The organism is Hymenobacter humi (genome assembly GCF_042665855.1).
Classification (GTDB): Bacteria; Bacteroidota; Bacteroidia; order Cytophagales; family Hymenobacteraceae; genus Hymenobacter; species Hymenobacter humi.
Map to the genome: position 1 here is coordinate 104246 of NZ_JBHTEK010000004.1, position 50618 is coordinate 154863.

The following is a 50618-nucleotide window of genomic DNA, read 5'->3' on the forward strand; positions in this document are numbered from 1 at the left end:
CTGGGGCGAGGCCACGGCCACATAGATTACCAGGGGCGGGCCGGGCGGAGAAGCGCCCAAGTCAGCCCAGGCATCCCAGGCGTGGAGCAGGGCATCGGTGGGGCCGGGCAGCGCCTTCACCACCACCGCCGTGGGCGCTTCGGGCGGGCCAGCCAGCTCTGTCACCAGGCTCGTCGTAGAGCTGCAAGGGGTCATACACCACTACGCAGCGCTTCCGCGACAGCTTTTGCTGAATCTGGCGTTGGATAAAGGAGCGGATAGCAGCCATGGGTTGAGCGGAGGGCACTGGCAAGCGGTAAGCTTGCTGGCGCTGGGTAGTTTAATCTAGTTGTTTTCGGCTTCTTCTTCGACTTCGACGGCCGCCCCCGCCAGGTTGGTCATGGGGCCTTCGTAGAGGTCTTCCAGGCCGTGGGCGATGGCAATGGAGCGGTCGAGGCGGGCTTTTTCGCGCACTCGCTGCGGGTAGAGGCCATGGGCAAGGTGGCTCCAATCGTAGTCGCCGGCGTGAAGCTTGGCCCGGTGCTGCTCCAGCTTGCGCCGCCAAGCCGGCAGGGCAAACAGCTCGGCCAGCATACAGGCGCTGATAACGGCCCCATCATCGGGGTGCGGCTGGAAACCGGTGTTTTCCAGCACGCCGCTCAGGTGGTCGATGAACTGCGTGAGGCCGGCTACGAGCTGCGTAAGCAGCTCCCGGCGCTGCTCTTGCTGCCGAGCCTCGCGGGCGTTGGCCGGGGCCGGGCCGCCAAGTAGCTCGGTGAGCTGGCGTAGTTCGTCGCGGGCGCGGGTGCGGCGGGGCTCCAGGTAGTCGTTGATGGCTGCGTACAGCGTTTCGCGGCTCAGGCGCGGGGCGTACAGCCACAGCACGTAGCTGGTGCCGGGCGCTTGCAGCGGCCAGTACAGCGGAGCTTCTCGCTTGGAGCGCGAGTACGTGGCCAGGTGCCGGGCGAAGAAACCGCCGGCCCCGCCCTTGGCGAGCCACTCGCTTAGCCAGCCGGTGAGGTCGGCCCGCGGCGAAGCCAGCAGGGTGCGGCTTTCGGTTTCGAGGGCCGCGGCCGTGCCGGGGCGCAGGGTGGTCAGCAGCAGCCGCAGCTGGCGAACGATGTCGTGCGGATGGTCGGCATCGAGGGGCAGCAAGCCATCCCAAGCCACTGGCACGGCATAGTCTGGGGTGGTAACACCCATTTCAGCGTCTTGCTCACTCACCAGTTCGCTGGGGTTGGTAACCAGCTTGCCGCTGCCGGGGCGACGCAGCGCACCGGGAGGAGCCGCGGGCAAGGCCTCGAAGGGACCAGCGGGAGCAGGCAGCTGCTCGGGGTGCAGGGCTAGCCGCACGTCCCAGCGGCCGAAGGCGGCCCCCATCAGCCATTGCCAGAGGGCAAAAGCAGTATCAGCGGGGCTGCCGGCAGCGAGCGAATCATCTTCCTCGTCCTCATCGGCTTCCTCCTCGTCGGAGCTGCTGGGGGCGGCATAGAATTGCTGAATGGCCGCGCGGTCGGCCGGGCCGAAGCCATAAGCAGCATACACCCGGTCGTTTATTTCCGACTGGATAGATTCGACTTCCTGCCGGCGAGCATCAGTGCGGGCAGCTTCAGCCGCGGCGGCTTCGGCCAGGGTAGTAGTTTCCTCGTTTGGTAGGAAAACGGCGATACCAGCCAATTCTTCCGGCAGGCTTTCCGTGTCAGCAGGCCCCGCCAGCGAAGCAGGCAGCAGCAGGGCCGGCAAACGGAAGTGGAGCGAGGTTTCGCGAGAAAACTCCCGGGCGCGCTGCACAGCATGGCCGCGTTGAGCGAGTGCCATAAGTTCATCTGCTACTACCGTAGTTGCGGGTAGTAGCAACGAGGCTGGAAATGGTGTCCGGTTAATAGCTCCGCCATCGAATTGAGGACGCGCTGAGAACCCTAAACCCATCTTCAGCATATAGTCAAAAGGCTGAGAAGCAAGTACAGCCAAGTTGAGAAGATTTTGTTCGGTACTACTGCGGCCTTCAGGGGGAAAGGATATATTCCAGAACCCCTTGCGCTAATTATTCCACCCGCTGGCATAGCTTGTGGACAAAGAGTATGGGTTCTCCTTGGATAGGTAAGGCCAGGAGTGAAGTAATAGCTTACAGATTTTATAATCCTTGACCACCCGGAATTTCCGTATAGTGGAGCTGCCCAGGCTTTCAACTCTCGACCTTGGTCTATCCAGTTAATGGATAAGTATATGTCAGAGTAAAATGGATAATAGGAGCCGCCTTTAGTCAAGGGAAACCAACCATATTTGGGGGACTTCTCCCACCACAGCCGGAGAAACCGGAAGTTATTCGCCGTTTCTAAACCCTGTTTTACAGCGCCGCCAGTTAGATTAAATGCAGAATCGGTGAATTTCTGTCTTATGGGTTTAGTGGCCCAGTAAGCCAGTGATTGGCCAGGAATTACTTCGAACTCAGCAGTCGGAATATCAAATCTGTATTCCGAATCTTCGTTCTGTAAACCATCGAATAATGCCTCTGCTTTTTCTTCGCCAGGCACATTTAGTAAGCGAAGAAAAGTTGTTGGTTGAGGTGATGGTTGAGCTTGTTGTATTACGTAAGCAGCTGTTTCTACAGTAGCATCTAGTACTTCACCGCCTAAATCGGCTACTAATGGTAAATGATGCCGCAGTAGAACCTGCTCGCGGAAAATCTTGAAGGACGAAATGAATAGCCCTGTGCGTGAAGATATTATGCCTACAAACCCGCCAGGTCGGAGTCTCCGTAAAGCACGGTCAACGAACATGGCAAAGATGTCCATTTTGGCACTTGGGTAATTCCTATCCAGATAAGTTTTGCTAGCATCAGCCGCTGCTCCAAAAGGCGGATTCATCAGCACCACATCGTAGCGCAGGCGGCACAAATCCACCAACGCCAGGGTCCGGGCGGCATCAGCGGCAAACAGCTGGCGTTGGTAGGCATCCGGGCCGGCAGCCTGCTCCGCGTAGAGTGTTAGGGCCACTAGTAACAGGTCTTCGGCCTCCGCGAAAAAGGCCTTGCGGCGCACTTTCCCCAGCGCTTCCAGGGGCATGGTGAGTTGCTGGGCGGGCGCGCCTCTGAACATATCGGTCTGCGTCGCTTTCGCCACGGCCGCCCGGGCGTCCTGCCATTGCTGCCGGGCCGTTTCAATCAGGCTGGCCAGCTCGCGTTCCAGAGGTATCAGCCAGCCGGCTTCGCCCACCAGACGGGTGTGGTGGGCCACGCTCCGCAGCAAGTCGCCCAGCACCTGCGCCTCGGCCGGGGCCAGCGGCTTGGTCTGGCCGGGTAGTATTTCACTGCGCAGCGTGCGGGCGAAGCCAGCCAGCAAATCGCCGTCGGCCAGGGGCTCCGCCCACACCAGGCGGGCTTCCTGAATACGCGGCCGCAGCGCGGCCCGCACCTTCAGGCGCTGCCAGGAGCGGTGCGCCCGCAGCCACAGTGTGAGCCCCGCCACCTGAATGGCGCGCGGGTCGATGTCGATGCCGTGCAGGTTGTGGGCCATAATCAGGCCCGGTACCCGCGCCTGAAAAGCCTTGCGGCGGGCGTCCGCATCGTCCGGAAACTCCGCCGCCAGGGCCGCCCGCACATCGGTGAGCACCGTAGCTGCGGGCAGGCGGTCCCAGGCATCGAGGTAAATCGTCTCGAACACGTCGTAGGCATACAGCCCGAAGTGCATCGAGCCGCAGGCAGGGTCGAGCACGCGCAGCGCCGAGGGTCGGGCAGAGCGAAGGGCTCCGGCTCCTCGTTCAGCGCGGGTGCGGCCCGGCGCTCAGGGGTGGCAGCGGCCGGGGCCGGTGCTTCGGCAGGGGCAGCGGTCGGCAACGTTTCCGCTTTCAGCGTCAGGTAGCGGCAGCGGGCGAGCAGGGCTTCCGAAGTGCCGGCCACGTCCAGCCAGCGCCGGCCCAGTGTGTTGTCAGTCAGAAATTCCACCACGTAGCGCGGGGTGAAAAACTGGTTGCGCACGGCCATCTCGCGGCTGGTGCGCGGGGCGCGGCTGCGGGCGCGCATTTCCTGGCGCTCCGCGTCCGAGTTGAAGTATTGGTACAGCCAGCCCAGGGTTTCGTCGGCATCCCAGGCGAAGGCTAGCTCGGGCCGGCGCAGGTGGGCCAGCACCGTATCGAAGGCAGCTTGGCGCGGCCACAGCAGCCCGTAGGGCGAGTAAGCCCCGAACAGCCCCGGCAGCTCACGTGCCATCCGGTCGAAGTTGGCCCGCACGAATGCTGCGTACCGGGCATCGCCCGTGTCGTAAGCCCGGTCGGTGTATATGGAGAAAAGCTCCACAAAGCCTTCTGACTGCTGTCCCCGGCGCAGGCACTCCATCACGATTTCGCGCTCCTCGGCCAGTCGCAACGCCGTCAGGCGGTTGAGAAAAGTGTAGGCCTGCTCTAACAACAGGCGCGGCAATGCGCTGGCCAGGCTGGGGCGCGGTGCCGGGCAGCGTGGTGGCCAGGTACTGCAACCGTTCCTGCAGACGGGCCGCCAGCGCCCGGGTGGCCCGGTCGGCATTGGGCAGGTCGGCGGGGGCCGTCAGGTGCAGGTTGGTATAGGCCGGCAGGGCCCCGGCCGCGCCTACCGCGAGCTGAAAGAAGATGCCGTAAGCTGGCAGCTGCTGCTCAAAGTCGCGGTAGAGGGCAGACCGGGCATCCGATACGAAAAGGCGGAGCAGGGAGCGTTCGGCGGGAGTCATGGCTTAATCTTCGAAATCCAGGTCCACCGACTGGCCCGCCACCAGGGCGCTGCGCAACTGTTGGAGCCGGGCAATCAGGCCGTCCAGGTCGGCGGTAGAGGTAAGGCGGCGGCGCAGGCGCACCGGCGCGTAGCTAGGCGTGGTACCCGAGTCTTCCTGGGCATCATCGGGCTCCGGGGCCGGCGGCTGGGCCGTACTGACACGGTGGCGCAATCCGCGCAGGTGCTCTTCCACCGTTTGCCCGTGGTTGAGCAGCTCGTCCAGGTCGCTGAGGGAGCCCTGCCGGGCCTGCGTGTAGGGCTGTTCCAGCGCGGTCAGGGCGTCGCTGATGGCCGTTTGGTTTTCAACGTCCAGCCAGTTCCAGGAATACATTTCCTGTAGCTCCTTGCCCGCAAGCGCGAGCTGGCGCGTCTGGTGTTGGGCCAGCGCCTGCACCCCCGCCTTCAAGGCTTCGCGCAGGTGCTGGTGGGCCGTGGTCAGCTCCGCTACCCGGCCCCCAAACGTGTCGTGAGTGAGCAATTCCGCCAGCTGTGCCAGCGGCTCGGCCGTGGCCCGGCGCAGCTCGGTGAGCGCGGCCAGCTCTGGCAGGCGGCCCAGCCGGTCGCGCATTGGCACCAGGTCGCGTAGTGTCCCTTCCAGCCCCTGATTCAATTGACGATTCAGGTTGTCGGCCCAGTTTAAGTTGGCCACCAGCTGATTATCGGGGTCGCCAAGGCGGCTGATGACTTCGGCATCGTCGCCGGCCAGCAAGTCATTAAGCTGCGTAAGCACCTCCTCGGCCCGTTCCGGGCCCGGTACCTGCACGGCCCGCAAGCGGCTGGGTAGCCCGGCCAAGGCATTCCGCTTGGCGGGGAAGAACTCCCGCGCCACCCGGCTGATGCTGCTCAGGGTCGGCGACACCGTGTCGCCGGTCAGGCTTTCCAGGCGGTGGGCCGCTTTATCGCGCAGGTCGGCCGAAGGCACCCCATCGGCCAGGCGCAGGGCCACGCGGTTGAAGCCGTTGGTGTTGCTGATGGCAGCCCGGGCCTCCACGCTGGTACCACTCACTTCTTGCCCATTGGTGCGAAGTTTCACGCGCCCATCGCGCAGCAGCGCCGCCACCAGATAGCGGGTAGTGTCCTTCGACCAGCCGTAGGGCGGGGCAGCAAAATGGTCGAGCAAGGGCCGGCCATCCATCTGGTGATGCAGCTTCAAATGGTCCGACAGGGCTACGAGGGCTGCATGGTCGAGCCGAACTGCTCCGTTGGCATCGGCCAGGCGCAGTGGGTCGCTTTGGGGGAGGGCAGTTAGGTCCCGCGCCTGCAAAAACACGGCGGCGGTATCCGTAGCGGCTGGCTGACCCGCCAGCGAATACTTCTCATAAACCAGTTCCGCAACTTCTTTCAGCCGGCGATTGAGGGCCGCCGGCAAAGTGGGAGCTTCGTTGCGCGAGGCCACCTGCTGGCCCCGAAACACGAAAGAGCCATTCTCCAGGCTCTGACGCAGTTGGCGGCCCAGAGTGTCGAGCAGACGGCGGGACAGGTCCTGCTGCGTGCGCACGTACTGGGCCTCATCACCCTTCAGCGTTGACGGGTGGTTGAGGCGCACAATCTCGCGCGCCCGGAACAAGTCCCGAATCTCGTCGTGCCACTTGGCGGGCATTTGGCCGCAGATGTAGAGCCGCTGGCGTTCCTGGGGGTCGGTGGTGCGCGGCGCGAGGTGTCGCAACTGCTCCTGATACTCGCTGGGGTCAAACAGCGTAACGACTACCTGAATGGGGTCGGCCCCGGCCGCTACTGGCGTTAAGCTTTCCCCGCCGGGATACCAGGCTCAGGCCTGCCGTTACGGCGCGGTTGCCCCCAGCATGGTCCGCCGGGTGGTATCGGGCAGCAATTCCCGAATAGCCTCGTGCTCCAGCGCCAGCCGTTCGGTCGCGTTGGGGAGATAGGAATTACGCAGCGTTTCCAGCTCCTTCACCTCTTCGCTCAGGATGCGCACCTGGTCGTTGAGCAAGGCAAATGGCAGCTTCTCGTGGTCAATGAGTTGCTCAAGTGCCTGCTTCACTTGCGCCGGGGTGCGCAGCTGGCGGGCGTCGGGTTGGAGCAGGGCCGCCACGTTGGCAAACGTGACGGGCACTACCTCCTCAATGATTTGCAGCACGGCCACCGCGGCCGCGGCTTCCGCCGCCAGCGAGTCGGCCCCGAATACCTGTCGGGCCCGGTCAACGGCGGCCGTCAGGTAGCCAAGCGAGCGGCCGATTTCCAGCGTCAGCACCCGGTAGAAGTCGGCCAGGGTGATAAGCCGGCCCAACTCGAAATCAGCCACCGCAGTGCCTGTGGCCCGGTCCAGCAGCATATCCTGCGTGAGTTTCAGCGCCGAGCGTAACCCCAGGCCGCCGTGCTTGGTGGCAAGGCGGCTCAGCAGGCGCAGCATCAACTCAAAGTGCTGCGGCAGGAAGGGATACAAATCCGCAAACTTGTCGCGGCTGAACTCCGGCAGGCGCAGCACACTCACGTCGTGCAGGCGGGTAGCGTGCTGCAGGCTTTGGCCAACTTGGTCAAAAAGCTGGTACAGCGCCGTGGTGCCGGCGGCATTCTTCTTTAGCAGGCGCTCGGTGATAATGTGGCTGATGTCGCCGGACTTTAGCTCCAACTGCATCGGAAAGCGAGCCAGCAGCTTCGTGAGCTTGGCCGAGTTCAGCGCCGCGTCGGGGTTGTCGTTGGTCAGCGTCTGTTGGGCCGTAACCAGCAAAATCGCGTGGCCCTGGCGCTTGAGGGCTTCGGCCAGCCCTTGCAGCATCGTAATGCGGTCATCGACCGGGGCCACGTACTGACCCACTTCGTCGATGACGAAGATGACGTTCTGGTAGCCCGTCTTTTTCCGGACCAGCGCCAGCATGGTGGCCACGTCCTCGTCCAGGCCGCGCTCTACCTGTAGCTCGGCCGTGTTAGCCAGCGTGTCGGGTGTCGGAAACTGCTGAGGATAAAACTCGTGCGCGAGCGACGAGGCCACCTGAATACCGAAGTATGGGTCGTCGCGGAGTTCTTCCCACGGCGTACCCGCTTCTTCCTGGGCGCGGCTTTTGAAGGCGTCCAGCTTGCCGTCGCGCATCAAGCGCAGCTCCAGGTCGCGGGTGCGGGCTTCGCTGGAAAAGCCAGCCCACTGCAGCACCTTGCGGTACAGCTCTTCGTGGACCAGCCGCATGGCACCACTGGCTTCCGAGGCCAAATCCAGCATTACTACCGCCGCCGGGTGGCGCTGGGTAAGGGTGAGCAGCCGCTGCCGCAGGGTCGGCGAGAGGCGCTCGGCCAGCCGCTCGCGGAAGGGCTTGCCCGCCAGCTGCCGGTCCGTGTCCAAGGCCATGCCCAGGTACTTGGTAAAGGAGCTTTTGCCCGAGCCGTAGAAGCCCGACACCCAGATGCCAATTTCCGTGTTGGGATTGCCGCTGGCCCCATCTTCCAGCGCGTAGAGCAGCTTTTCGATGCGGTCCTCAATGTGCGTGGTCGTTACGTATTCCTGCACCTCCATGTGCAGCGCTTCTTCGCGCTGGGCATTGGTGGCATAGTTTACGACCGGCTCAATGGGCCGCTCGATGGTCAGATTGAATAGGTTACGAATACTCATTGGGCGGTGGCCTCGAAATGGGTGGAGCGGTAGTTGCCGTCTTCGGGATAAAAGCCCAGAAACTTGAGGGCATATTGGCGGTGCGCTGGCCGGGGTAGAACACGATGACGGGCCCCTTAAACGACTGGGTGAGCTGGTTTTCAATCGTGCCAATACGCACGGCCGGGTGCAGGGCCTCCAGGTCGGTGAGCAGCAGCACGGAATTATCACCGGCCCCGCCGAAACGGTTAATGATGTCTGCGGCCAGCTTCTCGCCAGCGGCTCCGTGAGCTGTTGCAGCAGCCGCGAGCGGCCGCGAATTTGGCGGCCGGCGGCATGGGACTTTTCGCTTCCAGGCCCAGCGACTTATTGACCAGCACGTTCTTCGCCGCTAGACGCGGCAACTGCCGCGCGAAGCTGTATTCCTGGGTTTTAAAGCCTTGGTCGTTAAGTCGCCGCCGCCACTTGTGCAGCTGGTGCTTCACTTCCAACGCCTGGTCGGGCGGGAAAACGAGGTAGTATACTTGAGGCGCGCCCGTGGGGTTGATTGTCTGAAAGCGCATTTTCAGCGCTTCAAGCAATTGCGTGAACGCGTCGTTGAGTGAGGTCATCGAGGAGGGCGGCAGTGGTGGGGTAATGCCATTCGAGGCGGAGCAGGTCGCCGGCCGTCAGGACGGTAAACCAGTCGTGAAGGGCCAGGCGGCGCAGGGTAGGCAGCACGTCGGCTGGCTTAATGCCGAGCAGCTGCCAGTGCGAGTGCGCTAACAGGGCGGCCATATCCAGGCCCTGCTCCCGAAACCAATAGGCCAGGTAAACCAGCGTTTCGGAGCGCGGCTGAAAGGGCCGAATCGGGCGCACGCCCGGGCCGCTGGGAGCCCCCAGCAAGCCAAACTCGGTCAGGGTGCCGGTCAGCCGGCGGGCCGTCCGTACCAGCAACCCTTCCGACCATTCGCCCTGAATGCGCCCTTTCTGCTGAGCATCGGCGAAAAATTCGCGGGCGGCATCCTTGGACAGGTCACGCTGCCCGGCGTAGTAAGCCGGCCAGTACACTTCCCGGATAAACGAATCCAGCTCAGGGTGAGCGGCGGCCGTATGAATCAGGCAAATCTCCGTGAACAAACCCGTGACGGGCAGCTCGCTAGCCAGCTGGTGCAGGTGCGCCGCCGGCAGCGGCTGACCGTGCATGTAGCGCCGGCTGAATACCCGCACGAGGTCCTGAATGCGGTTTTCAGTGGCCCGGCCCAGGTAACCCGTGTTACGGGCCTCGTCGATGAGGGTGCGGGTGGTAACGCCCGGCTGCCAGTGAATGGCCAGTTGATGGGATTCGGATAGCAGGGCCTGGCCTTTGTTGAGCGCAGCACTGAACAGTGGTTCGGGGCTCATGGGTTAAGCGGCTGTGAAGTAAGGAAATACCTGACTGCCCTCGGCAAAAGCGGCCGCGTAGCAGGCGCGTAGCGCGGGCAAGGCATTCCCGGTAAGCAAGTCGGCACTACTACCCAGGCGATGAGGACCGGTGGCGGGGTTGCCCTGCGCTTCCGGTGCGGCCAATAAGGCTTCTTTCTGCGCTAGCAATGCCTGCGCTTGGCTGTTCGACAGCTGCAATCCCGTGTGGTAAATGGCTTCTTCCAAACCCTCGGGTAAGCGAAACAGGTGGTAATCCATGCCGGAAAGCCATTTGTCGTGCGCCTGGCAGGCGGCTTGACTGCTGAGCTGCCAAGCCACGGCCGGTGCAGCATCGGCGAATAAGGCCTTGAAATCCAGTGCGGCACCGGCCGTAAGGCAGGCCGTTGGCCACCAACTGGGCTTACCGGCCTCACCAGCGTAAGCTACCTGTAAACGGAGAAGGATAAATTGCTCAATTAGCTCGGAAAAGGTCATGCCTAAAAAAGTGGGACGCCGAAGGTAACAGTCGGCTTCCACAAATGCACTCCTATTCCATGGCCCAGCCAACTGACAGCGCTGGATGGGCTGCTAGTTACCCTTTTCTCAGGTATTTCCAGCCGCAGTTTTTTTCGAAGAGGATAGGCTTGAACAAAATCGAAGTCAACGTCGCGGCCGGTGAGCACCACTGTGCTTTCCCCTCCCAGAGTGTCCGAACGGGACTACCCCCGAAGCAGGCGGCAGCACCGCCAAGGCCACGCGCACGGTGCCCCGGCCGAAGCGTCGGTTCAGGTCATCGAGGCTGGCCATCAAGCCGGGCCGCTTTACCTTCATCGGCTTTTCAATTACCTTTGGTACTTTCCCAAGTTGGCCTTTTTGGGTAGGAGATTTTGTTCTCTATGCTTGCTCTCGTTGCTATTTATCCCCGGATTTTTTTACGGGGTGTGAATGTCAGCCTTGCTTGTCCAAAAGCTCACGAACGCTAGTATGCAGCCATCCGATTTCCTGACCGTTCTTAGCTTGGCGTTGGCCGTATGGGCCATCATCCCAAGCAAAGAACGGAGATTCGTTCTGCTTTTTTCTCTGTATCCGAACTCGTTCTATTTGCCACTGCTCTGCTAGTTATCCATTACCTAATGGTGTTCGACTGGTTGATGGTAAATTGGTTTCCAGGCTTATCGGTCTTTGTTTTTTCAAAAGGAATACCTAGTAAATCATGGGCTTACATCTTGGCGCTGGTCATCATCGTCTACCCCATTGTAAAGGTTAACTTTAGCTTTTTTGCAAAAAGCCGACTGCCAGACCTCATTAGCCTGTATGAGACTTATTTAAAGGAAGGAGAAGTGGATTTGCTCGCTAGCTTCATTGCAAAGTACCACATTGATGACATTGAGCGATTTAAAAGAGGAGAGTCCAAAGTTCCTGAGAAAAGTAGTAAAGATATCGTTTTGAGGCGCCGAACTGAAGCGGATGTCGCCTACAAGAAGCTGGTATCCCCCAAGCGTATACTCTTTGCTGCGTGGGTTTACAGCAACATTCTGAGCAATGAAGCTTTTGTTCGAAGTGCAGCCAATAAGTACCCGGAGTTATTTGCCAAGGCGTTTAACGGTATGCGCACCAAGGGAGCAGCGGACCAAGACTTTGCGAAACTGTACACTGGAGAGTTATTCATTCATAAAAATAAATCCCTGATTGAAGAACTAAAGATTGTTAATGACTCCAACAGCTCCCTTTTAGATATTCAAGAGCAATACGACATCCCCATTTTAGTGGGGTTGCTGGCCCATACTGAAGCGGCGGAAGCAAACTATGTGTGGTACTCAATAGGTAACGAAGCTGTGAAATCGCTAAAGCACGATTCAAACCAGCGGGAGTTTCTACTGCAGGAGCACGATTATGACTTGGAGCCTGAAATGTGGGGCCAGAAGATATACATAGCAATCGTCTACTTCAACTACATGGTGAGGGAAACGATTTACAGGGATAACGGCTATCATATGTGGCTGTTCTACTACGACCGATTCGTGGCCCTGTTGGTAGAGATGCTGCCGGATGAGAACACGTATGAGCCACGCTCAGAATACCCCTCGTTTGCTCATAAGATGATTTATGAGCTATTCAGCAACATGACGGATTGGCTTGCACTTGCCCGGGACCAAGACAATGACCATCGGGTAATCGATACAATAAGATGCTTGGGCAAATGCGTCCATTTGTTGTGCCAGGCGAACGATGATAAAATCCTGCCGCGTTTCCGCCGGAGGATGCTCGATATGGTCTTGAACGCCTATTTCAAATTTTCCGATTATCCGGACAACCCAGCATCAAAAACAGCCACGGAATGGTTTGAAAAGATGTTTACCTTCCCTGAGGGGACAGACTTTGGCATCCGAGAAGTAACGGATGAGTACTTGGTTGCTCTACAAGATGCTTGGGAGCATTTCGACAAAGTACCTTTTCAGTACCATGGAACAGGGGAGGCTATTGTGCGCTTCAGGGATAACGTGCTTACTCCGTTAGGCCTTGAACTATAGTTACATATAATGGCTGTATCTAATTTGAGGCGGTACGTTCTCCGGTAAGTATTTCATCACGTCGCCCACCTTTCGAGCGCATTCAATGGTTACCGGCCATTTGCGGTCGAATTGCGTGTTGTTCCAATTCATTTTCGTGAGGCCTAGAATTTCCTCGCAGATTTTCAACGGGTTCTCGTCGTTGCGAAACAGCCGAATGAGAACTGGGCTTGGGACGTAATCTCCGGGATAGGTCTTGTAGTATTCTACTGACCCCCTCGTGTACAATAAGTAGTTTTTTGGGTCTAATTCCACGCACGTTCCACGCAAAGGTGGATATTGCCCTTTGCGCATCAGCTTGATGTCGGTATGCATTATCGTCACCATATCAAGGTTGTCAATCCTGAATTCCGCTGCTGCTCGGGAAAACCCCTCCATTTCAGCCGGTTTGAAATTAGATGTTTTATGGATGACCAGCCTGCTTGGACTCGTGCCCATTGCTTGCCGGTATTCCGTCAGACTATTCAGCAGCAGTTGGTAGGCTGCGGTTTCGTCAAGGTGTGGCTGGCGGTCATCCTTATCAATTTGGGCAGGTGTACCCCGCAGAATGACACCCTTGCCTATTTCATCAAAAATCTGCGCGACGCTGGTTTGCACCTCCTTCCCGTCAAGTGACTTGTAAAAGCTGATGCCAGCAAAGCAAACCGGTTTGGCGTATTTCCGTCCTAACGCCCAGGGAGTTCCCCCGCTTTGTAATAGAGCGCGGTGAAGAAATTCCAAGCAATGGTGGCCGGGTCCTGCATCTCCCGCGTCGGCTTACCAATCCGGTCCCGCACGAGTTGCAAGGGTATGCCGTACTGCATGGCCCGTGCCTTCAGCAAATGGCGAAAATTCTTGTCTACTTCATCGTCCTCTTCCTCATCATCCGGTTCATCGGCAGAACTGTCGACTGGCGCTGCCGGTGGTTCCTGCTCTGACTCTGGTGCAGAGTCGCTTCCATCGTCGTTGCCAGCACTACTCAGAATGACTTGAATGTGCTTTTCGGGCAGGGCACACAGGATAACGTCCGCTTTTTTGTTTTTAGCAATGAATTCAATTTCTGCCAAATACAAGCTAACAAGCTTGTCTAGCAACATATTGTGGTCAGTCTCTGCAAGGGCTTCGTTGAACACTCGGTTGCTGATGCGTCGAATGTAGCTCTCGTCGTATTTGACTTTGGAGCTAAAAGAAGTATCTAGGTTAAAGCCGGGAAAGGAGGGAAACAAGTTGGGTTGATTGGACTGTTTTCCACCCAGCGCTATTGTGGACCGGTCAAGCCATTCTACCACCTTATCTACGCTTTCGGCCAAGCCAACGACCGCCACCTTGATAGTGTCTGGTCGCAGCTGGTCTAGGTCGTAAACTCCAAAGTTTTTGATGCCCGCTTTTGGGCAAATGTGTAAGCTGCTGGCAAACACCAGTTCGGGCTCAGCAAGAAAGTGACTGGTCATAAGGAATTCTATTAAAAGCCCAAACTATAGGTTTCGCCAGGCTTAACGCTTATCTCTTCTCCTTCAGCGTTTACTTTTCTTTCTTCCGCCTTTCTAGGCGGCAGCCATTTTTGGTCGCTCAGGTAAGGCATTTCGTCAAACGTCACCGCCGAATCGAACTGTAAATGCGGATAGGGCGTGAAGCTGCCGTAGTTCGGCGAAAGGTACCAGGCCCAGCACCGCACATTTTGGTAGACGGCATCGTTGTTTTCCAGCTTCTTCTTGCCTTTCACGTAGTGTTCTGAAAACCGGCTTTTGCGGCGGCCATTGCCATTGGCACTGGTGCAGATGTAAGTGGGATTGATGCAAGCATACCATTTGCCTCCTAGCACCGGAAAGGTGATACGCATTGCAAAGTGGCGGAAGCAAACAATGTGCGGAAGCTGCTTCTCGCCATCCACGAGTTTCTCCTTGCTCCAAATCTGCGTAATGACGTTTCGCTGAGCGTTTTTATTATCGCCCCAGCCAATGGAGACATCCGACATTACCGGCTTGCCACCGAAATAAAACAAGTTCTCTTCGGCCATGTAAGCGACACTCTGAGAAGCCAGCTTGTGACGCACCACGTTGCGGAGAAGGTATTTAAAGACATTCTCTCCGTCGAGGGTTGTGGTTAGGTCGGCTACCGTAATTTCTTCGATTGTGCCGAGGTCAATGATTTTTCGATAAGGGCTCGACACATTCGACAAATCCGAAAAAGTGTAGAGAATATCCCCTTTGACCAGGAAATCAAAGTGTTTGTCGCCGAAGGCATCACCGGCAGCCAATTCCATTGCGCGGGCCGCCACAATGGCTTCTCCTGACCGATAAGACAGCTTCCAACCGGTGCTTTTTGACTGCTTAATAATCTCTTCCCGCTTGTAGTTGATGCGGGCGGTCTGGACACGAGGAGAAAAACGAATGGGCACCAGATTGGAAATGAGCGTTTCCGTCAGGTGGACCTTCTCACGGTTGAGCTTATCAACGAGCGGCGGAAGTGCTTTTTCGATTTCATCTCGCAGGCTCGAAAACATCTTTGGCGGTTTTCCAAAAACGGCCGGCATCAAAATCACCAACACGATTGATGAACTCGTTCTGCTTAATCTCTCGATTTCGAATGTAGGCTAAGTTGAAAACGATGCGAGGCTTTTTCAGCTCGATGGCCTTGAGGTACTCCCATTCAGTGACTGATTTGCCCTCGTATTCCCAGCCATACCGTTCTCCGAGAATGAGAATGTAGATGTCTGACTCTTCCAGCTCCGTCATGCACGCATCAAAGGAGTTGGCGTCCACTGCCGTAAAAGTCTTGTCGGACATTCGGGGCTCGCATTGCGCTGAAATAATCGCCTTCTCAGCCGCGACTCGCTCCTGCATCAAATCATTAATGGTCGAACTAACAAAAACTTTGTATTTCATACAGAAATCAGGACAGCGGATTGATTAGTAAGAACTAATAAATTTAGTCAAAGAATTTGGAAAGGAGCCTTGCTTGGCTAAGCATTCACATTTAATAGCGTCATTCTATAGTCCTAATGATTGCGCCGCATTGTATGCTACCACATCCGAAATGCGGGTATAGCGGCTAATCATCTCGTCGGTTTTCTGCTTAGTCTGGTTCTTGATAAACCCGTTGGATTGACCGTTGAGCACTGCCACGGTGATAAAGGAAGCCCGTAGCGAGTGCGCCGAGTATTCTTCCCCCAGGTGCTGCTTGACCAGGCGGTTCACCCGCACATCGGAAAGGCGCTTATCAGTTGGCACCGCGTCGCCAACAGTCTTTCCTTTCCGCAGCGACACGAACACCGGCCCCGACGTGCGACCCAGGAGCCGCTGCCAGTCCTGAAAGGCCCGCACCGGGCAGAAAAGCGCATTAGCGGCGTAGAAAACGGCTTTGTCTTCCGCTTCGCCGGTCTGGTTGGTTTTGCTTTTGCCCAGGTGCAGCAGTAGAGCGGTTTCGGTCAGTTCGATTTGCTCCAGGTCGAGGGCCACCAACTCCGAACGACGGAACGCGCCGGCAAATCCGAGCAGTAGTAGTGCCCGGTCCCGTAGGCCGGCCGCGGATTCGAGGTCTAGGGCTTTGATGGCATTTTTCAGGTGGGCCACCGTGAAGGCCGGGGCCTGCTTTTGCTTTTTGCCATTCTCGCGGGCAATGCCCTTCATTAATACGTCCAGGGCCGGAGCACCCACCGACGACGGCAGCCCGAGCAGCTGATGCTTCTTATTGATAGCGGCCAAGTGCCGGACGATAGTGGACAATTTGCGGGGCAAGTCGGCCAAGTGGGTAACGTAGCCGGCCAGCGTCGTTACGTGGCCAGGATAGGGCTCCAACTGCTGTTCGGTGCAGTAGGCTTCATACGTGGCCAGGTCGGTAGCATACGCCAAGCGGGTATTATCAGAGCCTTCTAGACCACGAACTAGGTAGCGGTTCACGGCAGTTGGAACCGAGCCCGAAAGGTCGGCCAGGGCCAGCGCCGGCACGGAAGTAGTTACCACCGGCAGATTAGCTTTTTCTCCCTTTTGTTTCATTACTGGTTTTGCAATTGGAAATTAACGGGAACCCTAATTCAATGCTTTAATGTAAGTTGCTAGGCAGTCGTTCTGGTACTTCGAGTAGGATTCTCTGTCAACTTGCAACTCCGGATGGGCATTGAACTCAAGGTCAGCCAACGCCCAGGCACGCTCTTCTCGGGCTAACTCTAATGCAGCATTGCCTTTATTTTCCTTGCCTAGTTTAAGCGGGTCCAAGCAATGCCCTAACTCGTGCATCATATCATAAACCAATTCCTTTCGATTGCCTGATACTGCGCTGCTCTTTATCCACAGGTAGTAAATGCCGTTCGTGTCCTGGGCTTTTGAATAAGTCTCATTCCAGAAGGACGCACCTATGTTCAAATTGCCAGCCTTCCGAAGCAGCTTATCAATTACGTTATCGTATTCTGGAACTTGAATGGTCTGTTGAAATTTCCCGATGTTTCGTTCGAGTTGTAGCAGTGGCAACATGGTACTGTCAGATAGCAGTGGTGAGAAAAAGCAAGCCCGCAAATCTAGCGATAATTTAGGTACGATAACTAACGGTTATCGTACCTAAACCCGACTTTTACGTATATTAGTAGTATGAAGTCAGCCGCTACTTTTCCAAGGACGCTACCCGTTCCCGCGCCGCTGGCCGAGCACTTGCCGACCTTGCTTTGGGACGTGGCCCCGGAGAGCATCGACCCGCTGGCCATGTACAGCACCATCATTGAGCGCGTGATTCAGCGCGGCAGTTCCGATGATTGGGCCGCGATGCTAAGCTACTACGGCCGCGCCGTGGTGCAGCAGGTGGTGACCAGTGCTCCGTACTTATCGGATGCCGCCATTGCCGCCGTGTGCCAGGCGTTCGGCCTCGACAAGTCCCAACTCCGCAGCTTCCAGCGCAAGCAGTCCATCTTGCAAACCTTCAACTCGTAGCCATGAGCCTTTCCCTTAACTCGTCGGCCCTCAAACGCCGGCAGCAGCAGCGGCAGCAGGGCCCGCAAATTCTTAACTTGCCGGCCAATCAGCCGCAGTTATCCATGAGCCAGGCCCTGACTAAAACCGTTATTGCCCAGGACGCGCCCAACGGCAGCGACACCGACCACCTGCTACCCGTCATCGACTTTCTGAAGGCCCAGGGCTACACGCCGGCTACTGGTGATAAGTTCGACTTCAACCGCGATGGGTTGGGCACCTACGGCTTTCAGGAGCCCCTCGACGTGGCATTGTTGCAGGAGCACTTTGTTTTCCCGCCGACCATTAAGCTTTCCGTTGATGGCTTGCACGACACCCGCCACTTTGTGCGGATTGGCCAGGGCAACCCCAGCCCGCCCGCCCGTAAAATGTCCTTTGAAGCCTAGCGAGTGAGCGTAACGATTCCCCCAACCGATACCGCCGCCCGCCAGGCGATGACCGACCAGGGCAACGCCCTTTACCCCGGAGTGGACCAGTGGGAACACCCCAAGAAAGGACTCCCGGCCGGCAAGATGTTGGTGCAGTTCGATTTTCGGGATGCCGACGTGATACGCCAAAGCTCGACCACGGCCAGCGTGTACTTCACCGACGCGGAAACGCTGATGAAGTACCTGACCGAGAAAGACCAGGTGCAGGCGCGGGGCCTGGCCGAAGCGTTGCAGGTTGGCCCCTACCGCCCGGACCCGGACAGCCCCCATCTATATAGCCAGAACGTTGCGCTTTACCAGTTGCAGCGGGAGCTGAAGGCTGAGCAGGTGCAGGTAGCCCAGCCGGCCGAGTTTGGCGAGGGCCTGACCCGGAATAACCTTCATTGGGGCGACGGAGTAGGCAAACAGTATTTTATCGCCATTCCCCGCGACCAGTTTTTAACCGGCGAGAATCCCCTGATGAAGCTTAGCGGCGTGATGCCGTGTATCGACCGGGAACACCGCCTCGACTGGATGAAGCAGGCCGAGCAGCAGAAGCAGCCTGACCAGGGCGTGAAAGAAGCCGTGGCCAAGGTTTTTGAAAGCCGGGTGGAGCAGCTGCTACACGGCACCCCGGCGCAGCAGCAGCGCGGCCGGGAAATTGCCGAGCTGGTGAAGGCCCGCCGCGCCCTCGACACGCCGGCTATGATAGTTCACCCCGACCTTAAAAAGCTACCCTCTCCCCCACTTCCCCCGCTGAAAAGCCCGACCCCGCGCCGAAGCACCGCCGCCGAGGACACCATTTCTAGCCCAATTTCGTATCTTGTATTATGGAAAAGACCCAGTATTTCTCCGACAACGAGCGCACCGAGCAGCAGCGCCGCGACGTGGTAAAGTTCGCCGTAGGTGTGTCCATGAGCCAAAACCGGAATCCCTCGCCGCAGGCTCGTCGCTTTGCAGAACCGCTACATAGCCGGCGAGATTGACTTGGAAGAATTGTCGGCCACGCTCGATGCCACCTACGCGCCGGCACCAGGCCCTGACCCCCTGGCCAAGTACGCGCCCGGCGAAGGCCCCCACGTTGAGCCCAACCCCGAGTACAGCCCGTATCTGCTGTTTGAGGAACGCATTCCGGCCCTCTAACCGCCCCGCGCACGACTGCTGCTATTCCGCTCCGCTTCATAGCTGCAGTAATGCTTACCTCCACGAAGCCCGGCCCCTTGCCGGGCTTTTTGCTACGCGATAATGCCCGACTTATTTACGAACCCGGCCGATGGGTTGCTTTATAATAATGTCCGCGCCACCAGCGAGGGCCAGCTTGACCGCCTCGAAGCCGACTTGTCGATTAAGCGGCTGATGCACGTTCGGGCACAGGTGGGCCTAACGGCCCCCGGCAGCCAGGAGAGCCCGTTTTTGGCCCGGCCTACGCCATTCCACCTATCCCGCTCACTTTCGACGAGCAGCACCTACGGGCCATGCACCGCTACTTGTTCCAGGACGTGTACCCGTGGGCTGGCGAAACCCGCCAGGACCGGGGGTTTCAGGGCTACAAGCCGGCTGCCAACGTGCAGGCCGACCACATGATGACCTACGCCAACCATCGGCGCATTGGTTCCGACGTGGGCGCCCTCAGCGCGCAGCTCACCGCCGAGAACAACCTGAAAGGGCTAACCAAGCCGCAGTTCGTGGAACGGGCCGCCTACTACCTCGACCACTTCAACCACGTTCATACTTTCCGGGAGGGCAACGGCCGCACGATGCAAGCAGTCCTGATGCAGCTAGGCCACCAGGCCGGTTATCGCCTCGACTTCCAGAAAGTGCATAAGGAGTTCAACCTTGCCCGAGATACCGGCCTCGTCGGCGTGTCCGCGAGTACGCACGAGAACCAGACGCGCCTACGCTACTTGCTCGACGCGGCCACCACGGAACTACCCGGCGCAGCAGCCAAAGCCGCCCGCCATCCAAGCCAGGCCCGGCCCCTGAGCGCCCCCACATTGGAGGTTGCCCAGCTAGAGGCCCTGCGCGAGTTGAAGGCCAGCGCCCAGCGCGTAGGCATCCGTCATGCCCAGGAAACCGGCGTGCCCCTGAAGGAAGCCAGCGGAGCAGCGGTAATGTCGCCGTTGCTTACCTACGTGCAGGCCGCCGTGATGACGCGGCCAGCTGCCCTTACTGAGCAAGCCACGCTCGATGACTTGCAGAAACCCTACGTAGTGATTGCCCGCTCGACTGCGCCGCAGTTTTCCGATAAGGCCGTGCTGCTACGCTACTCCCAGGCAGTCGGCCAGGCCGTGCAGGCATTCCGGCCCCAGGCTCGTCCAGCAGCAGCCAGGCGCGACGGTTCAGCAGGCAGTGCCGCCAAACGAACCAAAGGGAGAGACTGCCTTAACCAATCTGTCCACTCCCAAGCAACAAAAAGCCCCCGAGCCGAAGCGTCGAGGGCCTAAATTGTAAGACATGGCCATTGGCCAGTACCTCATTTACTACTGAGCAGCGCCCCACTGGTAGCCGCGACGGTAAGACCAGTCTATTAGTTCCGGGGCGCTGTTCTCGGTGAAGCGGTAACGGCCGTAGGTGAACAGGGCTACCGCAGCTCCGATGCCCCAGCTCCAACCCGCGCCAACGGCCGGCAGCGAGTGCACGACCAGCAGGTGAGCCAGGTAGCCCGGCAGCAGGCAGGCCAGCACGACGCACACCAGGAAAGGCAGCAGCCAGAGCCAGCCCCGACGGTTGAGCAGCGCCACCACAAGCCCTTTCAGCCAGTATAGGCCAGCGTAGGCCAGGAAGCCCACCAGGAGCATACCCATCAGGCGCGGAGCACTGAGCACCGGCCCGAGAAAGTCCATCGGAGCCATGATGATGAAGCCGAGCATGACGAAGGGAGCAGCTACCAGTGCTTCCACCGCCAACCGGGTGCCCAACACGAAAGCCCCTACTATGAGGGTGCCAAGCCCTTGTCCAACCATGCGGGAGGTTTTGGCCGAATACCGTTGCTCGTTGCGGCCTTCCTCGTAACCTTGTTGGTAGTTGGGCATGGCTGGATAGATATAATCGCGCAGAACATATTGCACAGCACCAATCATAGTGACCAGCTAATGTCCTGTGTCATTTACGCAGCCTTGCAGGCTAAAGTTGCTATTCAAGACGCTTATGGTTACTCCTATAGTAGAGCGTTCGCGCCTTTTCTGTAGCAGCTTCCAAAGTGTAACCAGCTTTATCTACCAACTGCTTGGCCAAGCGCGAGGAGCTTAGCTGGTTGGCGTGTCGGAAACTGTATGGTAAATGAGGCCCCAAACCGCTTTTATTAAAAAGCGTCCGACAAGTGCCTGATTTAAGGTTTTTTACTGGTCCAGAGCGTGCTTAACTGCTGTTCGGCCTTCTCGTAGAGGCGTTGTAAGACCTTGTGTTTGCGCAGCAAGGCCACATAGCGCCGCTGCGCGGCCACGGCCAGCCCACCGGTTGCCAGTAAGAGCCCGCATAGAACGACTTCAAGCCACGTCATTGAGTAGTCGATAAACCGGCCCGCTTTAAATAGACGAAGGAGAACGGCCCAGTGAGGGCCGTTCTCCTTCTGCTGCTAGGAAATGGCAACCCACTGCCTAGCAAGTAGTCAAAGATAATGGAAGCTATCCAAAGGGCCGCAACTTTTCCCCGGACTACGCGGTACACCCCCGCATCTGCTCCCAAGCCGGAGCTGGCCACCCAATCGTTTGCCATGAGTTTGTGTGTGTTGTTCGGTTTGCTCATTTGCTGCCTGGCCTTTTTTCGGGAAGGTGTCTGGACCAAATACACCCCGCAGGACGTGGCCCGGTGGCACGCCCAGGGCGACCAGGGACGGAATGAACCGACCTACTACCGCCCCGTTCTGGCGAAAACGTCGGTTTCTGCTTCGGGCGACCTAGTAGAACCGGTCATTTTGCCTCCCCAATCCAAGCAGGCGGAAGGACCCGCCCTGCAAAAAGTCGCGTAAGGCCCCTAATAGGCGTGTTGGTGCAGCGCGTGTAGCATGGCCCGCACTTGCTGTTCGGTGTGCAAGGTGTCGCAATGCAACAAGCGGCCTTGGTCGTAGGAAACGAAAAACGGGGCATTCTGCTGCTGAAGGGATTGCTTGGCTACCGGGTTCTGGTTGGCATTCAGATGCAAGAACGTAATGCCCGCATACGCTTTGTTCGTGGCAAATAACTCAAAAATGGGCCGTAACTGCGCGCAGGTCGCGCAGTGGTCGGCCGTGAACATGGCAATGGCTTTCGGGTGCTCGTGGACGAGTAGTCGCAGGCCCGCGTCGTCGGTTTCTAGAAGACCCATGGAATTACGGGATGGTATGCACAGGTGTACGGCAATGCGCGCTACTCAGTCGGTTCCGACTTTTGCAGGACCATATTGTATGTTTTAAACTTGAATAGCACATATGATGCGTAAAACACTTAACCTAACAAGCGCCCTTATCCTACTTGTATTTTCAGCTTTTGGTCAAACTCAGGATAGAGATTACACGCCAATTCCAGAGTCAGAAATTGAGCGCGGTCTTCATGATATAAACTACATGAGAGCAGTCCTTTTAGAAAAAGGATTTGAAATTGACAGCCAAGAAGAAAAGGATGGGCACTTGCATGAATATTGGCAGATTAAAGGTGCTGATAGTCCATTCGGCGTCATCGTCTTTCAGATTAACGCGAGTTCGCCAGGTCAGGACAAATATGCCTTCTTTCACTATTCAGTACGAAAAGACCTGTTTCCTTCCTATGCCGATAACGTCAAATCGGATATACTCTTAAATCTCCCACTGAAGCGGGTTCAAGATGCTGAGTTGACTACTACTGGTGCGGGTCAATCAGGAATTCCTAGAAAAGTTTATCATCTAATGTATTGCAAATCAGGTAGCCCAATTGAAGCTGAGGTTAACAGTGAGGGAAAGTGGGCCAGTTTTGATTACTCGCTTCCATTGTCTAGTCCTTCTTCAAAGTCCAAAGCAACTCTAGCAAAAAAGCCAGTTGCAAGCGGCATGAAGAAAAGAAGTGTGAGCGCGAGCGTACGAAAGAGCAAATAAATGATAGAAGAATGCCCGGCCAGTCACGGCCGGGCATTACAATGAAACCCGTTCTACGCTTCGCAGGCCTGCTGATGCTCCGCTCCGCTTCGCAACTGCAGGCGTGCTACACTACCGACTACGCGGCCACAACCACGGCTACGTCGAGCACCAGTACCAGGGCAATTAAGCCCACGGCCATATACCAGAACGAGCGCAGCAGCCGGGGATTAAACATGCGCGACGCGGCCAGCAGCGTTAGCAGCATGACGACGTGCGTAGCGATGCCCGGTGCGATGTTGCCCCCAAAAACAAACGTGGCCCCACCGATTAGCGCCAGCATGGCCACCAGCGCATAGTTCGGGGTAGGCTTTTCAAACAGCGAAGCCTTCAATGCTGCCAGGCGAGACGTTTGGGGGCTATTCATGGCCGAGAAAATAAGGAGGTGAAAACCGGACTTATTGAAACGTGCGGGCTTTGAGCAGGTCCGAGTTCGACAGGCTGAGCTTCACGTTGCGCCCTCCCCCTTCTCGTAGACTTCGATAATGAGCTGCTTTTGGTCCGGTATGGTAAACTTCTTAAACACGTAGACTTGTTCCAGCTTGCCCTTTACATCTATCTTTTTCTGGCTGCCATTGTAGACGTAAATAGGCGCAATTTCAATGGCTTGCTCCGCCGTGCGTTTGGCTACTTTCTTATCCTGAATGTAGAATTTCACAAAGTCCACATCATACGTCACGTTCGACTTGTTGCCGACGTGCAGAGGAAAAAACAGCGTTTCTTGCTTGTAGCCGACGCTCCCGCATTTAACGGTGAGTTGGTTGGCGCTCTCGCTGGCCGCCGAGCCGCCCCGCGCCAGGGCCTGCTTGGAATAGGCGTCCAGGTTGCCTTGCCCAATGGGCGAGTTCGATAGAATGGCCTCCCCTGATTCACTGGTTGCCGCCGCCGAGCCGGGCGCTCCAAGGTCCAGGCTGAGCACCTTGGGGTCGGGCTGGTAGTTGGCCGTGAACATATACAGCTTGCCATTCGAGGTGAGCACCGTAATGTTCGTTTCGGGGAAACGAGGCCCAGCGGCTTTCAGCCGCACGATGTTTTCCGCGCTGGCTGCCTTGGCCGCGATAACCCCCGAGTTGCCCAAATCAACATAGGTAACCGGGTAGGGAAAGACCAGGTGGGTCGTTTTCTGGTCGCTCACAAACAAGGGCGTAGTCGGCAGCTTGCCGGCTTCGGCGTTGCCGTTGGCCGTGCCGAGGTCGATACCCGTTACCCGCGGGTTGTGCTGGTAGTTCACCACGAACGAGTAGAGCTTGCCCCCGGATAGGACCGTCATGTTGGTTTCTCCGAAGCCCGCCGCCGCCGCTTTCACGCGCACGATGTTTTCCGAGCCGGTAGCTTTGGCCGCAATCAAGCCGGTGCTCCCCAAATCGACATAAGTAACCGGCTGAGGAAAGACGAGGTGAGTAGTTTTCTGGTCGCTCACATACAGCGCCATCGTGGACATTTTGCTTGCTTCAGTAGCATTGGGCAGCTTCCGATTTTGCGCCAGGGTAGTATTTTGGGCCGCTACACTATATGGCCGGGCCGAGAGAAGCCCCAGGGCCAGGGCCAGGCAGGAAGTCGTTTTCATGGGAATTAATCTTTATCTACTTTGAGCATGATATTGTAGCCAGCTTTGAGGCGCACCTTGACTAGTCGAATCTTGTTTTTGCCGAGATTCTTTGCAGCACTAACCGCCACCCCTGCCGCCGCCATTGCCGGGTCCGCGCTCATTGTCATCATATCGGTTGCATCCATGCCGTTTGCGCCGGCCTGCTTTGCGGCATCCCGCGTGATGGCACCCGGAATGTGCAGCCCTTCCAGTCCGTCCACGTCGTACACTTCCAGGGAAGCAGGAAACACGTTGTTGCCGGATTTTAGCGTTTCAATGGCAATGCTGAGCCGTTCGCCTTGCAGGCTGCACTTGCCATAGATGAAGGTGTTTGCCAGCAGCGAGTGCCCATTAATTACAGCGGGCTCCGTCAGGCGCATTTTCACCAGAGAGCCCGAAACCACTTCCTGCGATTCGTGAATAACAGCCGGCAGCGTGTTGGCATCATTGCCCGACGAGCTGCCATCATCCAGCCCCTGAAAAGAGGCCGTGCGCTTCTTGCCGGTGCCATTCGACCCCAGGCGCGATACTACTGCGTCCTCATCCACGGCCCGCAGCTTGGTAACCGGCTTTTTCTTCACCGGAGCCGCGGCCACCGCCCGAGGTGCACCACCACCACCGGCAGCGTTCGACTGCGCCAGCATCGCCGCCATCTGCGCCTGCGCCCGCGCTTCGGCCAGGTCCCGCTCGTGCTCCGTCCGCATCAGCTCCATTTTTTCCTCCGGGGTGAGGGAGCCCGGGTGGGAGCCAGCCGGGGCAGTAGTGCCAGGTGCGACGCCCCCGTTAAGTTGGGCCTGCTGCGCGGCGATGAGCTGCGCCTGAGCAGCGGCCACCGAGTTATCAACCGAGCCGTTCGGGCCGGCCTTGCCGTCGGCCTGAATGCCGTAGGATAAGCCCGAACCAGTAGCCGTGTCAATCTTGGCATCGACCAGGCCCCGGTTCCGCATAGAATCTACGGGGTTGGCGTAAGCTTCAAGCTTGCTAGTAGTGATATTGCCTTTTTCAGCGCCGGGAAGCTCCGTGTTAAAGCCGGATTCCAGGTTCTGTGCTTCGGCCGGGGCACCTTCGCCCCCCACCCAGGAAGAACATTACCGCCATAAATGGTACGCCTACGATGGGTAGGAACGTCGCCATTTTACGGGTCCGTATAAATTGCGCGTCATGCGGTTTGGTCGGCGTCGCCATATGAATGGGGATTAACGGGGTAGCGTGTTGAGGTCCTTGTTTTGCAGCACCCGCCAGTTTTCCATAAGGAACCCATGAGGGTTATTTTCCGAGCGCGTCACGTCGCGCAGGGAGCACACCGAGATAAAATCCCGGTTTGTTACCGACGTAGCCCGGATGACGCGCTGGTGACCGTAGCAACGGGCCGTGAGAGGCCGCGAGTTGCTGATAACAACGCTATCCACGGTCATTCCCAAGCTGATGTTGGCCGCTATCAAATCGTTGTAAAAGCCCTTCTCTTTGAAGTTCTCATACTGCTTTTTGGCCGAGTTGTCGGCCAGGTACAGTGCCTTGTTTACGTTGCTATCAATGGCCTTTTGGTCGGGGTCCAGCGAGAAGAACAACTCATGAAACCGGGTGACGTGGCTACGGGCCTCGACCGGCCGGTTCGCCCGCGCATCCTGCGCGCCAGCCGTGAGCAGCTGGCCACCCTCCAATACGTAAATGCGATTAGCCGCCGCGTTGGTCGATTGAAAAGCGAAATAGGCAATAGTGCCGGCCAGCAGTAGTACCGCGATGATGAAAATTAAGGCCAGCGTCTTGACTTGCTGAAAAGCAGAGTCGATGGTTTTAAGAGAAGCAAACATGAGGGTGTGGATTTGAGGTTGAGGATAGAGCAGCCCCGTTTAGCTCTTGCTGCGGTTGTTGTAGCGGTCCCGTATTGCCGAGCCCACGCGATGCCCGAAGGCTTCTCCCCGTGTCATGTTTTCCGAGCCAGCCCGGCCAAAAAGACCCTGTCCGGCTCCTACCCCGGCCCCGAGGGCATCCGCGCCGGTCCGCAGGCCCGCGCCACCGGCAGCACCCGCCCCAGCAGCCGTAACGGCCGTGGTGGTGGTGATGAACGAGGTAGCAGCGCTACCCACGCCCGAGCCATCAATCAGCATATCGGCTGCTTTGGGAACGAAGATGTAGCCCACGATTGCCAGCACGAGCATACACAGGTAGGCTATATCGGCAGAGTCGGCGCTACCCCCGGCCTGCAACTGACGAATGTTTTCCGTGAGCATCGTTATCTGTACATGAGCCAGTACCGCCGCATAGATGTTGGCCACCGGCACCCACAGCGAAATCGTGAGGAAGTAGCCGAACCACTTCATAAGCCCGCCCCCGAAGCCGGGGATAATGGCAATGCCGAAGGCCAGCGGGCCAGCCACGCTGAGCAGCACCAGCAGGAAAGTGGAGATAAGGCTAATGGCCAGCTTCGCGGCCAGTGCGCCCAGCTCAGGATAGATTTAGTCCACTCCCGGAAGTTCTGGCCGACGCTATACTGAACCTGATTGAACGCCAGGCTGGCCTTGCGGCCCACGTCCAGCGCCCCAAGCTGGCCTAGCTGCTTCTCGTATTCCTCGTTAATGGCCATATCCGACTTGGCTTTAGCGTCGGCCGCTAATTGGTCCCGCTGAGCTGTAAGCTGGTTCACTTGCGTGAGTTGAGCCATCCGTATTGAATCCGTACCGTGGGCCACTGCCATTGTGATGCCCCGCAGCGCTCCGCACAGCGGCACGAACAGCAGAATGGCCATGCCGATAGCGAAGGGCCGGAGCAGGGGAAATAAGTCGATAGGTTCAGCCCGAGCGATGTTGCCCCACACTTTGCTGCTGATGAACAACAGGGCACCTACGCCACCAATGGCGCGGCCCAGGTTAATAAACAGGGCGGTAAACGTGAGCATTTCCGTGTAAATGGCTTCGAGCTTTTGCTCATACACAGCCATGTTCAAATCAATAGCGGTTGGGTCCATTGGAAAGGAAGGGAATCAGATTGAGGGCAGGGGGAGCTGGTAGAGCTGGTAAACTGTCTATTTATCTACTTTGGAATATTCACCTGAACCTGACACCAGCAGATGATTTTTTCTTCTAGGTAGATAATGTCAATGGCTCCCATTCCGGTATTTACGCTGAGCTTATGGTTGTCCTTATCGTAGGTGAGCGGGACTTCTTTTTTGCCTTCAAGCAGCGTCAGATTCTCGCCCCGCTGTTGGATAGTCATATGCGGCCGAGTTGGGGTATCAACTGACTGCCATTCACCCATAAACTTGTCTGTTCCACCGGCAGAGGAACACGAGGTAATGGCGAACATTGCAGTAGCGGCAACTACACTGAGCAACTGATTGAGCTTGCTTTTCATAAGTCGAAAGTGGAAGTGAAAGGAAAGTATGACTGCCCTAGCGGGCAGTCATAAAGGCATTCATGGATTCGCGGTCCTGCACCTGTTGGGCCTGATGCTGCGCGATGGCGCGGCACTTGTTGCTGAAGTAGTTCATCAAGTTGTGCTGCTTGGTGATGCGGTCCGCGATGTTGTCGATGAACTCGATACGCTCCGGGTCCGTCATCTTCGATTGGCCGGCGCTCATCACGCCGGCCAACTCCCCAAGCAGGGCGATGTTCTCCGTCAGGATGCCTTGGTACACCGTTGTAGCTTCGGTGATTTGCGCGGGCGTGAGCTGCTTGGTTCGCAGTTCCGGGATAGCACTAGAGAATTCACTAATCATCTCGCTTTGATGCGTGTAAATCTCTCGTACCCGGCGATAATTGCGAACCCCGGCGCTGATTTGAAGCAGGCTGCTATACCATTGGTCATGCAGGGCCTGCGTCTTGTCGATAACGCCCTTAATCTGGCCGCTTACTTTCGTCATGTCGTTGGCCAGGGCCTTGCCTTGCCCCAGCAGCGTAGTAGAAACGCCCTGGTGGACAATCTGCTTACGGGATTGGCCTTCTGCAATCGGGGCCGAGATAACGGCCGGCATCTGCGCATAAGCCGGGCCGGCGAGTAGGGCCAGGCCCAGGGCGAGAAACTTGGTGCTTGCGTTCATGGCAGAGTGTATCAAAAGTGAGAAGTGGGACTAGCGGGCACCCATCAAAGCGTTGAGGGATTGCGTGTCTCGTGCCTTTTGCTCCGCCATGTTCATCTGCACCATGTTGCGTTGCGTGTAGTACTGAATCAAGCCCAACTGGTCAGATATTTTCGTGTCCAACTTGTCGATGAATCGCATCCGTTCGGCATCCGTCATCTTGAGCATAGCCGGGCTGACGATGGTTTGCAGGTCTGAAAGCGTATTGGCGCTTTCCGTCAGCATTTTGGTATACACGCTGGTCATCGTCGAGAGCTGTTCCGGCTTCACAAAGGGCGATTGCCGCAGCGTTTCGATAGCAGTTGAATAGGTCTGGATGATGCGGCCCTGCTTTTCAAACACCGACTGAACACGGCGGTAGTTGCGAACGGCGTTACTGATTTGCAGCAGGCCATCGTACCAGGTCTTGGCCAGCATCATATTCTTTTCCGAGAATACTTTGGTCAGCTCCTGCTCTTTGACGCCGGCTTTCACCAGCACGTTAGCCGCCGAGGAAAGGCCCTTCATCGTGTTTTGCAGCCCGGTTTGAACGCCCGACTGTACTTCCAGCACCGGGGCCGTTACCACGAGTTGCGCCGAAGCTTTGCCGATGCTGAGGGCCAGAAAAGCCAGGCCCAGGATGGTTACTTTCGTTTTCATGATTTCCCCCTTTTGTTGAAATGATTACTTGCCCTCCCGCATTTCAGCGGCCACGAGCTTTATAGCCGTGGGCATATCACCTGTTTCACCAAACTTTTTGAACAGGCGTACTTTCTCACTTTCTTCCGTGGTGTAGGTCACGTATTCCTCCTTGGAAACCTCGATGGCATACACCTTCGACACGACTCCGCCCAGGCTGATAAATACCTCCGTGTAGCGGCCCCGCGTCGCTTTGTTGTCGCGGTTGATGCTTAGCACCAGGTCTTTTTCTTTGGGGGTAAGGGAGAGCAGCGCCTGTATCTCATCGAAGCGGTTGATGAACTTGCGCTGGTCGAGCAGAATCTTACAGTCCGAGTTGTTGATGATGGCATCCTTGACAATCTCGTTGCCGATGATGTCATCTATTTCCTGCGTTACTACGATGGCTTCTCCGAAGAATTTACGCACCGTCTTAAACAGGTATTTAATGTAAGCTGCCATGCCCGGCGTGGTGAGCGCCTTCCAGGCTTCCTCAATCAAAATCATCTTGCGAATGCCTTTCAGCTTCCGCATTTTGGAAATGAAGGTCTCCATAATAATCAGGGTAACCACCGGAAACAAGATGGGGTGGTCCTTGATATTGTCTAATTCAAAAACGATGAAGGGAGCGTTCACCAAGTCCAGCTCCTTTTCCGAGTTCAACAGGTAGTCATACTCCCCACCTTTGTAGTAAGGCTTCAGTACATAGATGAAATTATCTATGTCGAAATCCTTTTCCCGTACCTTATCTTCTTCCAGCAGCTTGCGGTAAGGGCCTTTCACGTACTCGTAAAACGAGTTGAAGCTTGGCTTAACGGCCGGGTTAGCTTCCAGCATGACGTAATAGGTGCTTACGGCCGTAGAGAGCGACACGTACTCTGACTGGCTTACGCTTTCGTCGTCCTTCTTCCAGAGTGCTTGCAGCAGCGTTTTGATGGATTCTTTCTTTTCCACGTCCAGCGCCCCGGAAATGATGAAAGGGTTGAAAGAAATCGGGTCGTTTTCCTCATAGGTGAAGTACACCCCCTACCAGCTCACACAGTCCCTTGTAGGAGTTGCCGGTATCGACAAGTAGGACGTGCGCGCCCTGCTCATAGTATTGCCGTACCATGTGGTTGGTGAAAAACGACTTGCCCGAGCCCGAGGGGCCGAGCACAAACTTGTTCCGGTTGAAGATGATTTGCCGCTTCATCGGCTCATCCGATATATCGACCAGTACCGGCTTGCCGGTGAGGCGGTCGGAAAGCTTGATGCCCTTCGTAGCGCCAGTGCTCCGGTAGTTGGTTTCCGAGGCCCAGAAGCAAACCGCCTGTTCAATGAAGGTGTAGAACGTTTCCTCCGAAGGGAAGTCGCCCGCGTTGCCCGGAATGCCGCCCCAATAGAGCTGTGCTATGTCCACGGTGTTTTGCCGGGGCTTGCAGTTCATGGCATTAAAAGCCGCGTTTACCTGCTTGCGCACTTCGGTCAGGTGTTCCTCGGTCTGGCCCCAGGTGAGCACGTTGCAATGCACCCGCGCCGGGCGGCGCTTGGTAGCTATCAGCTCGTTCAGGAACGAGTTATAGTATTCGTAGTTGATGGAGTTTTGCCGCGAGTAGAGGGACAGCGAGTTAAGCCGGTCCTTCTTCTGCTCAAACATCTTTACCGTCTTGGCCGTGTTATCCAGGAACACATATTGGTTCAGGATATGATTCGTGCCCAGCAGGAGCCCCAAGGGCGCAGCAAACGAAATCGGGAAGTCGGAATATTCGGTACTGTATTGCTCGTAGCGAATATCGGTTTCAACTGAAATCGGTAAATCGTCTAGGTTGGCCACCGAGAACATATTGCATATCTCGGTGCCAATCTTGAGCCCGTTGGTCAGGTCCAGGTCTACTTGTACCGCTTGGTCGGATAAGTCCAGGGCCAAGTACTTTTCCAGCAGGCCCGCCGCCTGCTCCGTGCCGGCCAGGCTCGTCGGAGGTCAGGCGGTGCGACTTGATGTAAGGCGCGTTGGTTGGCCCCACCCCTTCCAGCGTCCGTACGAATTGCCCGACGCTATCAAAGAATGCCTCCAGCTCCTTTTTGTCCAGCATCTCCTTGGGCACAATGTTGCGCCGGGCCAGCAGCCCCGACGCACTACCCCAATCGGGCCGCTCCGAGGCGCACTTGGTGATGTAGATGTAGCAAAAGTGGTTGAGGAACGGCCGCTCGTTGAAATGCCGCTCGTAGGAGGCCGAGAGCAAGGTTCTTTCGGCCTCGAAGCCCGGCGCATACTTATCCTCCACATACCAGTCCTGCTTGTGCACAACGGAATGGTCCGGCAGCAGCCGAACCGCCTTCACGAAGGCAGCTTGCAGCTGCTCGTAGTCCTGACGCGACAGCGTGAAGATTTCGGGCAGGTCCAGCCGAAAGGCTACCGTAACATCGGCATTCTTCGAGATTAGACAATCCTTTTCAACCTTGTAGATAGGCTGCTTGGATTCCAGGGAAGCGGAAGGCAGGACTTTGTTACTCATTGGGTAGAAAGCAACTTGGGTAGGATGCAACCAAAACCGGGCGCTATTCGCGCCCGGCCCGGTCCTCGTTGAGATGTTGGAATAAGCGGCTTTGCCGGTTGGTGATGTACTTAGGCGACGAGCGCCGCGCACTGGCTTTCATCAAGCCGTGCTCCCCGTACTTACGGTTGAGGGCGAAAACCCCGGCCCACATTCCCCCGCCCAGGGCGAAGGTGATGAGGATGGTAAGCACCAGCGGCACGCTTAGCATGTACATGGTCACGAACAAGGCGAACGTGAGGCCAATACCCGCCACTAGGAAGTAGATGTTGCTTCCCACCAAGCCCTTGAATTCAACGGGCTTGTTAATGCCACGATTCAGGTCGTAGAAGGGCATTGCCGCGGCCTACAGGAAGAAGGAGCGCACTACCGTTGCCACGATAACCAGAAAAATCATCGAGCCGAACCAGCTAACCGCCGTTTTCTGCGTGTCCTGGTCGCCCGCATTCCACTTCCCATACACTTTAATCGCTCCTACCAGGCCCAGCACTGCACCAATCGCATACATGAGCTTGGTGAGGGGGTCAAAGTAGCTCGTTACCTGCGTCGTGGCATCCTGGATGCCGGCAGTACCATTGCCTCCTTGCGCATAGATGACATGAGTGGCCAGCACCATAATGGCGGTAGAAAGGGTGCGGATAATGTGTTGCTTCTTCATGGGAAAGGAAAATGGTGTTGTAGAGGGAGAGAGAAGGGTGAAAAGGTTAATCAGGAATTAGCTCCGAAAAGCGCATTCAATTCTGCATTACTTTCTGCTACCTTATCAGCAACCTGGCTGGCCAAAGTGGTTTCCATTAGAGCCGCAGGAACAGCCGGCCGGTTGCCAGCTTGAGCCTGCGCGATAAACTCAACTACTGAAGTCGCTGTGAAAAGCTGTTCAGTAGCTACCGGAACCACGTCGGCGGGCAAAGCGATGGGCTCCTGAAACGTGAAGAGTAAGTCCGTATCATTCACCAGCTCTTCACTATAGGCTGTTTGGGCTTCTACGTGAGAAAAGGTACTGATGGTTTCAATAGGCGGTGATTCATTATTGTTTTTTTCAATAACACTTTCGGAATCATCTTCGGTTTCCTCCGTTGGCATTTCTACCGCCAGTTGGCGCGCACGAGCCGCTAGTTCGGTATCGACTGTATCTAGTTCTTCGGTGCGCTGCTCGTCGTACTCGGCAGCCGTATCGGTTTCCGTTTCGGCACCGCCGGCTGAATCCATCGGCACCGCGGCCGACTGGCCATCATCCAGGCCCGTAGCCGCCGCCGTAGAATCCGGCAGCGACCCGGTGACTTCCGCTACCTCCTGGCCGTCGGGTAGATTTTGCGCCGCGCCGGCTTCCGGCGCTTCCACGGCTTCCTTGGATTCCGTCGCCGTGGGCGTTGCCGAAACGAATGCCGACGTGGTACGCACCAGCGAGGACGGGCCAGAGGCCGCAGCGCCAGGCCCAGCGTTAGCGCCCGCGAGTTGAGCCCCTCCCCACCCTTCCGGGTAAAGAGAGCCCCTATTTCTTGCCGGTAGTACAGAAAGCCGACCACCGCATAGTAGAGCACGACGACGACTAGGACAAAGAGGGCAAAATCGCCCCAGGAATATTGTTTAAGCATCTGGAAAGGGGATTGTAGGATAAGCGTTTACTTCTTGCCTTGCCGCTGGCGCAGCTGCTTGGTAATGGCCTTTTGTATTTGCGCGTCGTTCTTGTCGATGAATTGCGCAATGATGTTATGCACGATGTCAGGCGGGGATGCCCCATTACCAACGATAGTGCCCAGCAGTAGCAAATACTGGTAGTGAGCATCCGTCAAGCGCATTGTGAATACCTTTTTATCGACCGACGGAGTGAAGAGCGAAGCCAGCTCAACCGTGCCTACCTCTACGGCAGAACCCGGTTCAGGTCCAGCATTCGGCGAATGTTCTACTTCCGGGACATTTTCCCCGTTTGGGACAGAAGCCACCGGGGCTACTGATGCTTTGGCCGCTGGCCCAGCGGCCAACGTGGGCGCAGGTTCAGGAACTGGTGCAGCAGGCGGCGCGGGTGTTGGTTCGGCCGCAGGCTCAAGCGCTGAGGTATTAGGTTCAGGGGCCGGAGCGGCAGCTTCCGGCGCAGGTGCAGCGGCAGGCTCAGGAGCAGCCGGGGCGACGGTTTCAGCGGCCGGGGCCACCGAAACATTTTCTCCCTTTTGTTCCTCATTTCCCGGTGTGGGTTCCGGTGCGGGCGCATTCTTGCTACCTTCCGCAGTCCCCGGCGCGGCGGAAATCCCCGCGCCGGTTAAGTGGTTGGTGGTTGCCGCCTTGCTTAGCATCTCATCCAAGGAGATTTTCGGCGCTTGTCCGCTTTTTGCTTTAGGTTTTGGCATGGGTGAAATGAATTTTAAAGTGTGTGCAGTAGGAATAAGAGCTATTCATCCAAAGCCGAAGCGGCTTCAACTGAAGTAGCAGCGGCCGGCAGTTCAATTGCCTTACCCGAGGGGTGGTTTGTCCAGGCCCCAGCACGGTATAGAGCATTTCCATAATCAGCTTGCCCAGGCCCAGCTTTTCAAGTTCGCGCTCGGGTAGCGAGAAAAGCGTAGAACGCTTTTCCTTGTAGCCAATTAGCAGCTCGACACGGCTTTGCAGCAAGGGCAAGCCCTTCTGCTGAAAAAACTCCTCTATCTTGTCGTAGGTGGCCTTTTTCTCCGACTTTACATAGCGGTTCCAGAAAGCGTAGTAGCCCAGCAAGTTCGATTCGTCGGGGTCTGGCTGAGCAGATTTCAGATAGTCGGACAGCACTTGCATGTAGCCCACCGTCGATGCAACGGTGCCTTGGTCGGCTTCCATCGGCAGAAAGATGTACTGAACCATGCGGAGTAGTTCAGGGAGGCCGGTGATGTTGATAGTACCAGGCGTATCTACCAAAATGAAGTCGAAACCTTGCTGTTCCAGGCTTTCGATGGAATCCACGGCCTTTTCCACGCTCGATATGCTGACCGGGTAAGGCGTGATGCCCTGATTGAGCAGTCGGTTTTTGAAAGCCTCGTCGGTGTTGATTTTCTGTAGCTCCTGATTGCGGTACACCTGAACGGTGTTTTGGGGATAGTCGCAATCCAGGATAGCCACTTTGTAGCCATAGACATAGGCCAGCGCCGAGGCGACGTGTACGCTGATGGTGGACTTACCAGCGCCACCCTTTTGGGTCGCAAAGGCAATTACTTTGGGTTCGCTCATGGGTCAGATTTTTAGTTGGGTGATAAACAAAGATAGGAGAAGCTTTGGAACCTCAAAGCCTCACAGCCTCAAAGATGCTTTGGGGTATGGCCTCATAATATCATGGCCTCACAGCCTCATAATATCTTAGCCTCATAGCCTCACTAGTTCACAGCCTCAAAATATCAAAGATGCTTTGCCTCACAGCTTCAAAATATCATAACCTCACAGCCTCAAAGTATCACAGCCTCAAATCTCCAAAACTCCAAAACCTCACAGCCTCAAAATATCAAGCCTAGTGAGTTGAGCTAATACGCTATCCCGCGAAAGGAGTTCTAGCCTCATAGCCTCATAATATCACAGCCTCACAGCCTCAAATACTCTTAGCCTCACAGCCTCAAAAACTGGCTTCTAGGAACGTCAACCAGCAAGCGGAGTAGCCTAGACCTTCTACCCTATCCATAGGCCCTATCAGCATTGCAATTGCAGCCTCATAGCCTCAAAGTATCATAGCCTCACAGCCTCATAATAGTTCTAGTGCTAGCTCCGTTCAACGACCGTTCAACGCCCCCGTTCTGATAGCTCGTTCTTTCGTCCAGCAAGCCATGCCATTGTATATACAAACTTCGTTTGCATCTTACAATGGCACCGCCAAGTTCGCAGGCTCACTTGGCTTGGCTTGCTAAAGCAAACGACCCCAAAAAGTAGCCGTAGAATAGATTTAGCCGTAGTTAAGCCAATTAGTAACCAAAAGGGAGAATGACCGCCGACACCGCCCCCGAAACCAAAGAGCCAGCCCGCGACAAGATGATACCTGTTCGCGTGACGGAGGATGAAAAAAGCAATAGAAACCAAGGCCAGTCAGGCGGGGTATAAAAGTGTATCAGCTTACCTACGCGACTTGGGCCAGGGCAGCGAGATAAAGGAAAAGCTATCCCCGGAGGTAAGGCGGCAGCTCGTAGGTATCGGCAACAACCTCAACCAGATTGCCAGGCTTGCCAATTCAGGCAAGCAGTTTCAGACCCACGAAGCCCAGCTAAATCAGGCCCTGACTACTATACTAGGTTTCCTCGCATGATTGCAAAAACAGTTACCGGAAGTGACTTCGAGGGAGCCCTGACTTACGGCGCAGGCTTACGGAAAGGCAAGGCAAAAGAGCCGGGCGAGGTGCAGCCTCTATACATTTCTAACGTGGTTGCTGCCTCCCCGCAACTCATGGCCCAGCAGATGCAGAGTGTTGCCGCCGAGAGCAAGCGCATACAGAAACCAGTGTGGCATACCGTGCTTTCGTGGAAGGCTGGCGAGGTGGTAACCGAGGCCCAAAAGGTTGCGGCCGTGAAGCGGTATTGTGAGCTGATGGGTGCTCCCGTTGACCGTCACCAGGTGGTCGTTTATGAGCACAAGGATAAAAAACACGCCCACGTCCACATTTACCTAAACCGGGTGCCCGTCGATGGAGGCCCCGCCCTGCGCACGAGTAACAATTTCTACCGGCAGCCGGCCATTACAAAGCAGATAAGCCAGGAGCTAGGGATGCAGCCGATACCCGAGCGCCGGCAAAGCATCAAGGACGTGGACCCGAGCAAAGAGTTAGCGCGGGGGCTATTCAGCAGGCCGTGCAGCGCCTGCTGGCTGAGCAGGGTAGGGGAGGGGAGCAGTGGTTCCAGGAGAAGCTAAGGCAGCAGCAAATCGACGTGCGCTACACCCACGATAAAGGCGGCATCCTGCGCGGGGTTAGTTTTGAACTGAACGGCGTGGCGGTGAAAGGCCAGGAAGTAGGCTGCAAAGGCGCGGACTTGCGCGAGTCATTCCAGGGCACCACGCCGCAGGTGCCGGTGCAGCAGGCCCCAGTGCCCGACCAACCCAAATCAGGGCAGAAAAAAGGGGCCCACGCCTCTAAAATAAACCTTTCCACTATTTACACTCTAACTACAAACCGACCGATGGAAGATGAAAAAGGACTAAAGAAGATAATGGAGTTCATGCGGCTTTTCGCCATTGTGCTGCTGGCCGTGAACATCTATTACTTCTGCTTCGGCTATTTTAAATCGATGGGATGGAGTCATAAAATCATTGAAACGATGATGGGCAACTTTACCCGAAATACCTTTCTGTTCAAGGCCAGTTGGATAAGCAAGGCAATGGCGACGGTCTTTCTGGCCCTGAGTTGCTTGGGCACGAAGGGCCGGGCCGACGAGAAGCTGCAAGGCAAAACGATTGTAGGCTATGCTCTGATAGGGCTGGCCCTCATGTTTGGCTCCGATGTGGTACGCTCCATTCCTATGAGCCCAGGACTGGCCACGCTCATCTACACGGCGGCCGTGAGTGGTGGGTTTCTGCTGCTGCTGAGCGCCGGGGCTTGGCTAAGCCGGTTGTTTAACAACGACCTGATGAAAGACGTGTTCAACAAGGAAAATGAATCTTTCCCCCAGGAGGAACGCCTGATTGAAAACGAGTATTCCTTCAATCTACGTACCGAGTACCGGCTAAAAGGCAAAACCCGCCAAGGCTGGCTGAACGTGGTAAACCCTTTCCGGGCAGTGGGGGTGCTAGGTACGCCAGGTTCGGGTAAGTCCTACGCGGTTATCAACGAGGCCATCCGGCAGCACTTGGCCAAGGGCTTCTCGATGTATGTCTACGACTACAAATTTGACGACCTGAGCATCATTTGCTACAATGCGCTGCTCAAAAATCAAGACAAGTTTGTAGACAAGGACGGTAAGCGGGTGCCGGTGGGCTTCTACGTTATCAACTTCGATAATCCGCGCAAAAGCCACCGCTGCAATCCCCTGCTGCCCGAGCTGATGACTGACATAGTGGATGCCTACGAAAGTGCCTCTACCATCATGCTCAACCTTAACAAGAGCTGGATTCAGAAGCAGGGTGATTTCTTTGTGGAGAGCCCGATAAACTTTGTGGCCGCTATCATCTGGTTTCTCAAACTGTATGAAAAAGGCAAGTATTGCACCTTCCCCACGTCATCGAATTTCTGAGCCGGGACTACGAAGAAATCTTCCCCGTACTGGCCTCTTACCCTGAGATTGAAAACTTGGTAAAGCCGTTCGTTTCGGCCTTCCAGAAGGACGCGATAGAGCAGCTAGAGGGGCAAATTGCCAGCGCCCGGATTCCGTTAGGCCGACTGGCTAGCCCACAGCTCTATTGGGTAATGTCGGGCAATGATTTTACGCTCGACATAAATAACCCGGAGGAGCCCAAGGTATTGTGCGTGGGCAACAACCCCGACCGCCAGGCCATCTACGGGGCCGCGTTGGGGCTATACAATGCCCGCCTCGTCAAGCTGGTAAATAAGAAGAATAAGCGCAAGTGCTCCATCATTATTGACGAGTTGCCCACGATTTACTTCAAGGGGCTAGATAACCTCATTGCCACGGCCCGAAGCAATCGGGTTAGCACCATCCTTGGCTTTCAGGACTTGTCGCAGCTTCAGCGCGACTACGGCCAGAAGGAAGCCGAGGTAATCCAAAACACGATTGGAACGTGGTTCAGTGGCCAGGTAGCCGGCAACACGGCCAAATACTTTTCCGAGCGCTTCGGCAAGGTGTTGCAGCAGCGCCAGAGCCTGAGCATTAATATGCGCGAAACGAGCACCAGCTTATCTACGCAGATGGATAGCATGGTGCCGGCCTCGACTATTGCCAATCTGACCCAGGGTAATTTTGTGGGTTCCATTGCGGATAACATCGGGAGTGAGGAAAACGACCAAAAGGTATTTCACGCCAAGATTAAGGTGGACGTGAAAGCTATTGACGCCGAGGTGAAGGCGTACCAGCCAATTCCTGACATAACCAGCTTCATTAACCCGGCAACGGGCGAGGATGAGGCAGAAGAAATGTTAAAGAGTAACTTTAATCGGATTAAAACCGATGTAAAGGAGCTTTGCCAGCGGGAGCTTACCCGGATAGGGAATGACCCGAACTTGCAGCACCTAATCAAGACAAAAGAAGCGTAACAATGGCAAAGGAAAAGCCCAGTGGACCGACTGAAAACCCCATGAGCGTGCGCGTAGGGAAGCGGCTGGTCATCATCCGCGAGGAACTAGGCCGCTTTCACGGAGAACACGCTTGGAGCCAGGCGCAGGTAGCCCAGCAGACGGGCCTAACCCAGAACATCATTCACCGGATGGAGAACGGCAAGGGCGGACAGATTGAGAACTGGTTAAAGGTTATGGCCCTTTATGAGAAGGAGGGCTATAACCTGAATTGGATACTGACCGAGAATAATAGCCTCGTCAGCAAGCTTCAGTTGCAAGACGCTACCCAGGATGCCGGCGCTTGTATCAGGGCCGAACTCCTAAAGAAACTCGACCAGTACGGTGAGGTCCACAACCGGGAGTTGGGTGAGCTTCGGAAGTTGCTGCTGAATGACAAGCTTAATTGGTGAAGTCAATCAAGCAACCCAATTTCAATAAAGGAGTAAGTTCGTAGGTAGGGACCGGGAAGGTTTCTACCTATTCTTTTTCCCGCCAAAATCCTATCATCCATAAATTCCTTTCCAATGACAGACGAAGCAGAAGCCCCGACCCCTACCACGCTTTACCTGAGCGCGGCTCCTACGTCCAATGGCAACATTAGCGGGGAAGCATTGCAGCCGGCCCAGGCCCACCACAGCTTGTACCAGCTCCAAGTAAACCCGAACAATCCCAACGAAGGCGTACTACTTCCGGCCCCGGAGCTGATGCCATGCTTTCGGCTAATGAATCGGTTTTGTCGTCAGCTTACCGGCTTGGCGGTCTGCCAAAACCCGGTCAGGACTTCCTCGACGTGCAGCAGCCCACGCGGGTTGAGAAAATCGGGGACAATTGGAAGGTAGCTGAAATGGGCTCCGTTAAGTTCAGCGCCGAGCAGAAGCCGGCCCTCAACGTATATGGTGAGGCGACACCCCAAGCCCGCGAGCAAGCTGCGCTGACCACCGAGGCCGAAGGCCTGGCTAACGAGGCTACCATCACGACGGGCGCTACTCGTACCGAAGCAAAAGCCGACCTGGAGGAAATTGCTAACCGCGCCGAGCAAGGCCTGGATGCAGGCATGGCCGCTTACGCCGACGAGCAGCGCGACAAAGCCGCGACGCTCACCGACGACACGACTACGGCCCAGCAGCCCGCCGCCGAGCAGCAGGCCCCGGCCGCAACGCCGGCAGCACCCGGTGCCCCGGAGGCCCCCGCCACTGAGCCCGTTGGAGAGCTGCACATCCAATGGAAGCAGAAAGGCGACGAGGTAGCCCCGCTGCTCGAAATGCGTGCCTACCTCGACCAGCTCAAAGAGGCCGGAGTAGCCGTAGGCGCTATGAAGATGGAGCGCGGCGAGGATGGAAAGCTTACCGGCAGTTTCGGCGTGAGCTACGACCCGGAATCCAACAAGCTAGGCCAGGCTCGAAGCCACCTTGCAGGGCCTCAAACAAGTTGGCAACGGCCTAGAGGTGGTCGAAAAGCCGGGCCAGGCTTCCGCCCGTCGGCAGGAAGTCGGCTACGATGACGACTACGAGCCTCAGCGCAGCAAGCAGGTAAAGAAGCTTTCGGTGTGAAGCAGTGGGACGCGCTGAGCGCCAACCTCACTGCCGTACCAAAAACGGCGCTGACCGTGCCGGAGCAGGTCCAGCAGAGCGCCGGTGAGCAGCGGGTAGAGCAGCTAGCCCAGGCGCAGGGCAAAACCAAGGAGCAGGTACTGAAGGAAGGAAAAAGCATCTTTGATATCGACACCAGCGGCAATCCCGCATCCGTGTTTCTAAAGAATTTTTACGCCCACCTCAACGGCAACCCCAAGACCCGGCAGACCTTGGAAGTTGATTATGATAAGACCCGCCAGCAGTTGCAGGCCCGCTTGCTGAAAAAGCCGGCTCCGCGCAGGCTCGACCAGGGCGACGACCAGGTGAAACAGGCTCCCCAGGGCCAGACGGCCAGCGGCCCCATAGCGCTCGCAGTAGCCGCCGCCACGCCGGCAGCACCAGGTGCCGCAGTGGCCCCGGAGCAGTCAGCCGCGGCGAAGGCCCCGACCTTGTTTCAAGCGGCCGACGTGCCGCAAAAAGTGCTGGCTTCGCTTGGCCTGAGCACCGCTGACCTAGAGCAGAAGGGCCAGCTTCAAAAGCTGCTGAGCGGCGAGAAAACCGACCTGCTATCTATGCAGGTAGCGGGCAAGGATGGGCAGGAAGCCGTGAAGTTTGAGGGTAAAATGGTGCTGCACCGCGAGGCCGACGGCACGGCCACCCTAAAAATTGAATTGCCCCAGGAGAAGCTCGTTATCCCGAACGAAATTGGCGGACAGCCCTTCACCCCGGAGCAGCGCCAGAAGCTCGAAACCGAGGGTAACGCGGGCCTCATTCGCGGCCTCAAGGACGAGAAGGGCCAGGAGTACAACGGCTACGTTTCAGTGGATAAAGCCATGAACAAAGTTGTCATTCTGCCAGAGAACAAAGTTACTTTGCATGACACCATCGCCGGAGTTAAGCTAACGAAAGAGCAGAGCCACGACCTGAAAGAAGGGAAGGCCGTGGACTTGTCTAACATGGCCAGCGCCGACGGAGGTAGAAAGTTCGATGGAACCGTGCAGGTAAACGCCGCCAAGGCGTGTATCGAAGTCCGGCCCGCCGCGCACGAGTTGCAGCAAGGCCAGAGCACCCGCGCCGAGCAGACGGTAAAAGGCACCACCCAGGCCGTAACCGTGGAAGCGCCGAAGGTGGAAGCTCCTAAAGTGCAGCGCGGACCGCGCCTCTAAAGTGCCGGCCGCAGTAGGCCGTTTTGCCCTCGTAGAAGCCCGAAAATGTGTTTTTCGGGCTTCTATCTTTTCCCCTTCACCCTAGCCCACCTATTGCACCATCATGGAACACGACCTGACTTTTCAGAAAATCAAGGAGCAAGTAGAACTCCCCGAACTGCTGACCCACTACGGCTATAACCTCAAAAAAGGGGAGGACTTAGGCAAAGGCAAATGGCACGTTTTCGAGGGGATGATACGCTTGTGGTTTTCAAAGGGCGGGGTAACGATTGGATGTACTTTAACAGTCACGATGACCGCGACAAAGGCAGTGTCATCGACTGGATGAAAAACCGGGTGAACTCCGGCCGCATCGTGGGCATCGACCAGCAACCCGGCCGCAACGTCTGGCAGACTGTGAACGACCATTTCCGGGCCTACCTGAACTTGCCCGAAGACCAGCGGCCCAAGCTGGAATTACCTCCCATCAGCATAACTGCACCCGGCGAGAAATTCCACAGCATCTACACCAAAGACTGCCGGCCGCTGGAAAATACCGCCTACTTGGAAAGCCGAGGTATTACCAGAAGCACGATACAAAATCCGCAGTTTGCCGGTCGAATCCTAAACCAGCTGCACACCGTGCAGAAGGAAGGAATGCCGGCTAAGACATTCGTAAACACAGCTTTTCCGGCTTACCACGAGGGGCGCGTAGTGGGCTTGGAACTGAAAGGGGAGGGCTACAAGGGCCAGGCCCCGGAGAGCGAGTTTTCCCGCTCGTTGTGGCTGAGTAAGCTACCCGAAGGCCGGCCCGCCGCGCATATGGTAGTGGCAGAATCTGCGCTCGATGCGTTGTCATACGCGCAACTGCACCCCGGCGAGAAAGCCCTGTATGCGTCCACGGCGGGCGTACTCACTCAAAACAAGATTTTTGAGATGAAGCGCCTGCTCAGCGAGGAACGGATTCCGAGTATCAGGGCTGCCTTCGACAACGACACCCAGGGCCACCACTACGACACGCGCCTACTCGCTGGCTTCGCCAGTGAGCAAAACCCGATGAAAGTAGTCCGGGAGCATAAGCATCTGCTGACCGTCGAAGTCACGGCCACTAACCCGGCCGGGGTGCAGGCGCTGACCAACCACCTCAAAGCATACAACGACCAGACCGCCCGCCAGTACCGCGACCAGGCCGGCGAAACCAACACCCAGGCCGTGAGCCAGACCCTGCGCGACGAGATGATAAGCTCGACGAAGCTAGGCCCCAATACTTATCAGTTTCACGTTCCAATGAACCGCGAGGCGTTGGGGGCATTCAACCAGGGCGCGACGCAAAGCCTAGCCTTTGAGCATAAGATTGAAATCGTCAAGAGCCAGGGCAAGGATTGGAACCAGGACTTGAAGCAGGACCAGATGCAGCAGGTAGTGAAGCGGGAGCTTGGCCCGGTGGACGAAAACCAGTACGGCTTTGGAATGGACCACTGGAAAAATGAGCCCATAGAAGGCGTTGGCAAAATTACCGCGCAGCACCAGGCACAGGCCGAGGCCCGCGAGAGGGAGAGCGACTGCTAACCGTGGAGTTTCGGGAGAGCCGGGATGAAATGTCCCAGCTCAGCACTTTGCAGCAGAACCTAGAGAAAGCGGGCCTGAGCATCGACCATTCGCTACGGTTGGAGGGTGCCCAGCCCCGCGAACTTGCTACCGAACTGACCTTGCGCTACCCGGTTGCTTCGGCCCAGCTCCCGGCCCTGAGTGCCGCCCTCGACGCACTGGCCACGAACCCCAAGGCCACGGTCATTGAGCCGGTGCAGGACCAAACGGAACGCCGGGAACTTGCCACCGCCCAGGAAATCGCACAGCAACAGAAGCGGGCGGAGCAGCAGCAGATACAGCCGAGTAATTCACCCAGTCAAGACCAGGCCCGGCGCGAGTTTATCGACGCGGCCGTGCCAGTGGCGCAATCGCTACGGGAAAACGGCGGAGGATTGCAGGCGGCCTACTTGCAACAGGTAAGCAAAAGCCTGCTCAAACAGCCGGAAATCAAACCACTGGACCAAGAGAATCTAGTTAAGGTACTGGCAAAGATTGACCAGGTGCCGGCTCTCAAAGACAGCCACAGCGTCGGCCAGCTACGCCAGGCCATGCAGGTACTCAATCCCCCAATCAAGCCGGAGCAGACGCAAACGCAGCAGCAGGAGCGCCGCCGCGGCCCCAAGCTTTAGGGTTCTGGTTAGCGGGGGCTGATTCCGCAGCGGGGGATAGGCAACGATGTAATCAGCGGCGTAGCCGGTTGCCGCTACCTGTTGGCCAAAGCATATCAGGCGTTCCCGGAAGCAGAGGCCCCACGGCGTTTGCGAATGCTGGATGCACTTGCTTAGTGCCTGCTTGTAGTCGTTGCCTAGCTCGTACTGGTTACCGTCCTCGTCAAGCACTACCCCGCGCTGCTCGTCATAAGGAAACGTGAATGAGTTGGCGAAAAACCCTTGTACTAACTGCTGGCCATTCGCTACTCGCTGCTGTACATCAGCAAAAAAATCCCATTCGTTTTTCATGATAGACCAGTGTTTGAATCAGTACAGCCCATACCCACGGTTTAACCCGCTAACGCATCAGTTCCGACTATAGGGCTAAAATTAGCATTAAAGCTCAATTCGGCAGCCCCTATATGCAGGAGCAGGGCAGCAGCAGGCGGTGCCGCAGGAACCCGAGCCGCCTAACTAGGGTCCCCTCAGGAAACGGAAAAAATCGCACGTTAAGGAAAGCGGGTTTCCGTGCTGCCTCGCCACCGCCGCCTCAACCGCCCTGACCGTTGCTATTTCTTTTCGCCCTCGGGAGGTGCCCATTCACGCCGACGGAGCCCGTGGGAAACGGGCCCGCTGCGGTAGGTTTCGTCCTAAAGACGGCAGTCCTGCGCCTATTACGAGCCGATAGCACCGCTAACTGTTCAACTTCTAACCAGGTAATACAAGCAGTCCGGCCTGATTAGGAACCGGCCTCCCACCAAATGGTTTGTCCCCAAGCAGTGCCCGATAAGTATGCTACCCCAGGGCCGCCAGGTAACACGTTCGATGGCAAATCTCCCGGCCGGAAAGTTTACTCCACAGCGCCACGTAAGCAGTCCTCGCGGCATTTTCTTCGGCCTGCTATCATACCCGGTTTTATTTATCTTTGCACGGCATACGGTGATGGATTTCCACCGCGAACCGCCGGGGCCCGGGTCCTGCGCTGATGATTCCTACTGAAACGGACGGCCACGCGGGCCGCCCGGGTAGCTCATCGTATCGTTCGCTTTCGTGCATCTCGCCCTTCTTTTTGCTGCCCGCGGCCCTGCCGCACCCGCTTTCCCCTTCTTTCCGCTTTTGCGTCCGCACCGGTGGGCCAACGGGCTGGCGTATGCGTGAGCTGCTGCAAGCCCTCGACACGCGCCTGCTGCTGTGGGCCAACGGCCACCACCACCCGCTTGGGGATGCGGTGATGTGGTGGGCCAGCCAAACCTTCACCTGGGTGCCCTTTTATGCCGCGCTGCTGGCGCTGCTGGCCGTGCGCTTTCGCCGCCGGGCGTGGCTGCTGCTGCCGCTGATTGCCGTGCTCCTCCTGCTCAGCGACCAGGTGGCCTCCGGCCTGTTCAAGCCTGGTTTCAGCGGCTGCGGCCCAGCCACGAGCCGGCGCTGGCCGGGCAGCTGCGCTACCTGCACGCCTACCGGGGCGGCACCTACGGCTTCGTGTCTTCGCACGCCAGCAACGTGTTTGCCCTGGCGTTCTACCTCTACTTCACGGCCCGCCGGCAACTTCCCTGGCTGGCCGGGGTGCTGTTTCCCTGGGCCGCGCTGGTGGCCTACAGCCGGGTGTACCTGGGCGTGCACTACCCTTCCGACGTGCTGGTGCCCGTGCTGGTGAGCCTGGTGCTTGCCTACGGGGTGAGCCGGCTGTACGCCTGGGGCGAAGCACGGCTGATGCCGCCCGTTCCGCCCCCACCAGCCTAGCAACGCGGGCCCGTCTCCGGCGGGGTGTCCCCTACGTTTTTCTTTTACCGTTTCCCGCTGTCCGTGTTTCCCTTTTCCATCCCGCGTCGTCTGTTTCTCGTCCTGCTGCTGCTGGCCGTGCCTTCCCTGCTGTTTGCCTGGGGCGCCTGGAGCCACCAGCGCATCAACCGCGCCGCCGTGCTGGCCCTGCCGCCGGAGCTGCGCACGTTCTTTTACAACCACGCCGACTTTGTGACGGAGGAGGCCGTGATGCCCGACGCGCGCAAGTTCGTGTTGCACGACCGGGCCGAGGGGCCGCGCCATTTCATCAACCTCGAAGCATACCCCGTGCCGCTGGACCAGCTGCCCCGCACGGCGGCCGAGGCGCGTAAGCTGTACGATGCGGCCACGCTGGCCAAAAACGGGACGCTGCCCTGGACCATTCAGGAGAACCTGGCGCAACTGACCCAGGCCATGAAAAACGGACGCAAAGACGAAATCCTGTTTCTGGCCGCCGACCTGGGCCACTACCTGGGCGATGCGCAAATGCCCCTGCACACGTCGGCAAACCACGACGGCCAGCTCACGGGCCAGACCGGCATCCACGCCTTCTTTGAAGGGCAGCTGCCCGAGCTGTTCGGCGCGGCCTACCGCTTCGACGTGGGCCCGGCCACGTACCTGCCCGACCCGGTGGCGGAAACCTGGCGTCTGCTGGCCGGGAGCTACGCCAGCGCCGACACGCTGCTGGCCGTGGAGCGGCAGCTGCAGGCCGCGGTGCCCGCAGCCGACCGCTACGAGCACGACGCGCAGGGCGCCATCCGCAAGACCCAGTTTAACGACGACTACCACGCTTCGGCCTACGCCACGCGCTACCACCAGGCCCTGGGCTCTTTCGTTGAGCGCCGGCTGCGGCTGGCCGTGCAGTCCACCGCCAACTTCTGGTTTACGGCCTGGGTGAACGCCGGCCGGCCCGACCTGCGCCGGCTGGACGCGGACTACGCCACGCGCAGCAACGCCCACAACCTGAAACACGAGCTGCGCCTGCTGAAAAAGGGGCGGTGGACCTGAAAACCAACCCGGAATTTTAGCGATGCGCCCCCATGACTGCTCTTTCTACCCTGCCCCTGCTGCCCGGCGGGTTGCCCCTGGATACGTTGCTGATGGTGTGGGGCAGCTGCCTGCTGTTCGGCTTCGTCCTCGGCGTGTACGACCGCCGGCTGGCCGCGCTGGGGCCCAGGCTGCCCTTCTACGTGCTGGGCATCGTCAGCTTTACGGCGTTCTTTCACGTGGTCTACGAGGGCCTGTTTCGCCACCTGGGCGGGGGCACCATCCTGCTCTACGGCCTGGGCAGCCTGCTGGTGGGGCTGCTGCTGGCCGCCGGGGGCTTTGGCTGGCCCGATTGACCTAAACCAAGCCTCTATCTTATCTGCACCTCTTCAGCACGTTTTATGAACCGTTCGGTGTTAGTGATTGGGCTGGGAGGCTTGCTGGGGTCCGTGAGCCGCTACTGGGTGCAGCAGTACTTTCTGCGCTACGTGCCGGTGGGCTTCCCCTGGGCACCTTCCTGGTGAACGTCAGCGGCTGCCTGCTCATCGGCCTGCTGCTGGGCTTCTTTGAGCGGCACACCGCCGCCCGCTGGCCTGGCGGCTGTTTCTGACCACGGGCTTCTGCGGGGGCTTCACCACGTTTTCCACGTTCGCCTACGAGAGCGTGACGCTGGCCCGCACCCACGAACTGCTGCTGCTCTTCGCCTACGCGGCCGGCAGCGTGCTGGTGGGCATGGTGGCCGCCTTCGCCGGGCTGTGGCTGGCGCGGTTTGTTTAATTCCACCCGGGCCTTATCTCCTCTCGCCATGCCGTACCACAAGATTCTGATTTACGCCGATGCCAGCCCGCAGGCCTACCACGCCGCGCGGGCCGGGCTGGACCTGGCCGCCGCCCTCGGCGCGGAGGCGGCTTTCGTGTGCGTGCTGGACGAGGCCCTGGCCATCGGCAACATCGACGCCGGCCAGACCCACCCGGAAGCGGAGGCCTTGCTGCTGGCCCGCGGCGAGGAGCTGCTCGACCAGCTCGCGGCACTGGCCTCGCCCGGGCTGCCGCTCACCCGCTTTCTGCCTTGGGGCTCGCCCGCCGAGCAGGTGCTGGCCACCGTGGAAGCCTGGCCGGCGGACCTGCTGGTGGTCGGCACCCAGGGCCGGCACGGCCTGCTGGGCCTGCTGCTGGGCGGCGCGGCCGAGCACCTGATGGAGCGCGCCCACTGCCCCGTGCTGGTGGTGCCGCTGCGCTAGCCCCCACTTCATTTTATCACGCTGCTAATCCCCCTTTCTGCTGTGGCCTTTCGCCCTCCCCGTCTTGCGCTCTTTCGGCCCGTGCTGGCCATGGACCAGGTCCCCCACCTGCTGTTTCTGGGCCGCTGGCTGCTGATATGCGCCGGCGTGGGCCTGCTGGTGGGCACCGCCTCGGCCGGCTTCCTGCTCGCCCTGGACTGGATTACCACCTGGCGCGAAGCCCACCGGTGGGTTATTGCGCTGCTGCCGGCCGCCGGCTTCGTCATCGGGGCCAGCTACTACTACCTGGGCCAGGGCGTGGTGAAGGGCAACAACCTGCTCATCGACGAGATTCACAACCCCCGTAAGGTCATCCCGCTGCGCATGGCCCCACTCGTGCTCTTCGGCACGCTGGCCACCCACCTGTTCGGCGGCTCGGCGGGCCGGGAGGGCACGGCGGTGCAGATGGGCGGCACCCTGGCCGACCAGCTCACCCGCCTGCTGGGGCTGCGGCCCCGCGACCGCAAGCTGCTGCTCATCGCCGGCATCAGCGCGGGCTTTGCCTCCGTGTTCGGCACGCCGCTGGCCGGGGCCGTGTTCGGGCTGGAAGTGTTTTGATTGGCTCCATTCGCTACGACGCCATCGTGCCGAGCTTTCTGGCCGCCGTGAGCGCCGACCTGGTGACCCGGGCCTGGGGCGTGGGCCACACGCAGTACGTGCAGGCTCGACGCGCCGGCCCTGGCGCCGGTGCCCCTGCTGCTGGCGGTGGGCTGCGGCATCCTGTTCGGGCTCACGGCGCGCGGCTTCGCCGGCCTCACCCACGAAATCACGCGCCTGTTCAAGCGCATCGCCTACCCGCCGCTGCGGCCCGTGGTGGGGGGCGGGCTGGTGGCGCTGGCCGTCTTCGCGCTGGGCACCACCAAGTACATCGGCCTAGGCGTGCCCACCATCGTAGCCGCTTTTCAGGCCCCGCTGCCGCCGCAGGATTTCGTGCTGAAGCTGGTGCTCACGGCCCTCACGCTGGGCTGCGGCTTCAAGGGCGGCGAGGTCACGCCCCTGTTTTTCATTGGCGCGGCGCTGGGCTCGGCCCTGGCCCTGGTGCTGCCGCTGCCGGTGGCGCTGCTGGCGGGCATGGGCTTCGTGGCCGTGTTTGCGGGGGCGGCCAATACGCCGCTGGCCTGCACCTTCATGGGCCTGGAACTCTTCGGCGCCCACGCCGGGGTGTACCTAGCGCTGGCCTGCGCGGCCTCCTACCTGTTTTCGGGCCACTGGGCATCTATTCTTCGCAGGTCATCGGCCACGCCAAGCACCTGCGCCACGGCCGCGAGCAGGGCCGGCAGCTGGGCGAAATCCCCGAACACCGCAAAAATGGGCCGCCCCCAAAGGCGGCCCGCAACCCCACCCCATGAAGCGTCACATTCCCCAACCCCACGTTCCCTACACCGTGCTGCGGCTTTACTTTCAGCACGGTGCCCCGTCAGCGGCCGGCAGGGCTGGCGCCGCCTGCTGGGCCGCCCGCTGGCCCACGAGCTGCTCAAGGCCGCCAAAGCGCAGGGCATCGAGCAGGCCATTGCCTTCAACGTGACGGCCGGCTACCTGGCCGGCGACGCGCTACCACGGCCACCACGAGCACATGCCGCTCAAACACCCGCAGTGCGTGGAACTGATTGACCACCCCGACCAGATTGCCGGCTTTCTGGAGCGCAACCAGGCCTTGCTGGCGCAGGTGCGCGTGCTGCTGCGCGACAGCGACAACGCGGAACCGCTTCGGTAGCCGGCACTCCTAACTGATTTGGTGGTGTCGCTGCCCGACAAGCGGCTAGCTTATCCCCGATTGGCTTTTCTTCGGTTCGGACCAGTGCCAGGTACCCCGCTACGCCCAGCGCCACGGCGGCCGCCAGCCCGAACGTAAGGCCCGGCCCGCGAAACTGCCAGAGCAAGCCGCGCCGGCGCTGGCCCCGAGAGCAGCCAGGCTGCTCAGCCCACCTAACGTACCCAAAGCCGCCCCGGTATCGGCCCGAGCGCACAGCGTGCTGACCCAGGCCGCCCACGCCCTCGGTAGCGGCGGCGTACAGGCCATACAAGCCAGAGCACCGCGAAGGCCCAGCCTTCGCGCACGAACGCCATGCCGCCGTACACCCCCGCAAACACCAGCAAGCCGGCGGCCAGCAGCCGGCGCGGCCAGGCGGTCGGCCAGGTAGCCCAGGGGCCACGCGCTGAGCACGTACGTGACGTTGTAGAGAATGTAGAGGCCGATGACGGCCGTAGCCGACAGGCCGCGCTGCCGGGCCAGCAGCAGCAAAAAGGCATCGGAGCTGTTGAACAAGGCAAACACCAGCAGCCCGCCCACCACCCGCCGGTAAGGCAGTGGCGCGGCCCGCCAGTAGCGAAACGAGGCCCAGAACGGCACCACCGGCCGCCCCGACGGCACGGCCCGCCGCTCGCGCAGTGCCAGGGTGAGGCCCACCGCCAGCACGCCCGGCACGAAGGCCCACAGAAACAGCGGCCGGTACTGCCGGATGCGCCGCCAGCCAGCCCAGTGCCGCGAGCGGGCCAAACACCGCGCCCAGCGTGTCCATGGAACGGTGAAAGCCGAACACCTTGCCCCGGTCGGCGGGCGTGGTTTCGTCGGCGAGCAGGGCGTCGCGCGCCGGTGCGCGCAGGCCCTTGCCCAGCCGGTCCACGGTGCGGGCCAGGAGCACCCCGGCCGGGGTGGCCAGTACCGCCAGCAGCGGCGGACAGGGCGCAGCCCATAGCCCCACTGCACAAAGGGCACGCGCCGCCCCAGCCGGTCCGACCATTGGCCGAAATAGCCCTTGCTCAAGCCGGCCACGGCTTCGGCCACGCCTTCGAGCAGGCCAATGAAAAACACCGAAAAGCCGATGGATTGCAGGTACAGCGGCATCACCGGGTAGAGCATCTCACTGGCCAGGTCCGGCGAACAGGCTGATGAGCGAGAGCAGCCACACGGCGCGGGTCAGGTAGCGGAAACGGGACATCGGGGCGGTGGGGAAAGGTGA

At 58.2% G+C, this 50618-nt stretch carries 60 protein-coding genes, 2 pseudogenes and 1 riboswitch (1 of these 63 cut by a window edge); of the genes and pseudogenes, 25 read left to right on the forward strand and 37 right to left on the reverse strand.

All coding sequences use genetic code 11. From position 1 onward, the window contains the following. The 11 genes from ACFQT0_RS28505 to ACFQT0_RS28555 form a co-directional block, all read right to left on the reverse strand. A protein-coding gene (locus ACFQT0_RS28505) for a hypothetical protein (RefSeq protein WP_380206665.1) crosses the window boundary here: on the reverse strand, positions 1–165 show its start. The gene continues 210 nt to the left of window position 1, outside the view; 165 of the gene's 375 nt are visible here — the first part of the coding sequence; the start codon lies at positions 163–165; the stop codon falls past the left edge of the window. Between the two features lie 159 nt (positions 166–324). Beyond that, a complete protein-coding gene (locus ACFQT0_RS28510) occupies positions 325–1797 on the reverse strand; it encodes a hypothetical protein (protein ID WP_380206667.1) in 1473 nt (490 codons plus the stop codon). Positions 1798–1910: 113 nt separating this feature from the next. Further along, a complete protein-coding gene (locus tag ACFQT0_RS28515) occupies positions 1911–3494 on the reverse strand; it encodes an Eco57I restriction-modification methylase domain-containing protein (protein ID WP_380206750.1) in 1584 nt (527 codons plus the stop codon). A gap of 2 nt (positions 3495–3496) precedes the next feature. Beyond that, positions 3497–4396 carry a hypothetical protein gene (locus ACFQT0_RS28520; protein WP_380206668.1) on the reverse strand — a complete coding sequence of 300 codons (900 nt, stop codon included), beginning with the start codon at positions 4394–4396 and terminating at the stop codon, positions 3497–3499. Between the two features lie 286 nt (positions 4397–4682). Then, positions 4683–6386 carry a hypothetical protein gene (locus ACFQT0_RS28525; protein WP_380206670.1) on the reverse strand — a complete coding sequence of 568 codons (1704 nt, stop codon included), beginning with the start codon at positions 6384–6386 and terminating at the stop codon, positions 4683–4685. Positions 6387–6500: 114 nt separating this feature from the next. Next, complete coding sequence (gene brxC / locus ACFQT0_RS28530) at positions 6501–8282, reverse strand: BREX system P-loop protein BrxC (protein WP_380206672.1); 1782 nt, start codon at positions 8280–8282, stop codon at positions 6501–6503. Further along, positions 8269–8481, reverse strand: coding sequence for a hypothetical protein (locus ACFQT0_RS28535; RefSeq protein WP_380206674.1), 213 nt, complete (start codon positions 8479–8481; stop codon positions 8269–8271). Before ACFQT0_RS28535 ends, brxC begins: the two co-directional genes overlap by 14 nt. A gap of 28 nt (positions 8482–8509) precedes the next feature. After that, complete coding sequence (locus tag ACFQT0_RS28540) at positions 8510–8824, reverse strand: hypothetical protein (protein ID WP_380206675.1); 315 nt, start codon at positions 8822–8824, stop codon at positions 8510–8512. 10 nt (positions 8825–8834) lie between these two features. Continuing rightward, a complete protein-coding gene (locus ACFQT0_RS28545; protein ID WP_380206677.1) occupies positions 8835–9644 on the reverse strand; it encodes a BrxA family protein in 810 nt (269 codons plus the stop codon). A gap of 3 nt (positions 9645–9647) precedes the next feature. Then, the gene (locus ACFQT0_RS28550) at positions 9648–10139 is read right to left on the reverse strand and encodes a BrxE family protein (RefSeq protein ID WP_380206679.1); all 492 of its coding nucleotides are present in this window, start codon (positions 10137–10139) and stop codon (positions 9648–9650) included. 165 nt (positions 10140–10304) lie between these two features. Next, positions 10305–10475, reverse strand: a complete 171-nt coding sequence (locus ACFQT0_RS28555) for a DUF4113 domain-containing protein (protein ID WP_380206681.1) — start codon at positions 10473–10475, stop codon at positions 10305–10307. Between the two features lie 200 nt (positions 10476–10675). On the opposite strand from ACFQT0_RS28555, the gene ACFQT0_RS28560 reads away from it, so the two are divergent. After that, positions 10676–12175, forward strand: a complete 1500-nt coding sequence (locus tag ACFQT0_RS28560; protein WP_380206683.1) for a hypothetical protein — start codon at positions 10676–10678, stop codon at positions 12173–12175. Here ACFQT0_RS28560 and ACFQT0_RS28565 read toward each other — a convergent pair whose 3' ends face one another. The 6 genes from ACFQT0_RS28565 to ACFQT0_RS28590 all read right to left on the reverse strand — a co-directional run bounded on the left by ACFQT0_RS28565 (position 12176) and on the right by ACFQT0_RS28590 (position 16662). Continuing rightward, positions 12176–12934: an argonaute/piwi family protein gene (locus ACFQT0_RS28565; protein ID WP_380206685.1), complete on the reverse strand. Its 759-nt coding sequence runs from the start codon at positions 12932–12934 to the stop codon at positions 12176–12178. Beyond that, entirely contained in the window at positions 12880–13644 is a 765-nt protein-coding gene (locus ACFQT0_RS28570) for a hypothetical protein (RefSeq protein ID WP_380206687.1), read from the reverse strand. The genes ACFQT0_RS28565 and ACFQT0_RS28570 overlap by 55 nt, the downstream gene beginning before the upstream one ends. Before the next feature lie 11 nt (positions 13645–13655). Then, the gene (locus tag ACFQT0_RS28575; RefSeq protein WP_380206689.1) at positions 13656–14738 is read right to left on the reverse strand and encodes a hypothetical protein; all 1083 of its coding nucleotides are present in this window, start codon (positions 14736–14738) and stop codon (positions 13656–13658) included. After that, complete coding sequence (locus ACFQT0_RS28580) at positions 14674–15078, reverse strand: DUF4062 domain-containing protein (protein WP_380206457.1); 405 nt, start codon at positions 15076–15078, stop codon at positions 14674–14676. Before ACFQT0_RS28580 ends, ACFQT0_RS28575 begins: the two co-directional genes overlap by 65 nt. Positions 15079–15183: 105 nt before the next feature. Continuing rightward, entirely contained in the window at positions 15184–16155 is a 972-nt protein-coding gene (locus ACFQT0_RS28585; RefSeq protein WP_380206690.1) for a tyrosine-type recombinase/integrase, read from the reverse strand. A gap of 66 nt (positions 16156–16221) precedes the next feature. Further along, on the reverse strand, positions 16222–16662 hold the full coding sequence (locus ACFQT0_RS28590) for a hypothetical protein (RefSeq protein WP_380206462.1): 441 nt from the start codon (positions 16660–16662) through the stop codon (positions 16222–16224). A 174-nt stretch (positions 16663–16836) separates the two neighbouring features. On the opposite strand from ACFQT0_RS28590, the gene ACFQT0_RS28595 reads away from it, so the two are divergent. From ACFQT0_RS28595 to ACFQT0_RS28615, 5 genes are all read left to right on the forward strand, one after another. Next, a complete protein-coding gene (locus ACFQT0_RS28595; protein ID WP_380206464.1) occupies positions 16837–17112 on the forward strand; it encodes a DUF6922 domain-containing protein in 276 nt (91 codons plus the stop codon). 2 nt (positions 17113–17114) lie between these two features. Continuing rightward, complete coding sequence (locus ACFQT0_RS28600) at positions 17115–17537, forward strand: hypothetical protein (RefSeq protein WP_380206692.1); 423 nt, start codon at positions 17115–17117, stop codon at positions 17535–17537. Between the two features lie 3 nt (positions 17538–17540). Next, positions 17541–18452, forward strand: coding sequence for a hypothetical protein (locus tag ACFQT0_RS28605; protein WP_380206694.1), 912 nt, complete (start codon positions 17541–17543; stop codon positions 18450–18452). 60 nt (positions 18453–18512) lie between these two features. Next, positions 18513–18701 (forward strand): hypothetical protein, encoded by a 189-nt coding sequence (locus tag ACFQT0_RS28610; protein WP_380206695.1) that lies wholly within the window; start codon positions 18513–18515, stop codon positions 18699–18701. A 296-nt stretch (positions 18702–18997) separates the two neighbouring features. Beyond that, positions 18998–20002 (forward strand): Fic/DOC family protein, encoded by a 1005-nt coding sequence (locus ACFQT0_RS28615; RefSeq protein WP_380206728.1) that lies wholly within the window; start codon positions 18998–19000, stop codon positions 20000–20002. A 36-nt stretch (positions 20003–20038) separates the two neighbouring features. Here ACFQT0_RS28615 and ACFQT0_RS28620 read toward each other — a convergent pair whose 3' ends face one another. Both ACFQT0_RS28620 and ACFQT0_RS28625 read right to left on the reverse strand, forming a co-directional pair. Beyond that, positions 20039–20590, reverse strand: coding sequence for a hypothetical protein (locus tag ACFQT0_RS28620; RefSeq protein ID WP_380206697.1), 552 nt, complete (start codon positions 20588–20590; stop codon positions 20039–20041). Between the two features lie 296 nt (positions 20591–20886). Next, entirely contained in the window at positions 20887–21057 is a 171-nt protein-coding gene (locus ACFQT0_RS28625; protein WP_380206473.1) for a hypothetical protein, read from the reverse strand. 213 nt (positions 21058–21270) lie between these two features. Here ACFQT0_RS28625 and ACFQT0_RS28630 point away from each other — a divergent pair, with 213 nt between their 5' ends. Next, positions 21271–21525, forward strand: a complete 255-nt coding sequence (locus ACFQT0_RS28630; protein ID WP_380206475.1) for a hypothetical protein — start codon at positions 21271–21273, stop codon at positions 21523–21525. Between the two features lie 5 nt (positions 21526–21530). Here ACFQT0_RS28630 and ACFQT0_RS28635 read toward each other — a convergent pair whose 3' ends face one another. Continuing rightward, positions 21531–21860 carry a thioredoxin family protein gene (locus ACFQT0_RS28635; protein ID WP_380206477.1) on the reverse strand — a complete coding sequence of 110 codons (330 nt, stop codon included), beginning with the start codon at positions 21858–21860 and terminating at the stop codon, positions 21531–21533. Positions 21861–21963: 103 nt separating this feature from the next. Here ACFQT0_RS28635 and ACFQT0_RS28640 point away from each other — a divergent pair, with 103 nt between their 5' ends. Next, entirely contained in the window at positions 21964–22602 is a 639-nt protein-coding gene (locus ACFQT0_RS28640; protein ID WP_380206479.1) for a hypothetical protein, read from the forward strand. Between the two features lie 118 nt (positions 22603–22720). On the opposite strand, the gene ACFQT0_RS28645 is transcribed toward ACFQT0_RS28640, so the two are convergent. From ACFQT0_RS28645 to ACFQT0_RS28715, 16 genes and pseudogenes are all read right to left on the reverse strand, one after another. Continuing rightward, positions 22721–23008, reverse strand: a complete 288-nt coding sequence (locus ACFQT0_RS28645) for a hypothetical protein (RefSeq protein WP_380206481.1) — start codon at positions 23006–23008, stop codon at positions 22721–22723. 81 nt (positions 23009–23089) lie between these two features. Beyond that, positions 23090–24208, reverse strand: a complete 1119-nt coding sequence (gene traN, locus ACFQT0_RS28650; protein ID WP_380206483.1) for a conjugative transposon protein TraN — start codon at positions 24206–24208, stop codon at positions 23090–23092. A gap of 5 nt (positions 24209–24213) precedes the next feature. Beyond that, positions 24214–25176 carry a conjugative transposon protein TraM gene (gene traM / locus ACFQT0_RS28655; protein ID WP_380206699.1) on the reverse strand — a complete coding sequence of 321 codons (963 nt, stop codon included), beginning with the start codon at positions 25174–25176 and terminating at the stop codon, positions 24214–24216. A 249-nt stretch (positions 25177–25425) separates the two neighbouring features. Further along, positions 25426–26040, reverse strand: a complete 615-nt coding sequence (gene traK / locus ACFQT0_RS28660) for a conjugative transposon protein TraK (RefSeq protein ID WP_380206701.1) — start codon at positions 26038–26040, stop codon at positions 25426–25428. Positions 26041–26079: 39 nt separating this feature from the next. Further along, positions 26080–26619, reverse strand: a complete 540-nt coding sequence (locus ACFQT0_RS28665; RefSeq protein ID WP_380206703.1) for a hypothetical protein — start codon at positions 26617–26619, stop codon at positions 26080–26082. Further along, positions 26547–27194, reverse strand: coding sequence for a hypothetical protein (locus tag ACFQT0_RS28670; RefSeq protein WP_380206705.1), 648 nt, complete (start codon positions 27192–27194; stop codon positions 26547–26549). The genes ACFQT0_RS28665 and ACFQT0_RS28670 overlap by 73 nt, the downstream gene beginning before the upstream one ends. A gap of 65 nt (positions 27195–27259) precedes the next feature. Next, the gene (locus ACFQT0_RS28675; RefSeq protein WP_380206497.1) at positions 27260–27580 is read right to left on the reverse strand and encodes a hypothetical protein; all 321 of its coding nucleotides are present in this window, start codon (positions 27578–27580) and stop codon (positions 27260–27262) included. 37 nt (positions 27581–27617) lie between these two features. Then, entirely contained in the window at positions 27618–28265 is a 648-nt protein-coding gene (locus tag ACFQT0_RS28680) for a hypothetical protein (RefSeq protein WP_380206499.1), read from the reverse strand. Positions 28266–28295: 30 nt separating this feature from the next. Continuing rightward, positions 28296–28943 carry a hypothetical protein gene (locus ACFQT0_RS28685; protein ID WP_380206501.1) on the reverse strand — a complete coding sequence of 216 codons (648 nt, stop codon included), beginning with the start codon at positions 28941–28943 and terminating at the stop codon, positions 28296–28298. A 24-nt stretch (positions 28944–28967) separates the two neighbouring features. Further along, positions 28968–30849: pseudogene (locus ACFQT0_RS28690) on the reverse strand (TraG family conjugative transposon ATPase); the annotation flags it as partial. After that, positions 30740–31456: a DUF3875 domain-containing protein gene (locus ACFQT0_RS31805; RefSeq protein ID WP_449272099.1), complete on the reverse strand. Its 717-nt coding sequence runs from the start codon at positions 31454–31456 to the stop codon at positions 30740–30742. The gene ACFQT0_RS31805 and the pseudogene ACFQT0_RS28690, both read right to left, overlap by 110 nt. A gap of 43 nt (positions 31457–31499) precedes the next feature. Next, positions 31500–31832, reverse strand: coding sequence for a DUF4133 domain-containing protein (locus ACFQT0_RS28695; RefSeq protein ID WP_380206706.1), 333 nt, complete (start codon positions 31830–31832; stop codon positions 31500–31502). 9 nt (positions 31833–31841) lie between these two features. Beyond that, positions 31842–32111, reverse strand: a complete 270-nt coding sequence (locus ACFQT0_RS28700) for a DUF4134 domain-containing protein (protein ID WP_380206729.1) — start codon at positions 32109–32111, stop codon at positions 31842–31844. Between the two features lie 92 nt (positions 32112–32203). Further along, complete coding sequence (locus tag ACFQT0_RS28705; RefSeq protein WP_380206503.1) at positions 32204–32896, reverse strand: hypothetical protein; 693 nt, start codon at positions 32894–32896, stop codon at positions 32204–32206. A gap of 221 nt (positions 32897–33117) precedes the next feature. Beyond that, positions 33118–33840 (reverse strand): hypothetical protein, encoded by a 723-nt coding sequence (locus ACFQT0_RS28710; RefSeq protein ID WP_380206707.1) that lies wholly within the window; start codon positions 33838–33840, stop codon positions 33118–33120. Then, positions 33827–34687 (reverse strand): ParA family protein, encoded by an 861-nt coding sequence (locus ACFQT0_RS28715; RefSeq protein ID WP_380206709.1) that lies wholly within the window; start codon positions 34685–34687, stop codon positions 33827–33829. The genes ACFQT0_RS28710 and ACFQT0_RS28715 overlap by 14 nt, the downstream gene beginning before the upstream one ends. Positions 34688–35498: 811 nt before the next feature. Here ACFQT0_RS28715 and ACFQT0_RS28720 point away from each other — a divergent pair. From ACFQT0_RS28720 to ACFQT0_RS28795, 17 genes and pseudogenes are all read left to right on the forward strand, one after another. Then, positions 35499–35744, forward strand: coding sequence for a plasmid mobilization protein (locus ACFQT0_RS28720; RefSeq protein ID WP_380206711.1), 246 nt, complete (start codon positions 35499–35501; stop codon positions 35742–35744). After that, a complete protein-coding gene (locus ACFQT0_RS28725) occupies positions 35741–36343 on the forward strand; it encodes a relaxase/mobilization nuclease domain-containing protein (protein WP_380206509.1) in 603 nt (200 codons plus the stop codon). The genes ACFQT0_RS28720 and ACFQT0_RS28725 overlap by 4 nt, the downstream gene beginning before the upstream one ends. Then, positions 36283–37659 carry a YWFCY domain-containing protein gene (locus tag ACFQT0_RS31810; protein WP_449272101.1) on the forward strand — a complete coding sequence of 459 codons (1377 nt, stop codon included), beginning with the start codon at positions 36283–36285 and terminating at the stop codon, positions 37657–37659. Before ACFQT0_RS28725 ends, ACFQT0_RS31810 begins: the two co-directional genes overlap by 61 nt. 56 nt (positions 37660–37715) lie before the next feature. Next, positions 37716–38636, forward strand: a complete 921-nt coding sequence (locus tag ACFQT0_RS31815) for a TraM recognition domain-containing protein (protein WP_449272102.1) — start codon at positions 37716–37718, stop codon at positions 38634–38636. Positions 38637–38677: 41 nt separating this feature from the next. Then, positions 38678–39067: a helix-turn-helix transcriptional regulator gene (locus ACFQT0_RS28735; RefSeq protein WP_380206511.1), complete on the forward strand. Its 390-nt coding sequence runs from the start codon at positions 38678–38680 to the stop codon at positions 39065–39067. Between the two features lie 380 nt (positions 39068–39447). Then, a complete protein-coding gene (locus tag ACFQT0_RS28740) occupies positions 39448–40158 on the forward strand; it encodes a hypothetical protein (protein WP_380206713.1) in 711 nt (236 codons plus the stop codon). A gap of 45 nt (positions 40159–40203) precedes the next feature. Then, positions 40204–41394: a DUF3945 domain-containing protein gene (locus tag ACFQT0_RS28745; protein WP_380206715.1), complete on the forward strand. Its 1191-nt coding sequence runs from the start codon at positions 40204–40206 to the stop codon at positions 41392–41394. Between the two features lie 103 nt (positions 41395–41497). Beyond that, the gene (locus tag ACFQT0_RS28750; protein WP_380206717.1) at positions 41498–41722 is read left to right on the forward strand and encodes a hypothetical protein; all 225 of its coding nucleotides are present in this window, start codon (positions 41498–41500) and stop codon (positions 41720–41722) included. Further along, positions 41668–42942, forward strand: a complete 1275-nt coding sequence (locus tag ACFQT0_RS28755) for a toprim domain-containing protein (RefSeq protein WP_380206719.1) — start codon at positions 41668–41670, stop codon at positions 42940–42942. Before ACFQT0_RS28750 ends, ACFQT0_RS28755 begins: the two co-directional genes overlap by 55 nt. 29 nt (positions 42943–42971) lie before the next feature. Next, positions 42972–43592, forward strand: coding sequence for a hypothetical protein (locus ACFQT0_RS28760; RefSeq protein WP_380206721.1), 621 nt, complete (start codon positions 42972–42974; stop codon positions 43590–43592). A 950-nt stretch (positions 43593–44542) separates the two neighbouring features. Further along, positions 44543–44615, forward strand: a riboswitch (Fluoride riboswitch). 315 nt (positions 44616–44930) lie between these two features. After that, positions 44931–45353 carry a phosphatase PAP2 family protein gene (locus ACFQT0_RS28765; RefSeq protein WP_380206722.1) on the forward strand — a complete coding sequence of 141 codons (423 nt, stop codon included), beginning with the start codon at positions 44931–44933 and terminating at the stop codon, positions 45351–45353. Between the two features lie 63 nt (positions 45354–45416). Next, on the forward strand, positions 45417–46400 hold the full coding sequence (locus ACFQT0_RS28770; protein ID WP_380206724.1) for a zinc dependent phospholipase C family protein: 984 nt from the start codon (positions 45417–45419) through the stop codon (positions 46398–46400). Positions 46401–46432: 32 nt separating this feature from the next. Next, positions 46433–46735 carry a hypothetical protein gene (locus ACFQT0_RS28775; RefSeq protein ID WP_380206523.1) on the forward strand — a complete coding sequence of 101 codons (303 nt, stop codon included), beginning with the start codon at positions 46433–46435 and terminating at the stop codon, positions 46733–46735. 45 nt (positions 46736–46780) lie between these two features. Continuing rightward, on the forward strand, positions 46781–46903 hold the full coding sequence (locus ACFQT0_RS28780) for a hypothetical protein (RefSeq protein WP_380206524.1): 123 nt from the start codon (positions 46781–46783) through the stop codon (positions 46901–46903). A gap of 82 nt (positions 46904–46985) precedes the next feature. Beyond that, the gene (locus ACFQT0_RS28785; protein ID WP_380206751.1) at positions 46986–47156 is read left to right on the forward strand and encodes a fluoride efflux transporter FluC; all 171 of its coding nucleotides are present in this window, start codon (positions 46986–46988) and stop codon (positions 47154–47156) included. 28 nt (positions 47157–47184) lie between these two features. Next, a complete protein-coding gene (locus ACFQT0_RS28790) occupies positions 47185–47619 on the forward strand; it encodes a universal stress protein (protein WP_380206528.1) in 435 nt (144 codons plus the stop codon). 90 nt (positions 47620–47709) lie between these two features. Beyond that, positions 47710–49269 (forward strand): annotated as a pseudogene (locus tag ACFQT0_RS28795) (chloride channel protein). A gap of 202 nt (positions 49270–49471) precedes the next feature. Here ACFQT0_RS28795 and ACFQT0_RS28800 read toward each other — a convergent pair. Next, positions 49472–50503, reverse strand: a complete 1032-nt coding sequence (locus ACFQT0_RS28800; RefSeq protein ID WP_380206726.1) for a hypothetical protein — start codon at positions 50501–50503, stop codon at positions 49472–49474. Between the last annotated feature and the right edge of the window lie 115 nt (positions 50504–50618).

What these genes read in the sequence shown, in the direction of transcription:
- ACFQT0_RS28620 (WP_380206697.1), bottom strand. Translation starts at nt 20,590, where the DNA reads ATGCCCAACTACCAACAAGGTTACGAGGAAGGCCGCAACGAGCAACGG.
- ACFQT0_RS28550 (WP_380206679.1), bottom strand. Translation starts at nt 10,139, where the DNA reads ATGACCTTTTCCGAGCTAATTGAGCAATTTATCCTTCTCCGTTTACAG.
- ACFQT0_RS28625 (WP_380206473.1), bottom strand. Translation starts at nt 21,057, where the DNA reads ATGACGTGGCTTGAAGTCGTTCTATGCGGGCTCTTACTGGCAACCGGT.
- traM (WP_380206699.1), bottom strand. Translation starts at nt 25,176, where the DNA reads ATGCGGAACCGGGGCCTGGTCGATGCCAAGATTGACACGGCTACTGGT.
- ACFQT0_RS28800 (WP_380206726.1), bottom strand. Translation starts at nt 50,503, where the DNA reads ATGCCGCTGTACCTGCAATCCATCGGCTTTTCGGTGTTTTTCATTGGC.
- ACFQT0_RS28645 (WP_380206481.1), bottom strand. Translation starts at nt 23,008, where the DNA reads ATGAATAGCCCCCAAACGTCTCGCCTGGCAGCATTGAAGGCTTCGCTG.
- ACFQT0_RS28545 (WP_380206677.1), bottom strand. Translation starts at nt 9,644, where the DNA reads ATGAGCCCCGAACCACTGTTCAGTGCTGCGCTCAACAAAGGCCAGGCC.
- ACFQT0_RS28600 (WP_380206692.1), top strand. Translation starts at nt 17,115, where the DNA reads ATGAGCCTTTCCCTTAACTCGTCGGCCCTCAAACGCCGGCAGCAGCAG.
- ACFQT0_RS28755 (WP_380206719.1), top strand. Translation starts at nt 41,668, where the DNA reads ATGTACTTTAACAGTCACGATGACCGCGACAAAGGCAGTGTCATCGAC.
- ACFQT0_RS28715 (WP_380206709.1), bottom strand. Translation starts at nt 34,687, where the DNA reads ATGAGCGAACCCAAAGTAATTGCCTTTGCGACCCAAAAGGGTGGCGCT.
- ACFQT0_RS28760 (WP_380206721.1), top strand. Translation starts at nt 42,972, where the DNA reads ATGTCCCAGCTCAGCACTTTGCAGCAGAACCTAGAGAAAGCGGGCCTG.
- ACFQT0_RS28725 (WP_380206509.1), top strand. Translation starts at nt 35,741, where the DNA reads ATGATTGCAAAAACAGTTACCGGAAGTGACTTCGAGGGAGCCCTGACT.
- ACFQT0_RS28775 (WP_380206523.1), top strand. Translation starts at nt 46,433, where the DNA reads ATGACTGCTCTTTCTACCCTGCCCCTGCTGCCCGGCGGGTTGCCCCTG.
- ACFQT0_RS28540 (WP_380206675.1), bottom strand. Translation starts at nt 8,824, where the DNA reads ATGCGCTTTCAGACAATCAACCCCACGGGCGCGCCTCAAGTATACTAC.
- ACFQT0_RS28695 (WP_380206706.1), bottom strand. Translation starts at nt 31,832, where the DNA reads ATGCCCTTCTACGACCTGAATCGTGGCATTAACAAGCCCGTTGAATTC.
- ACFQT0_RS31805 (WP_449272099.1), bottom strand. Translation starts at nt 31,456, where the DNA reads ATGAGTAACAAAGTCCTGCCTTCCGCTTCCCTGGAATCCAAGCAGCCT.
- ACFQT0_RS28515 (WP_380206750.1), bottom strand. Translation starts at nt 3,494, where the DNA reads ATGGCCCACAACCTGCACGGCATCGACATCGACCCGCGCGCCATTCAG.
- ACFQT0_RS28510 (WP_380206667.1), bottom strand. Translation starts at nt 1,797, where the DNA reads ATGGCACTCGCTCAACGCGGCCATGCTGTGCAGCGCGCCCGGGAGTTT.
- ACFQT0_RS28580 (WP_380206457.1), bottom strand. Translation starts at nt 15,078, where the DNA reads ATGAAATACAAAGTTTTTGTTAGTTCGACCATTAATGATTTGATGCAG.
- ACFQT0_RS28710 (WP_380206707.1), bottom strand. Translation starts at nt 33,840, where the DNA reads ATGCCAAAACCTAAAGCAAAAAGCGGACAAGCGCCGAAAATCTCCTTG.
- ACFQT0_RS28675 (WP_380206497.1), bottom strand. Translation starts at nt 27,580, where the DNA reads ATGAAAAGCAAGCTCAATCAGTTGCTCAGTGTAGTTGCCGCTACTGCA.
- brxC (WP_380206672.1), bottom strand. Translation starts at nt 8,282, where the DNA reads ATGAGTATTCGTAACCTATTCAATCTGACCATCGAGCGGCCCATTGAG.
- ACFQT0_RS28790 (WP_380206528.1), top strand. Translation starts at nt 47,185, where the DNA reads ATGCCGTACCACAAGATTCTGATTTACGCCGATGCCAGCCCGCAGGCC.
- ACFQT0_RS28720 (WP_380206711.1), top strand. Translation starts at nt 35,499, where the DNA reads ATGAAAAAAGCAATAGAAACCAAGGCCAGTCAGGCGGGGTATAAAAGT.
- traN (WP_380206483.1), bottom strand. Translation starts at nt 24,208, where the DNA reads ATGAAAACGACTTCCTGCCTGGCCCTGGCCCTGGGGCTTCTCTCGGCC.
- ACFQT0_RS28670 (WP_380206705.1), bottom strand. Translation starts at nt 27,194, where the DNA reads ATGGACCCAACCGCTATTGATTTGAACATGGCTGTGTATGAGCAAAAG.
- ACFQT0_RS28560 (WP_380206683.1), top strand. Translation starts at nt 10,676, where the DNA reads ATGGGCCATCATCCCAAGCAAAGAACGGAGATTCGTTCTGCTTTTTTC.
- ACFQT0_RS28590 (WP_380206462.1), bottom strand. Translation starts at nt 16,662, where the DNA reads ATGTTGCCACTGCTACAACTCGAACGAAACATCGGGAAATTTCAACAG.
- traK (WP_380206701.1), bottom strand. Translation starts at nt 26,040, where the DNA reads ATGTTTGCTTCTCTTAAAACCATCGACTCTGCTTTTCAGCAAGTCAAG.
- ACFQT0_RS28680 (WP_380206499.1), bottom strand. Translation starts at nt 28,265, where the DNA reads ATGAACGCAAGCACCAAGTTTCTCGCCCTGGGCCTGGCCCTACTCGCC.
- ACFQT0_RS28640 (WP_380206479.1), top strand. Translation starts at nt 21,964, where the DNA reads ATGATGCGTAAAACACTTAACCTAACAAGCGCCCTTATCCTACTTGTA.
- ACFQT0_RS28635 (WP_380206477.1), bottom strand. Translation starts at nt 21,860, where the DNA reads ATGGGTCTTCTAGAAACCGACGACGCGGGCCTGCGACTACTCGTCCAC.
- ACFQT0_RS28750 (WP_380206717.1), top strand. Translation starts at nt 41,498, where the DNA reads ATGGAACACGACCTGACTTTTCAGAAAATCAAGGAGCAAGTAGAACTC.
- ACFQT0_RS28735 (WP_380206511.1), top strand. Translation starts at nt 38,678, where the DNA reads ATGAGCGTGCGCGTAGGGAAGCGGCTGGTCATCATCCGCGAGGAACTA.
- ACFQT0_RS28685 (WP_380206501.1), bottom strand. Translation starts at nt 28,943, where the DNA reads ATGAAAACGAAAGTAACCATCCTGGGCCTGGCTTTTCTGGCCCTCAGC.
- ACFQT0_RS28570 (WP_380206687.1), bottom strand. Translation starts at nt 13,644, where the DNA reads ATGACCAGTCACTTTCTTGCTGAGCCCGAACTGGTGTTTGCCAGCAGC.
- ACFQT0_RS28780 (WP_380206524.1), top strand. Translation starts at nt 46,781, where the DNA reads ATGAACCGTTCGGTGTTAGTGATTGGGCTGGGAGGCTTGCTGGGGTCC.
- ACFQT0_RS28700 (WP_380206729.1), bottom strand. Translation starts at nt 32,111, where the DNA reads ATGGTGCTGGCCACTCATGTCATCTATGCGCAAGGAGGCAATGGTACT.
- ACFQT0_RS28555 (WP_380206681.1), bottom strand. Translation starts at nt 10,475, where the DNA reads ATGAAGGTAAAGCGGCCCGGCTTGATGGCCAGCCTCGATGACCTGAAC.
- ACFQT0_RS28630 (WP_380206475.1), top strand. Translation starts at nt 21,271, where the DNA reads ATGAGTTTGTGTGTGTTGTTCGGTTTGCTCATTTGCTGCCTGGCCTTT.